General features: G+C 31.4%; 71 protein-coding genes and 1 tRNA gene (1 of these 72 cut by a window edge). 27 read left to right on the forward strand and 45 right to left on the reverse strand.

Going from position 1 to position 54,721, the window contains the following annotated elements; translation table 11 throughout:
- Window positions 1-300 precede the first annotated feature (300 nt).
- From K9L97_01720 to K9L97_01730, 3 genes are read left to right on the forward strand one after another with little or no spacing between them, the layout of a single operon-like run.
- Window positions 301-1,335: an MFS transporter gene (locus tag K9L97_01720; GenBank protein ID MCF7871727.1), complete on the forward strand. Its 1,035-nt coding sequence runs from the start codon at window positions 301-303 to the stop codon at window positions 1,333-1,335.
- Window positions 1,332-1,526 (forward strand): hypothetical protein, encoded by a 195-nt coding sequence (locus tag K9L97_01725; GenBank protein ID MCF7871728.1) that lies wholly within the window; start codon window positions 1,332-1,334, stop codon window positions 1,524-1,526. Before K9L97_01720 ends, K9L97_01725 begins: the two co-directional genes overlap by 4 nt.
- On the forward strand, window positions 1,523-1,894 hold the full coding sequence (locus K9L97_01730; GenBank protein MCF7871729.1) for a hypothetical protein: 372 nt from the start codon (window positions 1,523-1,525) through the stop codon (window positions 1,892-1,894). The genes K9L97_01725 and K9L97_01730 overlap by 4 nt, the downstream gene beginning before the upstream one ends.
- A gap of 227 nt (window positions 1,895-2,121) precedes the next feature.
- On the opposite strand, the gene K9L97_01735 is transcribed toward K9L97_01730, so the two are convergent.
- On the reverse strand, window positions 2,122-2,823 hold the full coding sequence (locus tag K9L97_01735; GenBank protein MCF7871730.1) for a hypothetical protein: 702 nt from the start codon (window positions 2,821-2,823) through the stop codon (window positions 2,122-2,124).
- Window positions 2,824-3,006: 183 nt separating this feature from the next.
- On the opposite strand from K9L97_01735, the gene K9L97_01740 reads away from it, so the two are divergent.
- The 3 genes from K9L97_01740 (at window position 3,007) to K9L97_01750 (ending at window position 5,351) form a co-directional block, all read left to right on the forward strand.
- Window positions 3,007-3,378: an NUDIX domain-containing protein gene (locus tag K9L97_01740; protein ID MCF7871731.1), complete on the forward strand. Its 372-nt coding sequence runs from the start codon at window positions 3,007-3,009 to the stop codon at window positions 3,376-3,378.
- Between the two features lie 172 nt (window positions 3,379-3,550).
- Window positions 3,551-4,819, forward strand: coding sequence for a hypothetical protein (locus K9L97_01745; protein MCF7871732.1), 1,269 nt, complete (start codon window positions 3,551-3,553; stop codon window positions 4,817-4,819).
- A gap of 223 nt (window positions 4,820-5,042) precedes the next feature.
- Complete coding sequence (locus K9L97_01750) at window positions 5,043-5,351, forward strand: nucleoside triphosphate pyrophosphohydrolase (GenBank protein ID MCF7871733.1); 309 nt, start codon at window positions 5,043-5,045, stop codon at window positions 5,349-5,351.
- A 123-nt stretch (window positions 5,352-5,474) separates the two neighbouring features.
- Here K9L97_01750 and K9L97_01755 read toward each other — a convergent pair whose 3' ends face one another.
- On the reverse strand, window positions 5,475-5,816 hold the full coding sequence (locus tag K9L97_01755) for a hypothetical protein (protein MCF7871734.1): 342 nt from the start codon (window positions 5,814-5,816) through the stop codon (window positions 5,475-5,477).
- A 221-nt stretch (window positions 5,817-6,037) separates the two neighbouring features.
- On the opposite strand from K9L97_01755, the gene K9L97_01760 reads away from it, so the two are divergent.
- From K9L97_01760 to K9L97_01770, 3 genes are all read left to right on the forward strand, one after another.
- On the forward strand, window positions 6,038-6,952 hold the full coding sequence (locus K9L97_01760; GenBank protein ID MCF7871735.1) for a hypothetical protein: 915 nt from the start codon (window positions 6,038-6,040) through the stop codon (window positions 6,950-6,952).
- 160 nt (window positions 6,953-7,112) lie between these two features.
- The gene (locus K9L97_01765; GenBank protein MCF7871736.1) at window positions 7,113-7,331 is read left to right on the forward strand and encodes a hypothetical protein; all 219 of its coding nucleotides are present in this window, start codon (window positions 7,113-7,115) and stop codon (window positions 7,329-7,331) included.
- A 27-nt stretch (window positions 7,332-7,358) separates the two neighbouring features.
- Window positions 7,359-7,640, forward strand: coding sequence for a type II toxin-antitoxin system RelE/ParE family toxin (locus K9L97_01770; protein ID MCF7871737.1), 282 nt, complete (start codon window positions 7,359-7,361; stop codon window positions 7,638-7,640).
- Between the two features lie 514 nt (window positions 7,641-8,154).
- Here the strand turns inward: K9L97_01770 and K9L97_01775 are convergent.
- The 8 genes from K9L97_01775 to K9L97_01810 form a co-directional block, all read right to left on the reverse strand.
- The gene (locus tag K9L97_01775) at window positions 8,155-8,634 is read right to left on the reverse strand and encodes a hypothetical protein (protein MCF7871738.1); all 480 of its coding nucleotides are present in this window, start codon (window positions 8,632-8,634) and stop codon (window positions 8,155-8,157) included.
- A gap of 194 nt (window positions 8,635-8,828) precedes the next feature.
- Window positions 8,829-9,197 (reverse strand): hypothetical protein, encoded by a 369-nt coding sequence (locus K9L97_01780; protein MCF7871739.1) that lies wholly within the window; start codon window positions 9,195-9,197, stop codon window positions 8,829-8,831.
- Window positions 9,198-9,486: 289 nt separating this feature from the next.
- A complete protein-coding gene (locus K9L97_01785; protein MCF7871740.1) occupies window positions 9,487-10,521 on the reverse strand; it encodes a polyprenyl synthetase family protein in 1,035 nt (344 codons plus the stop codon).
- A 75-nt stretch (window positions 10,522-10,596) separates the two neighbouring features.
- On the reverse strand, window positions 10,597-11,262 hold the full coding sequence (locus tag K9L97_01790; GenBank protein MCF7871741.1) for a helix-turn-helix domain-containing protein: 666 nt from the start codon (window positions 11,260-11,262) through the stop codon (window positions 10,597-10,599).
- Between the two features lie 193 nt (window positions 11,263-11,455).
- A tRNA-Ser gene (locus K9L97_01795) sits at window positions 11,456-11,596 on the reverse strand.
- A 151-nt stretch (window positions 11,597-11,747) separates the two neighbouring features.
- Complete coding sequence (locus K9L97_01800; protein ID MCF7871742.1) at window positions 11,748-13,844, reverse strand: diphthine--ammonia ligase; 2,097 nt, start codon at window positions 13,842-13,844, stop codon at window positions 11,748-11,750.
- A gap of 226 nt (window positions 13,845-14,070) precedes the next feature.
- Complete coding sequence (locus K9L97_01805; GenBank protein ID MCF7871743.1) at window positions 14,071-15,486, reverse strand: hypothetical protein; 1,416 nt, start codon at window positions 15,484-15,486, stop codon at window positions 14,071-14,073.
- A 10-nt stretch (window positions 15,487-15,496) separates the two neighbouring features.
- Complete coding sequence (locus tag K9L97_01810) at window positions 15,497-15,841, reverse strand: aspartate 1-decarboxylase (GenBank protein MCF7871744.1); 345 nt, start codon at window positions 15,839-15,841, stop codon at window positions 15,497-15,499.
- 116 nt (window positions 15,842-15,957) lie between these two features.
- Between K9L97_01810 and K9L97_01815 the strand changes: the two genes are divergently transcribed.
- Window positions 15,958-16,944, forward strand: coding sequence for an Lrp/AsnC family transcriptional regulator (locus tag K9L97_01815; protein MCF7871745.1), 987 nt, complete (start codon window positions 15,958-15,960; stop codon window positions 16,942-16,944).
- Window positions 16,945-16,953: 9 nt separating this feature from the next.
- On the opposite strand, the gene K9L97_01820 is transcribed toward K9L97_01815, so the two are convergent.
- From K9L97_01820 to K9L97_01870, 11 genes are all read right to left on the reverse strand, one after another.
- Entirely contained in the window at window positions 16,954-17,349 is a 396-nt protein-coding gene (locus K9L97_01820; GenBank protein ID MCF7871746.1) for an adenylyltransferase/cytidyltransferase family protein, read from the reverse strand.
- Window positions 17,350-17,351: 2 nt separating this feature from the next.
- Window positions 17,352-17,918, reverse strand: coding sequence for a hypothetical protein (locus K9L97_01825; GenBank protein MCF7871747.1), 567 nt, complete (start codon window positions 17,916-17,918; stop codon window positions 17,352-17,354).
- 54 nt (window positions 17,919-17,972) lie between these two features.
- Entirely contained in the window at window positions 17,973-18,284 is a 312-nt protein-coding gene (gene rpsJ / locus K9L97_01830; GenBank protein ID MCF7871748.1) for a 30S ribosomal protein S10, read from the reverse strand.
- Between the two features lie 89 nt (window positions 18,285-18,373).
- Window positions 18,374-19,660 carry a translation elongation factor EF-1 subunit alpha gene (gene tuf, locus K9L97_01835; GenBank protein MCF7871749.1) on the reverse strand — a complete coding sequence of 429 codons (1,287 nt, stop codon included), beginning with the start codon at window positions 19,658-19,660 and terminating at the stop codon, window positions 18,374-18,376.
- A gap of 409 nt (window positions 19,661-20,069) precedes the next feature.
- Entirely contained in the window at window positions 20,070-22,244 is a 2,175-nt protein-coding gene (locus K9L97_01840) for an elongation factor EF-2 (GenBank protein ID MCF7871750.1), read from the reverse strand.
- A 32-nt stretch (window positions 22,245-22,276) separates the two neighbouring features.
- Window positions 22,277-22,855 carry a nucleoside-diphosphate kinase gene (locus tag K9L97_01845; GenBank protein MCF7871751.1) on the reverse strand — a complete coding sequence of 193 codons (579 nt, stop codon included), beginning with the start codon at window positions 22,853-22,855 and terminating at the stop codon, window positions 22,277-22,279.
- A gap of 43 nt (window positions 22,856-22,898) precedes the next feature.
- The gene (locus K9L97_01850; protein MCF7871752.1) at window positions 22,899-23,090 is read right to left on the reverse strand and encodes a 50S ribosomal protein L24e; all 192 of its coding nucleotides are present in this window, start codon (window positions 23,088-23,090) and stop codon (window positions 22,899-22,901) included.
- A gap of 10 nt (window positions 23,091-23,100) precedes the next feature.
- The gene (locus tag K9L97_01855; GenBank protein MCF7871753.1) at window positions 23,101-23,385 is read right to left on the reverse strand and encodes a 30S ribosomal protein S28e; all 285 of its coding nucleotides are present in this window, start codon (window positions 23,383-23,385) and stop codon (window positions 23,101-23,103) included.
- 17 nt (window positions 23,386-23,402) lie between these two features.
- Window positions 23,403-23,738 carry a ribosomal L7Ae/L30e/S12e/Gadd45 family protein gene (locus K9L97_01860; GenBank protein MCF7871754.1) on the reverse strand — a complete coding sequence of 112 codons (336 nt, stop codon included), beginning with the start codon at window positions 23,736-23,738 and terminating at the stop codon, window positions 23,403-23,405.
- A gap of 197 nt (window positions 23,739-23,935) precedes the next feature.
- Window positions 23,936-24,388: a hypothetical protein gene (locus tag K9L97_01865; protein MCF7871755.1), complete on the reverse strand. Its 453-nt coding sequence runs from the start codon at window positions 24,386-24,388 to the stop codon at window positions 23,936-23,938.
- On the reverse strand, window positions 24,378-24,806 hold the full coding sequence (locus K9L97_01870) for a hypothetical protein (GenBank protein MCF7871756.1): 429 nt from the start codon (window positions 24,804-24,806) through the stop codon (window positions 24,378-24,380). The genes K9L97_01865 and K9L97_01870 overlap by 11 nt, the downstream gene beginning before the upstream one ends.
- A 223-nt stretch (window positions 24,807-25,029) precedes the next feature.
- On the opposite strand from K9L97_01870, the gene K9L97_01875 reads away from it, so the two are divergent.
- From K9L97_01875 to K9L97_01885, 3 genes are read left to right on the forward strand one after another with little or no spacing between them, the layout of a single operon-like run.
- The gene (locus tag K9L97_01875; protein ID MCF7871757.1) at window positions 25,030-25,953 is read left to right on the forward strand and encodes a transcription initiation factor IIB; all 924 of its coding nucleotides are present in this window, start codon (window positions 25,030-25,032) and stop codon (window positions 25,951-25,953) included.
- An 8-nt stretch (window positions 25,954-25,961) separates the two neighbouring features.
- A complete protein-coding gene (locus K9L97_01880) occupies window positions 25,962-26,468 on the forward strand; it encodes an HIT family protein (GenBank protein MCF7871758.1) in 507 nt (168 codons plus the stop codon).
- A gap of 56 nt (window positions 26,469-26,524) precedes the next feature.
- Complete coding sequence (locus K9L97_01885) at window positions 26,525-26,884, forward strand: hypothetical protein (protein MCF7871759.1); 360 nt, start codon at window positions 26,525-26,527, stop codon at window positions 26,882-26,884.
- On the opposite strand, the gene K9L97_01890 is transcribed toward K9L97_01885, so the two are convergent.
- The gene (locus K9L97_01890; GenBank protein ID MCF7871760.1) at window positions 26,871-27,518 is read right to left on the reverse strand and encodes a hypothetical protein; all 648 of its coding nucleotides are present in this window, start codon (window positions 27,516-27,518) and stop codon (window positions 26,871-26,873) included. The genes K9L97_01885 and K9L97_01890 overlap by 14 nt on opposite strands.
- Window positions 27,519-27,589: 71 nt before the next feature.
- On the opposite strand from K9L97_01890, the gene K9L97_01895 reads away from it, so the two are divergent.
- A complete protein-coding gene (locus K9L97_01895) occupies window positions 27,590-27,817 on the forward strand; it encodes a DUF1653 domain-containing protein (GenBank protein ID MCF7871761.1) in 228 nt (75 codons plus the stop codon).
- Here K9L97_01895 and K9L97_01900 read toward each other — a convergent pair.
- From K9L97_01900 to K9L97_01925, 6 genes are all read right to left on the reverse strand, one after another.
- Window positions 27,810-28,346, reverse strand: coding sequence for a methyltransferase (locus tag K9L97_01900; protein ID MCF7871762.1), 537 nt, complete (start codon window positions 28,344-28,346; stop codon window positions 27,810-27,812). The genes K9L97_01895 and K9L97_01900 overlap by 8 nt on opposite strands.
- A gap of 13 nt (window positions 28,347-28,359) precedes the next feature.
- Window positions 28,360-28,854: a hypothetical protein gene (locus tag K9L97_01905; protein MCF7871763.1), complete on the reverse strand. Its 495-nt coding sequence runs from the start codon at window positions 28,852-28,854 to the stop codon at window positions 28,360-28,362.
- A 336-nt stretch (window positions 28,855-29,190) separates the two neighbouring features.
- Entirely contained in the window at window positions 29,191-32,409 is a 3,219-nt protein-coding gene (gene ileS, locus K9L97_01910; GenBank protein ID MCF7871764.1) for an isoleucine--tRNA ligase, read from the reverse strand.
- Window positions 32,410-32,469: 60 nt separating this feature from the next.
- Entirely contained in the window at window positions 32,470-32,937 is a 468-nt protein-coding gene (locus tag K9L97_01915) for a hypothetical protein (protein MCF7871765.1), read from the reverse strand.
- A 57-nt stretch (window positions 32,938-32,994) separates the two neighbouring features.
- Window positions 32,995-33,567: a hypothetical protein gene (locus tag K9L97_01920; protein MCF7871766.1), complete on the reverse strand. Its 573-nt coding sequence runs from the start codon at window positions 33,565-33,567 to the stop codon at window positions 32,995-32,997.
- 2 nt (window positions 33,568-33,569) lie between these two features.
- Window positions 33,570-34,019, reverse strand: coding sequence for a hypothetical protein (locus tag K9L97_01925; GenBank protein MCF7871767.1), 450 nt, complete (start codon window positions 34,017-34,019; stop codon window positions 33,570-33,572).
- A gap of 182 nt (window positions 34,020-34,201) precedes the next feature.
- Between K9L97_01925 and K9L97_01930 the strand changes: the two genes are divergently transcribed.
- Window positions 34,202-35,137: an AAA family ATPase gene (locus tag K9L97_01930; GenBank protein ID MCF7871768.1), complete on the forward strand. Its 936-nt coding sequence runs from the start codon at window positions 34,202-34,204 to the stop codon at window positions 35,135-35,137.
- Complete coding sequence (locus K9L97_01935) at window positions 35,109-36,365, forward strand: VWA domain-containing protein (protein ID MCF7871769.1); 1,257 nt, start codon at window positions 35,109-35,111, stop codon at window positions 36,363-36,365. Before K9L97_01930 ends, K9L97_01935 begins: the two co-directional genes overlap by 29 nt.
- On the opposite strand, the gene K9L97_01940 is transcribed toward K9L97_01935, so the two are convergent.
- Entirely contained in the window at window positions 36,356-36,958 is a 603-nt protein-coding gene (locus K9L97_01940) for a peptidase C39 family protein (GenBank protein MCF7871770.1), read from the reverse strand. The genes K9L97_01935 and K9L97_01940 overlap by 10 nt on opposite strands.
- Before the next feature lie 75 nt (window positions 36,959-37,033).
- Between K9L97_01940 and K9L97_01945 the strand changes: the two genes are divergently transcribed.
- From K9L97_01945 to tpiA, 4 genes are all read left to right on the forward strand, one after another.
- Window positions 37,034-37,513, forward strand: coding sequence for a hypothetical protein (locus tag K9L97_01945; GenBank protein ID MCF7871771.1), 480 nt, complete (start codon window positions 37,034-37,036; stop codon window positions 37,511-37,513).
- Window positions 37,514-37,763: 250 nt separating this feature from the next.
- Window positions 37,764-38,072 carry a thioredoxin gene (gene trxA, locus K9L97_01950; protein MCF7871772.1) on the forward strand — a complete coding sequence of 103 codons (309 nt, stop codon included), beginning with the start codon at window positions 37,764-37,766 and terminating at the stop codon, window positions 38,070-38,072.
- A 1-nt stretch (window position 38,073) separates the two neighbouring features.
- Window positions 38,074-38,856: a prolipoprotein diacylglyceryl transferase gene (gene lgt, locus K9L97_01955; protein MCF7871773.1), complete on the forward strand. Its 783-nt coding sequence runs from the start codon at window positions 38,074-38,076 to the stop codon at window positions 38,854-38,856.
- A gap of 37 nt (window positions 38,857-38,893) precedes the next feature.
- Window positions 38,894-39,577 (forward strand): triose-phosphate isomerase, encoded by a 684-nt coding sequence (gene tpiA / locus K9L97_01960; GenBank protein MCF7871774.1) that lies wholly within the window; start codon window positions 38,894-38,896, stop codon window positions 39,575-39,577.
- A gap of 3 nt (window positions 39,578-39,580) precedes the next feature.
- Here tpiA and K9L97_01965 read toward each other — a convergent pair whose 3' ends face one another.
- From K9L97_01965 to K9L97_01980, 4 genes are all read right to left on the reverse strand, one after another.
- Entirely contained in the window at window positions 39,581-40,105 is a 525-nt protein-coding gene (locus K9L97_01965; protein MCF7871775.1) for a hypothetical protein, read from the reverse strand.
- A gap of 28 nt (window positions 40,106-40,133) precedes the next feature.
- On the reverse strand, window positions 40,134-40,376 hold the full coding sequence (locus tag K9L97_01970) for a hypothetical protein (GenBank protein MCF7871776.1): 243 nt from the start codon (window positions 40,374-40,376) through the stop codon (window positions 40,134-40,136).
- Between the two features lie 9 nt (window positions 40,377-40,385).
- Window positions 40,386-40,877 (reverse strand): hypothetical protein, encoded by a 492-nt coding sequence (locus tag K9L97_01975; protein MCF7871777.1) that lies wholly within the window; start codon window positions 40,875-40,877, stop codon window positions 40,386-40,388.
- Window positions 40,878-41,066: 189 nt separating this feature from the next.
- A complete protein-coding gene (locus K9L97_01980; GenBank protein MCF7871778.1) occupies window positions 41,067-41,270 on the reverse strand; it encodes a hypothetical protein in 204 nt (67 codons plus the stop codon).
- A 332-nt stretch (window positions 41,271-41,602) separates the two neighbouring features.
- Between K9L97_01980 and K9L97_01985 the strand changes: the two genes are divergently transcribed.
- Window positions 41,603-41,917 carry a hypothetical protein gene (locus K9L97_01985; GenBank protein MCF7871779.1) on the forward strand — a complete coding sequence of 105 codons (315 nt, stop codon included), beginning with the start codon at window positions 41,603-41,605 and terminating at the stop codon, window positions 41,915-41,917.
- A gap of 312 nt (window positions 41,918-42,229) precedes the next feature.
- On the opposite strand, the gene K9L97_01990 is transcribed toward K9L97_01985, so the two are convergent.
- Genes K9L97_01990 through K9L97_02000 form a run of 3 tightly spaced genes read right to left on the reverse strand, consistent with a single transcriptional unit; the run spans window position 42,230 to window position 43,358 of the window.
- Window positions 42,230-42,751: a 50S ribosomal protein L31e gene (locus tag K9L97_01990; GenBank protein ID MCF7871780.1), complete on the reverse strand. Its 522-nt coding sequence runs from the start codon at window positions 42,749-42,751 to the stop codon at window positions 42,230-42,232.
- A gap of 11 nt (window positions 42,752-42,762) precedes the next feature.
- Complete coding sequence (gene rpl39e, locus K9L97_01995; protein MCF7871781.1) at window positions 42,763-42,936, reverse strand: 50S ribosomal protein L39e; 174 nt, start codon at window positions 42,934-42,936, stop codon at window positions 42,763-42,765.
- 2 nt (window positions 42,937-42,938) lie between these two features.
- Complete coding sequence (locus tag K9L97_02000; protein ID MCF7871782.1) at window positions 42,939-43,358, reverse strand: 40S ribosomal protein S19; 420 nt, start codon at window positions 43,356-43,358, stop codon at window positions 42,939-42,941.
- 336 nt (window positions 43,359-43,694) lie between these two features.
- On the opposite strand from K9L97_02000, the gene K9L97_02005 reads away from it, so the two are divergent.
- The 3 genes from K9L97_02005 to K9L97_02015 all read left to right on the forward strand — a co-directional run bounded on the left by K9L97_02005 (window position 43,695) and on the right by K9L97_02015 (window position 44,828).
- Window positions 43,695-44,264: a 50S ribosomal protein L15e gene (locus K9L97_02005; GenBank protein ID MCF7871783.1), complete on the forward strand. Its 570-nt coding sequence runs from the start codon at window positions 43,695-43,697 to the stop codon at window positions 44,262-44,264.
- Between the two features lie 92 nt (window positions 44,265-44,356).
- On the forward strand, window positions 44,357-44,638 hold the full coding sequence (locus K9L97_02010) for a hypothetical protein (protein ID MCF7871784.1): 282 nt from the start codon (window positions 44,357-44,359) through the stop codon (window positions 44,636-44,638).
- 28 nt (window positions 44,639-44,666) lie between these two features.
- Complete coding sequence (locus tag K9L97_02015; GenBank protein ID MCF7871785.1) at window positions 44,667-44,828, forward strand: hypothetical protein; 162 nt, start codon at window positions 44,667-44,669, stop codon at window positions 44,826-44,828.
- 606 nt (window positions 44,829-45,434) lie between these two features.
- On the opposite strand, the gene K9L97_02020 is transcribed toward K9L97_02015, so the two are convergent.
- The 5 genes from K9L97_02020 to K9L97_02040 all read right to left on the reverse strand — a co-directional run bounded on the left by K9L97_02020 (window position 45,435) and on the right by K9L97_02040 (window position 48,207).
- A complete protein-coding gene (locus tag K9L97_02020; GenBank protein ID MCF7871786.1) occupies window positions 45,435-46,016 on the reverse strand; it encodes a DUF655 domain-containing protein in 582 nt (193 codons plus the stop codon).
- Window positions 46,017-46,085: 69 nt separating this feature from the next.
- Window positions 46,086-46,439 (reverse strand): hypothetical protein, encoded by a 354-nt coding sequence (locus tag K9L97_02025; GenBank protein ID MCF7871787.1) that lies wholly within the window; start codon window positions 46,437-46,439, stop codon window positions 46,086-46,088.
- A gap of 1 nt (window position 46,440) precedes the next feature.
- A complete protein-coding gene (locus tag K9L97_02030) occupies window positions 46,441-46,734 on the reverse strand; it encodes a 50S ribosomal protein L21e (GenBank protein MCF7871788.1) in 294 nt (97 codons plus the stop codon).
- A 9-nt stretch (window positions 46,735-46,743) separates the two neighbouring features.
- Window positions 46,744-47,454: a 50S ribosomal protein L11 gene (locus tag K9L97_02035; GenBank protein ID MCF7871789.1), complete on the reverse strand. Its 711-nt coding sequence runs from the start codon at window positions 47,452-47,454 to the stop codon at window positions 46,744-46,746.
- 54 nt (window positions 47,455-47,508) lie between these two features.
- Entirely contained in the window at window positions 47,509-48,207 is a 699-nt protein-coding gene (locus K9L97_02040) for an HAD family hydrolase (protein MCF7871790.1), read from the reverse strand.
- Window positions 48,208-48,587: 380 nt separating this feature from the next.
- Between K9L97_02040 and K9L97_02045 the strand changes: the two genes are divergently transcribed.
- Together K9L97_02045 and K9L97_02050 are read left to right on the forward strand one after the other, a co-directional pair.
- Entirely contained in the window at window positions 48,588-49,820 is a 1,233-nt protein-coding gene (locus K9L97_02045; GenBank protein ID MCF7871791.1) for a DNA cytosine methyltransferase, read from the forward strand.
- Window positions 49,810-50,559 (forward strand): hypothetical protein, encoded by a 750-nt coding sequence (locus K9L97_02050; protein ID MCF7871792.1) that lies wholly within the window; start codon window positions 49,810-49,812, stop codon window positions 50,557-50,559. Before K9L97_02045 ends, K9L97_02050 begins: the two co-directional genes overlap by 11 nt.
- A 282-nt stretch (window positions 50,560-50,841) precedes the next feature.
- On the opposite strand, the gene K9L97_02055 is transcribed toward K9L97_02050, so the two are convergent.
- Genes K9L97_02055 through K9L97_02070 form a run of 4 tightly spaced genes read right to left on the reverse strand, consistent with a single transcriptional unit; the run spans window position 50,842 to window position 53,564 of the window.
- Complete coding sequence (locus tag K9L97_02055; protein MCF7871793.1) at window positions 50,842-51,414, reverse strand: transcription elongation factor Spt5; 573 nt, start codon at window positions 51,412-51,414, stop codon at window positions 50,842-50,844.
- Window positions 51,415-51,424: 10 nt separating this feature from the next.
- A complete protein-coding gene (locus K9L97_02060) occupies window positions 51,425-51,667 on the reverse strand; it encodes a protein translocase SEC61 complex subunit gamma (GenBank protein MCF7871794.1) in 243 nt (80 codons plus the stop codon).
- 25 nt (window positions 51,668-51,692) lie between these two features.
- Window positions 51,693-52,814, reverse strand: a complete 1,122-nt coding sequence (ftsZ, locus tag K9L97_02065) for a cell division protein FtsZ (GenBank protein MCF7871795.1) — start codon at window positions 52,812-52,814, stop codon at window positions 51,693-51,695.
- A 60-nt stretch (window positions 52,815-52,874) separates the two neighbouring features.
- A complete protein-coding gene (locus K9L97_02070; protein MCF7871796.1) occupies window positions 52,875-53,564 on the reverse strand; it encodes a peptidylprolyl isomerase in 690 nt (229 codons plus the stop codon).
- Window positions 53,565-53,947: 383 nt separating this feature from the next.
- Between K9L97_02070 and K9L97_02075 the strand changes: the two genes are divergently transcribed.
- A protein-coding gene (locus tag K9L97_02075; GenBank protein ID MCF7871797.1) for an RsmB/NOP family class I SAM-dependent RNA methyltransferase crosses the window boundary here: on the forward strand, window positions 53,948-54,721 show its 5' portion. 204 nt of this gene lie beyond the right edge of the window; only the first 774 of its 978 coding nucleotides appear in the window; the start codon lies at window positions 53,948-53,950; its stop codon lies off the right edge, out of view.

Genomic DNA, 54,721 nt, shown 5'->3' on the forward strand with positions numbered 1-54,721 from the left:
ATTTGATTTGAAAAAACATTTCGTTATTAATTCTCCCACCCAAAAAATCAATTTTTACTCTGCGAAATTTTTTCACTTCGTGAAAAATCGTTGCACTATTTCTTGTCCTCATTTCATTCGGATACCTTAACAGCGATTAAACTCAATCGAATTTTCACTTTATGTTCTTTTAGAAAAAGAACCAAAAAAAGAGTTGGGGGCTAGTCTTCCAGACATATACACTCACTACGCTCGAAAATTATCATTCAAGTTGAAGTGTAAGAAAACTTTATATACAATATGCTTTAAATAAAATATATAATGAAAAACAATCTATCAATTATTACAACATATAGTATAGGTCATTTCTATGTTGATTTTATTTGTTCGTTTGTTTTATCATTAATAATATTTCAAAATACAAATAATGTTACATCAATTGCAAGTTTGGTCGTAATATATAATATAATTGCTTTTGGAACACAACCTTTTTTTGGATTCCTTATTGACCATTATAAAAAACCAAAAATAGGGGCAATTTCTGGATTATTAGTTTCAACTATTGGATTGGTTTTCTTTTTTAATCCTATTATCACTACAATTCTATTAGGAATCGGAAATGCAATTTATCATGTAGGTGGCGGAGTTGTTGCGCTAAATTTAGAACCTTCAAAAGCAAAATATCCTGGAATCTATGTAGCACCTGGTGCTTTAGGTTTATTTCTTGGAGGGTTATTAGGTTATTTTCAAATTCAATCATGGATATTTTTAGCTATTGGAATAATCCTAAGTATAGCACTCATTACATTAATCTACAAAATACCTCTTCCAAAAACACCCAAATTCAAAGAGAAAAAGATTAACCTAATTAGTATTGTTTTATTGCTCCTTTTAGTTTCAGTTTGTATGCGTGCATTAATAGGTTATTCTCTAAATTTAGAATGGAAATCTTTATTCATTTTAGGTCTAATATTAACTACTGCAATAGCTTCTGGTAAATTTTTTGGAGGTTTTTTAGCAGATAAATATGGGTTCATGAAAGTAGGTATGGTTGGTTTAATTGTAGCAGCACCATTATTAGTCTTTTTTCAATCTATACCAATAATTGTGTTTATTGGAGCTTTTTGTTTTAACCTAGTTATGCCAATCACATTAACAGCGCTTGCAGAAGCAATTCCAAATTACAAAGGTTTCGCATTTGGACTAACAACATTATCATTAGTTATAGGATATTTATTATTCCTAAGTTTAAAGAATTATTTAGTTATTGGACAAATATTTACAGCAATAGTGATATTTATAAACATAGGAAGTCTATATTTAGGATTGAAAAAATATGAGGAGATGAAAACATGAAAAATTACAAAATAGGAATGGGATTAATTTTAGGAATTATGGCTACAACGCCTTTTGTTGCAGCAGACATTAAAGCAGGTCCAGAAATATACATCATACCAATTGTAGGTTTAGCATTAATTGGTGGATTTATAGTTGGAGCAGTATTTTTAATAAGATGGATTATTAGAAAAATTAAGAATAAACAATGAATTCATTCATTTTAATATTTCAATCCATTATTATTCCGTTAATACTAACAATAGGAATTGAATTAGGTATCTGGAAAGTCATTCAATTGACATTTAAAAAATATAATTTTCATTATTTCTGGCTTTCTGTTATTGCAATAAACATAGCAACAAATCCAGCATTTAATGTAATTTCTTCAATTTTAGATCCTACAAGAACATTATTTATATTAGAAATGATTTTAGAAATATTAATAATATTTATTGAAGCAACCATACTATACATAATTTACAAAAAAGAATTTAGCAAATTTCTTATCCTTTCAAGTATAATAAATTTATTTTCTTATGGTTTAGGATTACTACTCTTTACACCATTATGGATTTAGTATGATTACAAGTTTTCTTACACTTTATTCTTGTTCTTTATGGTACTTCGTACTTGATAGAACGCCCCCAACTCTTTAGTCCTTCGGACAATTACACTCGCTACGCTCGAAATTATATAAGTGAAAATTCGACTTCTTCGGATTTCTTTGAAATCCTCGACCCACGCTGCGCTCTCACTTCGTTCGGGGGAGTTTAACAAGGATTATAATCAATTCGAGAGCCCGAGCTAAATATCTTCTTCAGAATTAGAATTATTCAGAATAAAAGTTTTGATGTCTCCACCGCAAAATTTTTGAACTAATTCACTCAATTCCTCAATTATTTTTTCTACATCTTCTCTCGAAGTTGGCGGAAGTCCTTCAACAACTAAAGCGACATTTTTTGTTTCTTCCGTCATTTTTGACTTGTCGCATTCTCTCCAATTCCATCTTCTACATAGGACTTCCTTATCATCAACATAAACAACTTCTCCTTCTTTAGGATTCTTTGTTTCTTCGGAATTGAGCTCAGTAAAAGGTTCATCTCCTTGAGCAAATTTCAATGTGATATTTCCATCGATTTTGTCGGTGTCATCTCCGCCAACAGGAATTATATTTTTTATTGAAATATAATTGTAGATATCTACAACTTTGTTAATGTGGCGGAGTTCTATTCCCTCCAAAATCATTCTGTATAAATTTTCCACAGAACACTTATATTTTTTTGGCTTGGCTCCAAATGAAGAATATGCTTTTCGCCAAGCATCTATTTTTGGGTTCTGTGATAATGTTTCTGTATTGAAATTTGCTTTTATTTCTTGAACCTTTTCCTTGATTAAATTAAGAATATCTTCATTGTTCCCTTTATTATCAATTCCTTTAGCTGTCACGATACCGATATTCAAATCTGGAAACTGTTCAAAAATTTTGCTATCAATTTTAAATTTCATGATAATATTAAGAGTTAATCAAAACTTTATAAATATTGCTGAAACGCTCGGGCTCTCGAACTCTGAATTTTTCCCTTCGGGAACGTTGCACTAAAATTCAGCCCTAACGGGGATTATAACAAGGATTATACGCAATTGAATATTTGCACAAAACTTTTATATTGTAACAATTTTACTAATTATATGATTGAAATCTCAAAATCTGTAATTCAAAAAGATGGAAAGTTTCTTCTTTTGAAAAGAGCTTCACATTCTAAAAGTTATCCTGACATGTGGTATTTTGCAGGAGGCAAACATGATCCTGGTGAAACTCCAACTCAAGCAGTCATCAGAGAGACAAAAGAAGAAACTTCATTTGATATAGAACCTGGAAATGAAATCAGAACGGAAGAATATCATGATGAAAAACATGACTTATTATTTCATTATTTTACTCCAAAAGTACTTTCTGGAGAATTAACTTTAAGTCCTGACCATTCTGATTTCAAATGGATATCTAAAGAAGAAATGAAAGATTTTGAATTACATCCGTCCGTAAAATTGTTCTTTGAATAAGTGCAAATATTCAACTGTGCCTTCGGCATTTTTTCTTGCAGAAAAAACGTATAACAGCGATTATACACAATTAAATTATCACTATTTTCTTTTTAGAAAAAAGAAACAAAAAAGGGAGTCCTAATAAAAAATGAGTAAATGTTATAAACTAATAAGTTGAAATATATTCTAAATGCAAGAAACTATTTCAAAATCAAAAACTGAGGAAAACTTTGATAGGTCATTAACTGCTTTAGGTTTGTCTATGGAGATGAAAACAAATCCTGAATTAATTGCTCAAATTTTACAAGAAATGAGACTTGATGAGTTTCAAACTAATTTTGAGCCAATGAACCTATTCTTTAGAAATGTACTTGATAAACCTCAAAGTTTAACTCCTATTTTTCAAAATATAGCTTCTTCTTTAGAACAAAAACACCCTGCAATTATTGAATTTGCAGATTTATGTTTGAAGAATAATTGGTTTAAAAAATCAGAACATGTAATATATTCAGTTAATGTCTTATACATTTTGGAAAAATTAACTTCTGCTATGTGTAATAATCATGATTTCTTTATGGAGATACATAACCATTACAGAACTCAAGAAAAAAAATTAGGTTTAGATACAATTCATCCAATTTCTACCTTTTTTAATGCACTAAAAATGTCTAGAGATTATTTTAAAATAGCTAAATCTTTTTCACTTGACCCATTGATGATATATTCCAAAATTTTGAGAGGTTTAGATAAATCTCGAATTTCAAAAAAGGAATTAAAAAATATGTTCAAAAACAAAGAACTTAACTATGTTGAATATAAATTACTTTCAAAAAATCATGAAAAACATGCAGCACATATTCTTGAATTAGTAGGAATTAATATTTATGAAGCAGGAATCACAGAATACAAAAATGGATTGAAAGTAAACTCTATTTCTGCACATGAACTCTCGGAAGATTTAGTAAGTATTTGTCCAAAAACAATTTTCAAAAATAAAAATATTTATCCTGAAAATAACAAATCTTCTTTTTATACTTCTGTTTTTGACAGCAATAATTTATTTCCAACTGTTGAAGTAAGTCAAGAATGGGCTAGTCTTTACACTTCATGGAATATGGCATTTATTTTAGGCGATTTGACAGATTTAGATATGATTTTCCCAAAACTTTTTTTACCTTCTTTATTAGATTCAAATCCTGAAGATTTTTTAGGAGTTAGATTTATTTCTTTATGGTTATCTATCAATCATGTGATTTATAGAAAGGATTCTAAAAAAGAAATAACTGGTCCATCTAATAAAAGAGAAATGTCTCAAGCATGGGGGGAAATTAATAAGAAATATGCTTTTAAAATTGCAAAAAAAGAACTTCATGAAGATTCAAAAGTTTTGATGAAACATTATAATAAATTTTTTTCACATCCTTTTTTTAATTTACTAAAGTTGATTGTAAAATTTTGATAGTTTATATTTTATTAGGACTCCCTAGTCCTTCGGACAATTTGTCTCGCCTTTGGCTCGGAATCTATTGGTGATAATTTAACTTCTCCGTTCCTCGACTTCGTCTGCGGTACTCGACCCCGCTGCGCTTTCCTCCTTTCAGTCGTCGGGAGACATAACAAGAATTATACGAAATTGCAAACCAGCCAAAAGAATTATAAAATCCGCCTCTTAACTAATTATTATGAAATACAATAAACTTATCAGAGATAAAATCCCTGAAATAATCAGAAGTAAGGGAGCAGTTCCAATTACACATATTGCATCTGATGAAGAATATCAGCAAAAATTAAAAGCTAAACTTCAAGAAGAAGTTGATGAATTTTTAGAAGATAATAATGAAGAAGAACTTGCCGATATTCTTGAAGTAATTTATGCATTATGTGATTTATATAATTTTAATAAAGATAAATTGGAACAGCTCCGAATTGATAAAGCTGAAAAACGAGGCGGATTTAAAGATAAAATAATTCTTGATGAAACAAAAGAGTAGGCTGGTTTGCAACTCAAGGGGACGCTGCGCTTTCGTTGCTATCGCTCCTCACCCTCGTATAACAGGGCTTATGTCTAATTCAGAATTCGGGCTAAAAGTGTTAAATATAGAAACCGAAAGATTTCACTTATTCATAGAACCAATTAAATATCCAATCCCGTATCCTACAGCAGTCGCTACTCCAGATTTCAAAGTATTTTTCCCTGTCTCTTTTACTACAACTTCATTAGAAAGTGATTCTTCAAGACTTGGAACATGCCTTTTTCCAAAATGTCTGGCTGTTAGCATAGCGATAGGAGTTATAGTTGTAGCAAAAGTAGTTGGAGCATAAGTTGCAATTTGCTCAGTTGTGCCAACATCTACTCCTTGAGCATTATTATACCCAACATAAGCTCCCGCAAGTAACGGAACAACTTCATAGGGTATTACTGCTTTATTATTTATTGATAAGATATTCAATTCCATGATTATAGCAATTAATTGGTTCCTTATAAATCTTTCGGTTTTTTTACTACTCTTAAGTTAATATTGAATGCGCCCGAATTCTGAACTCAAAATCCTTTGAATTTTGCCCCGCTGCGCTCTCCTCCTTTCAGTCGTCGGGAGACATAACAGGAATTATGTGCAATCGGGCTACGGCGGGCTTTTGAAAACCTTTATTAATCTCTTTCAATTCAATGCTTATTATGATAAGAGCAAGACTTCAATATTTTGTTAAAGATAGAAAATCGTTCGAGGATAAAGTATTGCCTTATGTTTTTGGTGGTGGAATATTCTATAAAGAAGTTGACGCAAAACCCACATTTGAACAAAATCAACTTTCTGTAGAAATTGAAACAAATACTCTTTCACAATTAGTGACTGTATCTACAGGAATGCTTCGATATAGTCCAAATTGTGTTTTGGAAAAAATAGATGTTCTCCATACGGATAAGATTGTCTCTAAAACCTCTGGAAAATTTAATATTGAACGCGCTTTGCTTGGTATTATTATTAAACCTTCATTATCATTCAAATCAACAATAGCAAAGCAGCTTATCGAAGCATCACAAAAAAAGAAAGTTGATTTTGTAAAAGATGATGATGCCAGCGAATACTCCAAAAAAGAAGCAGAAGAAATTTTAAAATTAGCGGGTAATGTTTCTTATCTTCAAAAAATCGTTGAGCCACAGAAAATAGTCAGTGATTTTTCTATGATTGTTCCTTGGGTTGATGGTTGGAAACTTCTTCAAGACATAAGTGAAAAATCTGTAACTGCCAGTCATTGCGCAGTTTTATCACCGCAAGTTTCATGGTATTCCCATATTATTTTTTCAAGACTTGCAGGTGCTTCTTTGGTTATTGTTCCAGATCCTGCTTTTGATGAAAAATTTAATCTGAAACTTGCTTTAGAAGCTGCATCAAAACAAATCAGCGGTGCTAATTCCACAAGATTAATTATTAGTGGTGGCATCAACCCAAGCAGAATAAAGAATTTATTGAAAGAAGCCGATAAGAAACATCACAAATATGTGGGTTTTGCTGTTGGTTCATGGGTGCTTTCTAACTCCAAAAACATAAGTGAAAATATTGAAGTCTTGAAGAAAGAGATAATGAAGTAACGCCCGCCTCCGCCCGACTTCTTCGCTCCTTTCAGTCACTCGACCACGCTGCGCTCTCCTCCTTTCACTCACCAGGACAAATAACAGCAATTATGTCTAATTTTATTTTAAGCCCTAAAAAAGCAAAATATTTATATATATGGTCACTTATATAGTTATTATGGCAACAACAATATCGGTAAGTCAAGAATTACTCTCCAAATTAAAAGAGAGAAAGATGTATGACAAAGAATCCTACGAAGAAGTGATATGGGATGCTTTAGAGGATTCCATGGAATTATCTGAAGAAACAAAAAAAAGAATCAAACTAGCTGAAGAAGATATAAAAGCAGGAAGAATTTATTCTCTTGAAGATGTTAAAAAGGAATTAGGAATATAAAATGCACTTAAAAATTGAAAATTTTTGGTGCACAAAAAATCACGAGGTGATTTTTTAGTGTTTGATATTTTTTTTACAGCCGAATCAAAGAAAGTTCTAAATAAGCTAAATAAAGAAGATTCTAAAAGAATTATTTCTACATTAGAAAGATGTAGAATCAGACCACATGCTCATGTTAAAAAATTAATTTCTTCCCCATATTTTAGATTACGAGTTGGAGACTATAGAGTAATTCTTGACATTAAAGCAGGTAAACTTTTAATTATTGTTGTTGAGATAGGACATAGAAAAAATATTTACAAATCATAAAACTCTTTGATTTTTAGGATGCAAAGAAAAATCTTATTTTTCTTGCACAAAAAATGCAAATCATTTTTCCGTGCCAAAAATATTTTATTTTTGAGCATAATGGGCCTAAAATAATGAAAATCGCTGCTCCGAGTCTGCTAAGAAACTAAAAGTTTCTTGCACACAGAAATCAAAAATGATTTCTTCGTGTATCTCCGCCCTAAATGCACAGAAACAAAGTTTCTAACACAACAAAAATGAACGAACATTTTTGTGCAGTTCGGAGTACGACAAAAGCAAAGCTTTTGTGTACAATAAATGCAAAGCATTTATTTGTATTAAACCCCCTTCGCTAGCGCGCAATAAAACTCTGCAGGTTTCGACTTCGCCGACCATTGCACTAACTCTTGGTCGAAACAAGTTTCGACAGACATAACAAGTGGTAGACGTAATTGCAAGACGGCACTAAAATACAAAAATAGTAAGAAGGCACTTCTAACCCCCAACCATCCGCCCCAACGCGGAAGAATCTGTTCTAATAATCTCCAGGCGGAATTCCTTTCCAAAAATCGGGATCTAAACGTTCAATTCCAAGTTTTTCATCCCTATACTTTGCTAATTTACCATTAATTTCTAAAGCTGTTTTGTAAGGAATATCAAATCTTACGCGTCCTTTTTCATCTTCAGATTCTCTCATTATCCCTTGCTGAAGTGAAGCGTATGGTCTTGTTTTTGGGATTACTTCTACCCAGACACCTAAATCGTTTGCATCTTCAGATAATTCTCTTTTGATTCCAGCAATATCTGTAAATGTTTTGTAACTTACTCCGTATCTGCCATCGTTGAATCCTTGATATACAGCTATTTTTCTAATCTCTTGTTCCAAATGATCGGCAGACCTTCCATACATTTCATAGGTAGTATTTTTTGGAATTTCGGTTTTGTCACATCCAACTACCCCTAAAGCTAAAGCCACTACCAAAGCAATTCCACTAAGTGTTTTTTTGATTGTCATACATCCGTTATATGCTGCGAGTATTTAAATCTTTCTATTGTTCACCACTTAGGAGAGACTACATAGAACCTGCCATCCAGAAGTACCCTCTCAAAAACATTAAAACGTTCCCTCTCACAACTCTGAAATTTTGCCTCGGCATCGTTGCACTAAATTTCAGCCCTACGGAGAATACAACAGTAATTATGTCTAATTCAGAATTCGGGCTTAAACGGATTTTGTATCAATCTTCCTCTGTAAACAGAATTTCCATTTACTCCTGCTCCGCAACCGCAAGTTTTTCTTCTATCTACAAAATCCTTTGGATCTAATCCATATTTAAGAACTTCATCTTGAAATTCTCTATCGCAACAATCCCTATTTTCAACTTTGCTTAAACCATATTTTTGAGCGTTTTCCTCAAGCCAACCATCGCCGCCAGTAAACATAATATATGCTTCTGAATCATGACCCTCGCAACTATTTGTTGTTCTATAACAATGTTTCCATAGTTGACCAACTAGCCCTCTTATTCCTTCATCTATTTCTAACCCATCCATAGTTGCGAGCATATTTCTTTTCATATACTATTATGTTTACTCGACCACATATAAAGTTTTCGTATTGTTACTACTAATTAGTTGCTAGTTTTTAAGATGGAGCCCGAATTCTGAACTCAAAATCCTTCAGATTTTACCCTGCTGTGCTCTCCTCCTTTCAGTCGTCAGGGGACTTAACAAGGATTAAATTCAATTCGGGGCTCACCCCCACAGAGGTTAAAACCAAAAATTCTAATGTTGTTAAATACAAAAAGAAATAAATCATATCCTAATAAAACGACATTGCGGCTCAATAGGCAGTAATTCTTATATACTAAATTTTAATAATATTTGTTAGTTCTTCTAGCCTATTCTTTATACTGAAGTCGTGAATACCACTTATTAATTCTTTAGCTTTCTCAACATGCTCATTATTCAAATCCTTTACATATACTGGAATTCCTGAATCCTTAATAATTTCAATAATCTCTTCTTTTCTTCTCGAATGATTTTCAGTTACAAATTTTCTGTAATTTTCTGGTAACCAAGTCAATGCTTCTTTTGTCATAAAAGCTCTGCTTTTTCCTTCTTCAATATCTTTTTGGAAATCTTCCCAATCATCTCTTATTTGAAAAGCTATCCCTAAATTAAATCCCAACTCTTCGGCAGCGACTGTTTGCTCCTCGTTTAACATAGCATAAGTTGCACCAAGTTCAGCAGAGTATTTAACAAAATTAGCAGTCGTCTTTCCAATCATATGCAAATAATCTTTTTCAGAAATCGGACCAATGCCTGTGTATATTAAATCGATAGATTGCCCAACATAGATATCGCCTAATAGGTTATTCCATCCTTTTATAATTTTGAATTTTTTATCATTAGACAACTTAGAATTTTCTACTGTTTCATAAAAATCAGTTGTAACAATAGAATAAAGTATTCTTGAATTTGTTGATCGTAAATCTAAATCATTATACTTTTCAGGATTATCTATTGCCTGATCTATTACTAGCGTTTCAAGTTCTAATCCTTGTAAAGCTTTCAAATTTTTCTCATGATTTATATCCGTCTTTATTTCTTTAGGTTCAAAAAAAGAGCAATACATTAAGCCCAATAATTGAACTGAACCTTCAAGTCTGTTTGAATAATTTTTTTCCTTCTTTATTTGGTCTTCAAATATTTCAGTCAATCCGTTTATCATCCCTAAATTCTTCCCTTTTTCTCGTAATTCAATAGGGTTATAACAAATCGAAAGTATTGATTTGCCATATTCTTTAAACACGTCAGGTAATTGTTCAAAATTATTTGAAGTATTAATCTGTTCTAAATCAAGAGATCCTAAAGTTCCTAATACGCCTAATACGCCCATTTATTATCACCTTAAATTTGATACAAAAAGGAAATCAACTTAATAATTTAATATTTTTATCGGAATATTCCTATATTATTTATTTCGATTTTCAAAAACTTTTTGTTCTGCTTTTGCCAAATGAAACTGATATGTAGAAATAGAAACTCCCATTAGTTTTGCTAACATTTCAAGTTTAATCTTTCTCGGATAACCAAAATACCCATTATCAATAGCCAAATCAAGAGCAACTTGTTGTTTATCAGTTAACTTTTTTAATGGCGAAATTATTCTTAACGTAGAAAATTTCTGTTTTTTAAGATGATGTAATTCAAATTCTACTGCAACCCATTTATGAGCTAAGCTAATCACATTTTCAAATTCTTTTCTATCAGGGCAACTTATTTCCCAGTGCTCATAACCTTTTTTGTCCACAAAAGTCGGTTTTGTATAAATAAACTTAGGATTATAAGCCAATTTAATTGCTTGAGCTCTTTCAGATTTTATAGGTTCAGAGTAAATGAAAATAAACATATTTCCATTAAATTCAAAATAATGAGTTTTTTTATCTTTACGAAGAGAAGTCATAAAGTTTTCAACTCCTTTTTTATCTCCCTGAACTAACCCAACACTTGTAACAAATATTCTCTTGTTTTCAACATAATTATTCAAAGCATAATAAAAAATTTCAACATCAAATTCAACTGTTCTCTTACAAAAAGGACCTTCTTTTTCTTTAACACTAGCTTTCAAATGCCACATATATAATAATAGGAATAATCCGATATTTATACTTTGCGATTGATTTTAAAAAAGGCGTAAATATTGTTGCCTACGAAGAATAAATCTAATAAAAAATAATTTATTAACATTAGAAAACAGTAGAAATAAATTTTAAAAACTAAGGTGCCCCAAAGGAGCACCACATCCGAGTTCCATTAATAAAGAATAAAAACGCCACGACCCGGATTTGAACCGGGAACTCCCGAAGGAACAAGCTCGCTGGTATTATTTTCTGTTAACCTAATATTAGGTTATTCCAGGCCTACGCTTCTTTTTCAAGAATTTGCGCAATACCAGATTATGCGATCGTGGCACCAATCTTTAAGAATATATTTTTCATTTATAAACCTAATGATTCTTTTCCATCTGTTTAGCGCTACTTTTTTATTTCTCTTAGAATAATTCATAAACTCTGGAATTCTTTTTAAATACATAAATATTCTTATATTGCGCAACACCATAGATTAAGTTTTGTCTTTGAATTGTACTTCTTGAACCAATAATGTTGCTTCTATTTCTGTTTCTTGTATTATCTGGCTTTTTTTGATTTCTATTCTTTTTTTGAAGAAAGGTGCGTCTAGAACAAGAGATTCATATTCACCCCCTTCTCCAGCTATGTTGAAACCATTTTTCTTATTTAATAGTTTTAGCCGTTCCAAGTGGTTTTGTGTTATTTTTTCTCCGAGCCAACCAACATGTAAACCCTCTGCAGCAATTTTTATTATTCTGAAATCAAATCCTTTATTTATAAGGAGTTGAACTTCTTTTTCTTGATCCATGTGCCATAGCGGACTAAAACATTTTATTCCGAGTTCTTCACATATGTTTTCTATTCTTTTTCTTTGATAGTTACTATATAATGCGCCTGTTATTATGCCTTCTATTTTGTATTTTTGCATAGAGTTTTTTATTGCTTCTTTTAGTTCTTTTAGTTCTTTTTCTTTTTCTCCTTTAGTATCTTTTAGTATTATGGGAATATTTGCTGCTTCTGCTTGTATTATTGCTAAGTGCGTGTTAGGACCGTGATACATGTAGGAGTCTTTATTTTGGCTTTGTATTGTTATAAAGCATCGTATTTCATAGTTTTGATCCATCATTATTTGTGTTGCAAGAAGCGAGTCTTTTCCTGTGCTTAGTAGTACGCCTAGTTTTACGTTTCCTTCATTGTAAAATTGTTTTAGGTATTGTGCTTTTGTTTCTTTACTTTTATTTGCTAATTTTTGTATTGCTTTATCAAAGTTAGATCCGTATTGTGCTGCTTTTTTCTTGCGTTCAGCATATTTTTCTGGGAGGCCTTGTTTTTTTGCTATTTTTCTTAATATAATCTTTTTTTGTTCGCTGTTTAATTTTAGGTTTTCAGGTATTGTTAACGCATATTTTACCAGTTGTTTGTCTAAGAATGGAAGTCTTAGTTCTATTGTTTGACTCATTGTTATTACATCGTCTCTGTATAGATCTCGTTCGTAGATTTTTCTTAATCCTGCTAAGCATTCTTCATTTATGTCTTGTGAGTTTTCATGTCTTTGATATCCTGCAAATATTTCTTCGCTTCCAAGACCCGAAAATAGTATTTTTACGCCATCTTCTTTTGCCATTTCTGAACTTAAAAAAAAAGGTAATGCAACTCCTGCTTTTACTACGTTGTTGTCCTCTATTAAGGGCAGTATTTTTTTTAGATATTCTGGAACTTCATCAAGTGGTATTTCTTTTATTTTTAGTTCGAATCCTAGTTCTTTTGCGGCTTTTTTCGCCCATTCTGTGTCTTCTGCGTTTTTTAGTCCAGGTTCTTTTAGTGCTGCTGTATAGCAAGTGAATGGAATCCCTAATTTTTTTAGTTTGTATGCTATGTACGTGGAATCTATTCCTCCTGAAAATAGTATTCCTATTTTTTTGTCTTTTATTATTCTTTTTTGTATTGCTTTTTCTATGAGTGTTTCTGTTTTTTGTACTATTTGTTCTTCTTGTGTTTCCGGGTTGCCTAAAACTTTGAAGTATTCTCTGTCGTATTCTTTTAGTTCTTTGTTTTGTATATCGTACATCAGTATTTTTCTTGGGTTTAGTTCTTTTATGTATGCTCTGTCTAATTCTTGAGAAAGTAGTGCTTTTCTTTCGCTTGCAAAAGCAAATTTGCCTTCGGGGTCATGGTAGTACCATAAGGGTTTTACTCCTATTATGTCTCTTGCTAGGAATACGTGCTGAATTTCTTTGTTCCATAATGTGAGTGCATAAACTCCGTCGAGTTCTTCAAGTGAATTGTGGAGGTCATGACTATTTTTTAAAAAATTAAAAAGAACTTCAGCGTCGTTTTTTCCTTTTAATTCATATTTTTCTTGTAATTCTTTCCAGTTGTATATTTCGCAGTTTGTTGCAAAGATAAATTTTTCATTTTCTAAGGGTTGAGGTATTTTGTCAATTATTGCATGAAGGCAATGCCCTATACATCCATTTTGATTTTGAATAGTATTTGAAGAGTCTTTTCCTCTGTATTCTATTATTTTTATTCCTTCTTTCGTTTTGTTTTCGTTATCTTCAAAATTGAAGAACCCTATTATCCCACACATATTATTTAGAAAAGAAATTCTATTTATAAAGATATACAAATAATTGGGCTCTGTCCGAAAAGTTATTGCTAGCTTGAAGCAAAATTGAGATGAGCACATTGACAACGTCAATAACGCCGGTGCTCATCGGTAAAAATTCATACTGCAAAGCAGATGATATATCTTTCCAGCGATAAATCAAAATATTCCAGACAGAGCCCAAGTAATTGATAAAACTTATTTAACTTCATTTAACATAAGAATATTTTTCAAATGAAAACATACCAAAATTTATTGGCGTTTCAATCATATATTTTGATGCTGATTCAAGCATTTCCTGTTTTGTTTCCAGTATTTCAGTAATGTTTGTTTTTGTTGTATATTTTATCATCAACTTCATTAATAAAGGATAGTCAAATTTTATTGCTTTGTTCAAATCCGCATTCTGTTCATCTTCATGCATTTTTAAATAGTATTTTTTGTAATCTTGAAGAATTTTTTCATTTTTTAGTAATTCGTCAAACAATTGTGCTCCTGGTGTCGGAACAACTATGTCTGCATATACTTTTGTCAAATAAGAATACCTTTTTGATGCTTCTTTGATAAATTCTTTGTTTTTATTTAATGATTCTGATGATTCATCTTTTGTCCCTAACAATATTGGTATGTAAAAATTTATGCCTAATGATTCTAGAATATCATATTTTGAGAAAATATCGTTAAAATTGTCATAATTTATATCATATCTTTTTTTCATGTTTGTAAGTATTTTTTCATCTACATTTTCCAGTCCTATAAAGAAGTCTCTTAAGTTCAGTTCTTTTAGAATTTCCATTCTTTTCTTAGTGACTGCATCAAGGTCTCCGTAAAATCTAAAATAAACATTCTCAAGATGACTTGGTCTTTCACGGAGCACTTTTTGGGGATATTCTCCTATTAGGAAATCATCTCCTGTTTCAAAGAAATAATTGATTCCGTATTTGTTTAATGATTCGACCATTTTCCAGAAATTTTTTGGGCTCAATACTTTTACTGCATTGTAAGGTGTTGAGCAGAACATACATAAATCTTTTTTTAGTGCTTTTATACAGCCTCTTGTTGTGGATATTGGAAAAGGAGTTATTTTATCAATGTTATAGTCTTTTTGTCTTGAGTCCCATTGTTTGATGTATTTTTTGAATGTGTCAAAATTTAGTGTTGGAAGTTTATTTATATTATGTGGGATGTTTATTATTTTGTTTTTCTGATTAGTTTCTTTTAACAAACTAAGGAGTGCAGCTTCTCCGTATTGAGCAATTACATAGTCCACTAGTTTGTTTTTTAGAAGTTTCACTCCAAGTGCTTCCCCATTTACATTCCCTACCAAGATTTTGCTTTTTGGAGAGTTTTCTCTGGTAAATTGCACGTATTTTAGGGTGTTATTATGGTTAAAGAATAGATCTCCATATCCTACAAAATCATATTCTTTTTTTATTTCTTTTTTTATTTCTTCTGTGGTACTAAATCTTCCGTCAATTATTTTTATGTTTACGTCAGGCATTTCCTTTTTTACTATGTTTTCAAGTGTTGTTAGTCCTAGTGAAGGTGGTTCGTGTTTGTATCCTGAATCGAGTTTATTGTGTGGTGGATCGTGTTCGCTGTATATTAGAAGAACTGATTTCATTTCCAACACATCATTTAAAGAATTTTACGAACTTATTTTTATGGTCTACAAGGATATTTCTGGGTTTTATTTTTTTAGTTGACAATGCGAAAGCCATGATTATTATTTCATCTCCTGGTTTTATTAGATGTGCTGCTGCTCCATTCATGCAGATTTCTCCTTTATTTTTTTGTCCCGATATAACATATGTCCACAACCTATGACCGTTTGTATTGTCTACGACAAGCACTTGCTCACCTGACCACAGATCTACTTTATTCAGGAGTTCTTGATCTATTGTGATTGACCCCATGTACTTAATGTCTGCTTTTGTGACTGTTGCTTTGTGTATCTTCGATTTCAACATAATTCTCAAAAAAACCACCTTTTTATTATTTATTAGTGAATAAAAACCAATTATATAAATTTAATTGATTGTTTATTTATTATTTTGGGAAAATTTATATATTATTTACAATTATGATAAATAAAATGAATGAATTTGATTTAATAGATAAGAAAATTATGCTTGAAATGGATATTGACGCAAGACAATCATATAATCAATTAGCTAAGAAAGTTAGAATAAGTCCTGAATTAGCAAGATACAGATTAAAAAAACTTATTGATGATAAAGTTATTCTTGGTTTTAACATAGTTATTGATATTGGAAAAATCGGGTTTTTTCATTATGAGGTCTACTTGCGTTTTCAGAAGATTAATGAAGAAAAAGAAAAAGAAATAATTAATTATCTTAAAACAGCTAACAACATTTTATGGCTTGCGAGTTGTTTAGGACACTACGATATAGTCTTTTCAGTTATAGCAAAAGACAACATACAATTTTCTAAAGTTCTCTCAGATATTCTTGATAAATACGGAGAATTTATTTTTGAAAGAAATGTTCAGTCCACAATTAAGATACCTCATTTTAGCAGAAACTATCTTGTTCCAAATTCAAAGGTTCATGAATTTAGTTTTAGTAGCTCAAGAAACATGAATGTATCTATGGATCGCATAGATTTCACAATTCTTAGAATTTTGATGAATGATGCAAGAATGCATTTGACAAAGCTCTCAAAAAAAACAGGAATCAGTTTGGACATTGTTAATTATAGATTAAAACAATTAATAAAAAAAGGAGTCATTCAGCTTTTTAGAGCGCACATTGACAAGAGAAAATTAAATCGTATGCATTTTCAAATCTTGTTCAATTTCAAAAATCTAAATTCTGAATTGAAATCGAAGTTTATTGAATTCTGTAGACAATTAGACAGTTCAACATATGTACTCGATACAATTGGAAAATATGATCTTATTCTAGAATTAGAACCTGAGAATCAAAAAGAGTTCAATAATATTCTCAAAAAAATAAGATATGAATTTTCAGATCAACTTATTGATTACGAGCCTTTAACAATAACAGAAGATATTAAGTATGATTATTTTAGACTTGATGAAAAAGAGTTCTTTAGATAGAGTGCATGATCACATCTTAGAGGACTTATAAACTTCAGGAATGTAACTTTTTATTCGAATAATCTTTGCAAGTATATTTCGTTTTTTAAGTTCTTCTTCTAATTTGTCTGTGAATGCTGTTTGGTCATATCCTAGACATATTACATCTGGTTTTATTTCTTCTATTACTTTGTATTTATCTCCTTCTTCACCTATTCTAACCTCATCTACATCTTCGCATTCATAGACTGTAGCCATCCTTTTAGTCTGGTTGTTTCTAGGACTTCTTTCTTTGACTTTTAGAACTGTTGAATCCCTCGCTATAACTACATAGAGTCTATCGCCGTATTTTTTTGCCTCTGAAAGATAATATTCATGTCCTTTGTGAAATTTGTCAAATGTACCGAATGTTAATACTTTTTTCATTTTTAGGCTTGATCTTTTTTTGTTAGTATGTATATCACATAGCTTAATATTGATGCAAAGAAACCTGTTAGTAAATCATACATAGTGTCAAAATGAGGACTTTGCAAGTATCCTTGCTGATTTTTTACAAACACACCTTGCATTAATCCGTTTAGTACTTGATCTACAAAAAATTCTATAAATTCTAAGATGCAAGCACTACCTAGAATAATTAATATTGCTAAAAATTTGTATTTTTTTAAAATATTAATATCTAATAAAATATATGTGAATGTGAATGGTAATATGAAATGCAATATTTTGTCGTAAAATGGGTATATGTAGAATAAATCTAATAAATTATCTCCTAATAGTGCTGCGTATAGTGAAAACAATATGATTGTATAGTGGTGTTCTTTCAGACCTATGTTTTTTTTGTGGTTATAGTGCTTGATAATTTTGTACGTTATAAACACCACTAATAAAAATATATTTGAAGGAGTGTAGTTTATTATAAAACCTGTTGCGCCAAGAATTGTTATGATTAAAAATATGTATTCAAGCAAAATATTTGTTTGTTTAAGATTCATATAGTATTATGAATTTTTGTTATTTAAGAATTTTTTGAAAAAAAAAATATTTTTTTATTCATCGATCATTTCTATTTCGATATTTAATCCTTCAGGTATTGGAACTCGCATTATAAGTCTTAGAGCTCTCTCATCAACACCAAGATCAATAAGCCTTTTATGAACTCTCATTTCATATCTTTCCCATGTAGCTGTACCGTCGCCACAAGGGCTTTTTCTTGTGGTTACTTTGAGTTTTTTTGTTGGTAGGGGTATTGGTCCTTTTATTACTACTCCTGTCTTTTCTGCTATTCCTTTTATGTACTCACAAGTATCATTTACTTTATTTATATCAGTACTTGCTAATTTTACTCTTGCTCTCTGCATTTTTCACCTACCTTATGAAAAAACGTTCGTTTCATCATAATTTGAATCATTATTAAATATAATTAATAAATGGAAAAAAGTTAGGCTTTTTAAGCCTTTTTCTTTGCTTCAATGCACATTCCTGCTGCAACTGTTGTTCCACTATCTCTAATCGCAAATCTAGACATTTTTGGATTTTCCTTTTGCGTCTCAATCACTACTGGTTGAACAGGTCTTAGTGTTACGATTGCTGCATCACCATTTTTGATGAAGTCAGGATTTTCTTCTAGCACTTCTCCTGTTGCAGGATTCATTTTTCTATCAATGTTTACGAATTGGCATGCAATTTGTGCTGTGTGTATGTGGAATACGGGAGTGTATCCTTTTGTTATTACACTTGGGTGATTCAAAACCACGATTTGTGCTTTGAATTCTTCTACAACTGGAGGCACATTATCTGCAGGTCCTATTACATCGCCTCTTGCTATGTCTTTTTTTCCAAAGCCTCTTACAGATATTCCTACGTTGTCTCCTGGTTCTGCTTGTTGGTGTTGTTCATGGTGCATTTCTATGCTTTTTACTTCTCCAGGAACGCCTTTACCTTCTCTTCCAGGAACAGCTATTACTTTTTGTCCTACTTTCATAACTCCTGTTTCTATTTTACCTACTGGTACTACGCCGATTCCTGTGATGTTGTATACATCTTGTATTGGCATTCTCATTGGAAGTTCTGTTGGTTTTTCTGGTGCGTTTAGTGCATCCATTGTTCCTAGTAGTGTGTTTCCTGTGTACCATCCTAGATTTTCTGATTTTTTTGCTACGTTGTCGCCTTTTAGGCTTGCTATTGGTACAAATGGTGTATTGTCAGGGTTTATGCCTACTGATTTTAGTAGTGGAGATAGCATATCTTTTACTCTTTTATATGCTGCTTCTGTGTAGTTCTCTGCATCCATCTTGTTGATTGCTATTATCATTTGTCCTACGCCTAATGTTTTTGCTAGGAATAAGTGTTCTCTTGTTTGTGGTTGTACTTCTTTGTCTGTTGCTGCAACTACTAGAACTGCTGCATCTGCTTGTGATGCTCCTGTAATCATGTTTTTTACGAAGTCTCTGTGTCCTGGTGCATCAATTATTGTAAAGTAGTATTTTTCTGAATCGAATTTTTTGTGTGCAAGGTCGATTGTTACTCCTCTTTCTCTTTCTTCTTTTAGGTTGTCCATTACGAATGCGAATTCAAAGCCACCTTTTCCTAGTTCTGCTGCTTTGTCTTTTAGTTTTCTCATTGCTTGTTCGTCTATGTTTCCTGAATCGAATAATAGTCTACCTACTGTTGTTGATTTTCCAGCGTCTACGTGTCCTATGAACACAAGATTCATGTGTATTTTGTCTTTTGCCATTTTATTCCTCCAAATATATTTTTCTAAATATTAATCTCTTTTTTTGTTTTGTGGCACCCTCTCCCGATTATGCCTTTTTTATAGTTGTTTGGAATTAGTGGCTATTTATAAAGGTTTCTTTTATTTGTTGGCGACAAAAGTTTTAATTAAAGATTTTTGCTAGTTGATATTGTGAATGATAAAAAGTTGTACTCTTTACTTTTGATTTTGCAAAGCAAATATTTGAGAAACTTCTTTTTTTATTCTGAATTTATTTAATCTTTAACTTATTATTTAATTTATATTTGCAGAATTTAAGATTCTTGGTAATTTTTAGCATTTGTACTTGAAAATGTATTTTATAAAAATTTGTTGGAAGTTAGCTTAATAGAACTTACGTTTAAAAAAATATTAAAAAAAGTTAATTGTTTTACTCTGAACTTTCTGTTTTGAGGCCTTTTCTTTCTCTTATTATTTTTAGAGTTCTCTGTTGCAATTCGTCTGGAAGTCTTTCAAAGTTTTGATCTACTAAAAATGAAGATCCTCTTCCACCTGTTGCAGATCTCAAATCACTACTTAATCCAAACATTTCCGCTACTGGTAGTTTTCCTGTTACTTTAACTAGGTTTCCTTCTTGTTGCATATCTAATAATTGTCCTCTTTTGTTTTGTATTAGCTTGGATAATTCGCCCATGTATTCAGCAGGTGCTTCAAAACTCATTGTTTGTATTGGTTCAAAGATTATTGGGTTTGCTTGATCCATTGCTCCCCTTATACCTTCTCTTACTGCAGGATATAATTGTGCTGGTCCTCTGTGAATTGCATCTTCGTGCAGTTTTACATCCATTAGTTTTACTTTTACTCCGTAACACGGATCTCTAGCTAAAGGTCCTGCATTCATTACATCTTCGAACATGTCTAGAACCATTTCAATTATTTCACCTATGTGAACTATTCCTCTTGTTTCATCTAAAAACATGTTTCCATTAAAGATATCTTTTACATTTCTAGCAGTTTTTGCATCCATTCCTAAGCTTTGAAGGGTTTCCCAAAGTTCGGAGTCTTTTTTCTTTATTCTTCCGCTGGATAATTTTCCTTCTTTTATTGCTTGTTTGTATTCTTCTTCTAGTGGTTCTACAACAAAATATAGTTTGTTGTGTTTATTAGGAGATTTTCCTTCAAATTGTTCACCAGAATTTTTTGTTATTGTTTCTCTGTATACAACTATAGGAGGGCTTGTTTGAATTTCTACGCCTTTTTCTTTTTTAATTCTATTTTCTATTACTTCCAGGTGTAGTTCTCCCATTCCATGCATTAGATGTTCTCCAGTTTCTTGATTTATTTCTATTTTAATGCTCGGATCTTCTTTTGATACTTGCATTAATACTTCTATTAGTTTTGGTAAGTCCCCTGGTTTTTTTGCTTCTATTGCTTTTGTCATTACGGGTTCGAATATGTGTGTTATTGCTTCAAAAGGATCTGCTTCCGCATCTTCCATGACTGTTTCTCCTGGATATGCATTTTTTAGGCCTGCAACGCCTATTATGTTTCCAGGAGGCACATTGTCAACTATTTCTTTTTTCGCTCCGTTATAGATGTATACTTGTTGTATTCTTAAGTCTACTTTTGCTTTTGCTAAGTGTACATTCATTCCTTTTTTCATGGTTCCTGAGAACATTCTTCCTGCGCTTATTTCTCCTGCTTGCGGGTCTACTACTACTTTTGTTACTACAAACATTAAGTTTCCTTTTGGATCGCATGTTCTTAGTTGCTTTCCTATTTCACTGTTGTCATCTCCGTGCCATATTTTTGGAATTCTATATGCTTGTGCATCCACAGGATTTGGGTGGTGCTTGATGACTGAATTTAGTATTACTTCATGTATTGGTGCTTTATCTCTTAGTTCTTTCCAAGTATCATTTGTGTATGCATCAATTATGTCTTTGAAGGTTATTCCTTTTTTTTGCATGTACGGAATTGAAAGTGCCCAATTGTGAAAAGCTGAGCCAAAACACACTGATCCATCTGCAACATTTACCTGCCATTTTTCTCCGTATTCTTCTTCTGCTATTTGTTTTATTAATTTGTTCACTGAAGTTATTACTTTTATGAATCGTTCTTGCATAGCTTCAGGCGTTAATTGCAATTCTTTGATTAGTCTGTCTACTTTATTTATGAAAAGTATAGGTTTTACTCGCTCTCTTAGAGCTTGTCTTAGCACAGTTTCTGTTTGCGGCATTATTCCTTCTACTGCGCAGCTTAGTACAATCGCTCCATCTACTGCTCTCATCGCTCTTGTTACGTCTCCTCCAAAATCTACGTGTCCTGGCGTGTCTATTAGGTTAATTAAATAGTCTTCTCCTTCTACTTTGTGCATCATGCTTACTGATGCAGAGTCTATTGTTATGCCTCGTTCTTGTTCATCTTCGTGAAAGTCCATTGCTCTTGCTTGTCCTGCTAAGTCAGCACTCATCATTCCTGCTCCTTGCAATAAGTTATCGGAAAATGTTGTTTTTCCGTGATCTATGTGTGCTGCGATTGCAATATTTCTTATTCTTTCAGGGTTTTTCATTCCTTCTAGTACCCTATCTACCATTTTTGCCATTATAATCTACCTCGTTGTTCTTTTTTGTTTTTTCATTTGCCTGTTCTGTACAGTAACTCTTCGTCTACTCGTTTCCATACGTGTAGCTCATTTTCGTTGAACCATAATTTTATCTCCCTTTCTGCTTCTTCTGTTTCTCCTGATGCGTGTATCAGGTTTTGTATTGGTCTTTTGCTTGTATCTGCTAATCCATATGTGTCAAAAGAATAGTCTCCTCTAATTGTTCCAGGCGTAGCATCTCCTGGGCTAGTGCTTCCTACTAATTTTCTTATATGTTTTACTGCATTATGTCCTTCAAATACGAATGCAACTACTGGGCTCATTGTTAGAAAATCTATTAGTTGTTGTCTTACTTCAAGACCTATTTCGCGTTCTTCTTTGTTTATTGTCAGCCCTTTTTTTGCGTACGCTTCTTTTTGTTTTGATCCTACTGTTTTAAGCCAATTTTCGTCAGCTACATAGTGGTTTCCTGCCAGATTCTCGTTTGGGTAAACCATTTTCATCCCTATGATTTTTAATCCGCATTTTTCGAATCTAGTAAGTATTTCTCCTACTAATCCTCTTTGTACTCCATCTGGTTTTATTAGTACTAATGATCTTTCAGTTGTCATTTTTTCCTCCTCTCATTTTGAAAATAAAAAAAGTTATTTTAGTTTATTGTTTAGTTCCTTTTTTAACTGCGTGGTATTCTGTTGTCCAATGCGTGGTTCTTGGTTTTCTTCCTAGTTTTATTTGATTTTTTTCGCATTTTGTTGAACAGTAATACATTGTTTTTCCGTCTTTTTTGACGTATAATTTTCCTGTTCCTGCAGTTATTTGTTTTCCGCAAAATTCACATTTAGCCATTTTTTTGCACCTAGTTATTTCCTCTTCCTGCTTTGTTTAGAGGTCTTGCTTCTATTTCTGTTTCTCTTAGCATTAGGATATCTCCGATTTGTACGGGGCCTTTCACGTTTCTTCTAACAATTTTATTTTTATCTCTGCCATCCATAATTTTGCATCTTATTTGTATTGCTTCTCCTCGTGTTCCTGTTCTTCCCACTATTTCTTCTACACTTGCAGGGACTGCTGGAGAAAATGTTACTCCTCCTTTTGAGTCAGAAGTTTGGTTTTTTTTGCCGCCTTTTTTTTGTTCAGCCATAATTATCACCTATTTGTTTATTCAAGTTTTTCTGAACTTTCAGCTTCGGCATTTATTTCTCCTACGGTTTGTTTGCTTTCGCCTTCATCTATTATTGCTACTGCTCCTGTTGGAACGCCCATTCCTGCTGCTGCGCCTAATTCTTCTCTACTTGGTACTTCAACGCATTGTATGTTTTTTTCTTTGCATAGTAAAGGTATGTGCATTATGATTTCTTTAGGGGATACGTCTGTTGCAATCACCACTAGTTTTGCTTTTCCTTTTTCTATCATTTTTGTTACTTCGTTTGTTCCTTTCTTTATTTTACCTGTTTTTTGTGCAAGTTCTATTGCTTCGTATGCTTTTTCTGACATTTTTTTCTACCTCCTATTGGATTGAAATGTTTTTTGTAACAACTAGAATTGTTACCTCATTCCACCACGTTGTGGTTTCATCAATCACGGGTTTTATTTTGAGAATGATATTTGCTTTTTAAATGTTGTTGTTTAGATTGTTTGTCGTTTTTGAATCATTTATTGTCTTAGTTTATTTGTTGTTTTATTATTTCGTTTTAGAAAACGTAGAAGATGTTTAAAGTTATTAAGCACAATATCATTATTACTGTTGCTATTGCCAAATGCATTTTGTAATTTTTGTTTTTTAGGTAATTGTTTTGAATTGATATAAGTATTGTTAGTAGTAGTATCGGCGCAATTATTTGCGTAATGTTTGTTTTTATTATGTGAGCAATTAATATTGTAGGACCTATTAGATATAGTGGTATTTGAGGAAATTTATTAGTTATTATTAGAGTGATTATTGCAATTATTATTGCTATATAAATTGTTTTTATTAGTAGTGTTAATATAAGAATTGCAGTTATTACTGCTATTGTTTTGTTTGTGTATTTTTTGATTTCTTTTTGTTCATATTTTACATTTTTAGATATTAGTATTCCTGCAACATATGCTAGTATTATTGAAAATAGTGTGAATGTTGATTGTATTAGAATGTTAGTTCCCATTTTGACCGCATATCACATTTTCGCCTATTGTCAGTTCGTCATTTTTGTTTCCAATGCTATTGTTTGAACCATACGTTTTTATTGCGCCTAGTTCATCAACAACAACTATGCAGAATTCTGTGTTTGCGGGAAGTCCTAATTTGGATCTTATTTCTTCGTAATTTGAAGAATATAGTAATGCTAAGTTTTCTTCTGTTATTTCTGATTCTTGTATTACACTTGGAAGACCGTATGCTTGCGCGGTTGTTCTGTCTAGTTTTGATACTATATTATCTGCTTCTGTGTTTAGTTTTTCATTTTCTGTTGTGTTTGAATTTAGTACTGCGTACACAATAACTAGTATAAGGAGAAATATGACAACACCCACAACCATATCTATTGAGACAGCTTGTGCTTTTTTTGTGTTTATTTTTTTCACCCCTTAGTTTTTCAATTTAAAATCACTATAAAAATTTTTCGTTCATTTTTTTTATTAATTTTTTATATAAATCTTTTGATAATTAATAAATTTAGCGAAACATTTATATATTAGAAACTTATTTTATTTATAAAACTATCACAAGACATAGTAATTACCAATTAATAACAAATTATATTGTGGTTTGTTTTTATTATCATAAACTGACTTGGGGGTTAGAATTATGTCAAAGTATGTAAAGAAGTGTCCAGAGTGTGGATCTGTAAATTTATTGTGGAATAAAGATAAAGGCGAAATCATTTGCAGAGATTGCGGTTTAGTTCTTGAAGAAAAAATGGTTGATTTCGATCAGGAATGGAGAGAAATGGATTCTGAGGCTGCAGCTAGAAGAAGAAGAACTGGCGCACCTATGTCATATACTCAATTTGATCAGGGATTAGGTACAGAAGTAGGCACTAAAGCTGATTTTTATAAGCTAGGTGGTAAGGAGAAAAATAAGTTTTTTAGACTAAGAAAGTGGCAACAAAGAATAAGTACCGCTATAGAGCGAAATCTTAAATTAGCTTTGGCCGAACTTAAAAGAGTTTCTTCTTATTTGAAACTTCCTAGCAGTGTTGAAGAAGAGGCTTCTAGAATTTATACTTTAGCAGTTCAGAAAGGACTTGTAAGAGGAAGAAGTATGGAAAGTGTCGTTGCAGGAGCTTTATATGCTGCTTGCAGAAGACATGATGTTCCTAGAACTCTTGATGAATTAAGCGAAGCTAGTTCTGTTGAAAAAAAGGAAATTGGAAGAACATATAGGTTTATAACAAGAGAATTAGGCATTAAAATATTGCCGAGCAATCCTTCAGATTACATTGCAAGATTTGCGTCTTCTTTAAAGTTAAGTCCTGAGGCTCAAACTAAGAGTATTGAGATAATAGAGGAAGCTCAAGGTGTTGAGCTTACAAGTGGAAGAGGACCTACAGGCATTGCAGCAGCAGCATTATACGTTGCAGCTTTAATAAATGGAGAAAAAAGAACCCAAAGAGAAGTTGCTGATGTTGCAGGAGTTACTGAAGTTACAATTAGAAATAGATATAAAGAGCTTTTAGATAAGCTTGATTTAGAAAAAGAGATTAAAAAAACTAAGAAAAGAAATGCTTAGGGATATATATGGCCGATTACAAATCAGAAGATGATCAAGGCAACTGTATTTTCTGTAAAATTGCTTCTGGCGAAATAAAGCCAAGAGGCAACGGAATTATTTTTGAAAATAATAATTATTTAGCTTGGCTTTCTCCGTTTCCAAACACGAAAGGTTTTTCGGTTGTTATTCCTAAAAAACACTTTGATAGCGATGTTCTTAAAATGCCAAAAGAAGACCTAAATGAATTTATTAGTGTTTCAAAAAAAGTTGCAAGTATATTAGAAAACTATTTTGATGATGTCGGCAGAGTTGGATTAATCATGGAGGGAACAGGTGTTAACCATGCACATATTAAGTTGTTTCCTATGCATGGAACTGAGTATATGAAGAGGGGCGAGTGGAAACAGTTTCATAGCAATAATGATTCTTATTTTGAAAAGTATGAAGGTTTTATTAGTTCTAATGATGGTCCGCAGGCTGATTTTAATAAAATTGAAGATTTAGCTGAAAAGATTAGAAAAATCAATTCTTGATAGTTTATAGATATATTTAAATATTTCACTGAATAATGTTGATTAAGGTGATTTAAATGGGTTTATTTGGGCAAGGTTTTGCTAATGAAATGCAAATAAAAATCTCAGCGTTAAAAAAATCTTCGGATTCTGATAAAATAAAGATTTTAAGGGACATAAAAACTTTTGCTTTTGAAGCTAAAAGAACTCTAGAGCGTGAGTTTTTATTGAATGAAGAGATACAAAAACTCTTATTTAAGTATAGCAATAATTTAAAGTACATATCAGAAACAACTCAAGGTCCTGTGACAAATAGAGTTCAATTAAATGATGATGAATTAAGAAATGTTACTGATTATGTTAAAGCTTTAAGTTCTATAGAAATTGATTTAATTGATAAGATTGAAGAATTTGATAAGAATTCTAAACATCTTTAAGGTATTTTTTTATTTCTTTGAATTTGTTTTTATCGTAATTGTTTTGTTTGTATTCTGTCGCGAGTTTTAGAAGTTTTTCTGAATTTATTTTTATTCCTAGTTCTTTTAGTTTGAAGTAAAATTTTCCGTTTGCTATGAATTGGCAGAATTGGTTAACATTTTTTGGTTTTTCTGTTTGTTTGCATCTTTCAAAGTCTATCATTACAGGATTATTTTTTTTTGTTATTAATATGTCTTTATGAGGTCTTGTTAGTTCTAATTTGTTTATTCCTGTTTCATCTAGTTTTCTTGTTTGTTCTAATATGTTCAGAATTATTTTTTTTAGTTTTTTCTTAATATTGCTATCTTTATTTTCTTTTATCAAGTCGTAGATATCTGTTCCTTCTACATATTCTCTTATTAGATATTTGTTGTTAGGATCTTTGTAATAGAATTTTGGACCGATTCCTATTTTATTTAGTTCTTTGTTGGAGCGTGATTCATTTTCTATAGTCCCTTCCGCAGTGCTGTCAGGATTTTTTTCTTTGATTATGTATTTTTTATCTTTATATTGTGATATGTAAATGTATCCTCTTTTTCCTTTTGCAAAGTATTCTTTAATTGCATGGATTTGTTTTGCTATTTCTTGTCTCACTCATATTCAAATATTTGTTATAATATTAAATGTTTCGAAAGAATTATATTTATCTTGATCTAAATAAATTTATGGAGGAATTAAAAATTGGAAAATATAAACATTTCAAAGGGGAGATCGTTGAAGTTTTATATGTTGCGCATCATAGTGAGACTTTAGAAGATTTTGTTGTGTATAAGACTTTATATGAAAATAAAGCTTTTGGCAAAGGTTCTATTTGGATTCGTCCTAAAAAAATGTTTTTGGAATCTATTGAAAGAGATGGAAAAGTTATGAAGCGTTTTGAATTCCTTAAATAAGTTTTGCTTCATATACCATTATGTCTTCAAAGAAAATGTGTTGTTTTTTTAGTTCTTTAAATCCATATTTTAGTTTTTTCATTGTTTTTTCTAAGAGTTCTATTTCTGCGTGGGAACTCGCTATAAAAAGTATTGTTCCATTTTTTGATAAGTATTCTTTTGCTTGTTTTAGAAATTTGATTGTGGTGTTTAGTCCTGTTTTTCCGCTTGTTAGTTCTTTGTCTTCAGGATAGTCTCCTTTTGGCAGATATGGAGGATTGAATGTTATTACATCAAATTTTTGCTTTGGTATGTTTTCAAATAAGTCTGAGTGTATTAGTTTTATTTTTTTGTTGAGTTTATTTTTTATTTTTTTTATTGTGTCTAAATCTAGTTCTATAGCCACAACTTTTTCGCTATGTTTTGCTAGTTCTTCTGCTATTATTCCTGTTCCAGTACCAATATCTAAAGAAGATTTTATTTTATTTTTTTTGCAGTGTTGCTTTGTTGTTTCTTTCAAAAGATAGGAGTCTTCTGCGGGTTCGTACATTTTATTCTTTATTTTACTCTTGTTTTTTTTCTTCTCTTGTTTCTAAGAATTCAGCATCTATAGCATTTATGTATTCTTTTACTCTGCTTAGGATTGATTGTAAGTAGTATTTTTCTATTTTTTCTTCAAATATGTATTTTATTTTTGCATTTTCATTTATACTGTAGTAGTTACCATTTTTTTGCACTATAAATAAGTCTCTTAACCTAAGTATTTGACGTCTTATGTTACTTGGAGCTACTCCTAGTTGTTTAAGTTCATATTTTTCTCTGTTTTCCATAGTCATTCTTTCTATTTCTGTGCTTGTGTATGCTTGATTATTTTTGCAGTTTTCTAGTATTACTTGTAGTACATCCACAATTACATCTCTTGAGTCTCCTGGTTGTAATAATCCTAAAGACAAACAAAGTTTTCTTACTAGTTCTCTTTTTTCAAGGTTTAGAGGCAAGCCGTATTTTCTTAGAATTATTTCTGCTAGGGGAGTATCCCTAGAAATTGTTTTTGCCATAAAAATATTAGCAATTCATAGTTTATTTAAACTTTTCTAAAAATTAGATGTTGTTTCAAAACAAAGATTTAAGATGAATTTTAAAAAGTTATTTTTTAATAACTGGGTTTAACGTTTTGTCTTTTACAATTATTAAGAAACAGTGTTTTAAAAAAAAAGAAAATGTTGCCGCTTGGGTATACGACAACTAATAAAACCACGGACTTTTCTTTTTTTACCCAACCCCCATGTTATTTTGAGAACTGATACTATTTAAAGTTTATTTTTTCTAGTTTAGTTATTTGTATACAAGTATTTTTTATTGTGCCTTTTTTGGTCTTTTTGATGTATTTAGAATCACATATTTTTTGCAGTTATTATTATTTCTTTTCCCTTGATTTTGTCTATTAATATGTCTTTTGTTTGTTGTATTTGATCTGAGAATTCTATTTGAATAGTTCCTGTTTTTTCTTTTATTTGATCTTCATATTTTTTTATATGTTCTTGTAATTCTTTGTCTGTTTGAATTTTTAGTGTGATTTTATCTTGTTTTTTTAGTTCCATGTTTTTTCTTAAAACTTGTATTCTTCTCATCGTTTCTCTTGCGTAGCCTTCAGGCATCATTTCTTTATCTAGTTCTTTTTTTAGATACGTTAACACGTATTTTGATTCTCCTAACACATATTCTGTTGCAGGTTTTATTGTTATTGTAAAGTGCGTTTTCTTCAGTTCGTATTTACCTAGAATTATAGTATCTTTACCTTCTATTAATTGATGGTTTATTTTGTCTTGGTTTTGTTTTATTTGTACAGCGACATCCCCTGTTTCTTGTCCGTAGTCTTCGCCTAATGCTTTAAAATTTGTTTTTATTTCGTATTCTTTTGGGCCTTCTTTTTCTATTATTTGTTTTGTATTCGTCGCTCTTTTTATCACTGAGTTTAGCTCTTTTAGTGCTTTTTTGTGAAGTTCACTTTTTGTTTCTATAATTATTTCTTTTATAGGCCATCTTATACCTATGTTTGCTTGATCTCTTGCGGCCAATATTGTTCCTATTATTTCGTTTGCTGCATCAAATATTTCTTCTAAGTGTTCATTAGCATAATTATTTAGTTCTGTTTTTTCTTCTTCTATAATTCCTGGAATTTTTTCTAAGTGTACTGAGTCTTTTAGTTCTAAATCTAAATTTTGCAATTCGTCTTTTATGTTTTTATATATCGCGTCAGATATATGAGGGCTTATTGGCGCAATTATCCTTATTATTAGGTTTGTTGCTCTGTATAATATTGAAAGGGGAAGCTTATCATCTTCTAGTCTTTCTCTTATAAGCTGTATGTATGTTCTGCTTAAATCGTTTATTATTAATTTATTCAGAGCTCTTCCTGCTAAGTGTAGTTTGAATTGTTCATAATAATCTTTTAATTCTTGTATTGTACTTGCGATTCTTGAGAGTATCCATTGGTCTTCCTGTAATAAATTTTCTTTTTCTAAATTAGCATTTAACTGGTAGTTTGGGTTTAATTCTTTTTCTGCTTGTATTTGAGTAATTAATAATTTGTGTAAATTCCATAATATGCTGTGCACTTTGCTTGTTTCTCTTTGCACAGTCTCAGGATTGAATTTTGCAAGACTTGCTGGGTCTATGTCTGAACAATAGTAGAATCTTATGTTGTCTGCGCCGTAATCATCTATTCCTTCTTCTGCAGATATAAAATTTCCTAGTGATTTTGATAGTTTTTCACCATCTTTATCTACCACCCATGCAGGCATACTTATTGTTTTATATGGTGCTTTATCAAAGGTTGCTACACCACAAAACATTAAAGAGTAAAACCAACCTCTAACTTGATCTTGTGACTCATTTATTCTATTTACAGGATAGTGTTTTTCAAATAATTCTTTGTTTTCAAATGGGTAGTGAAATGCTGCAAATGGAGCTGAACCTGAATCAAACCATACATCAAATATGTCTCCTATAAGACTTAGTTCTTTTCCTTCTTTAGATTTTATTTTTATTTCTGATACAGTATGTAAATCATAGTTTTCAGGCAATTTTTTTCCTAGTTCTTCTTCTAATTCTTGTTTGGAGCCGATTACTTTTAGATATCCATCTTCTGATTTCCATATGGGTATTGGTATTCCCCAAAATCTTTGTCTTGAAAAGTTCCAGTCTTCCGCATTAGCAACCCATGAATAGAATCTTTCTCCTGCAAAGTCTGGTTGCCAGCGCACATTTTCATTTGCATCTAACATTTTTTGTTTTATCAAATCTACTTTTAGAAACCATTGGTTGCTCATTCTAAATATTAAAGGCGATTTACATCTCCAACATAATGGGTATGAGTGCGATATTTTATGATTGTACAACATCTTTCCGCTGATTTTTAAATCTTCTATTATTTGGTCGTCGGCGTCTTTAACAAATTTTCCTTGATATATTCCTGCATCTTCTGTGAATTTGCATTGATCATCTAATGGGCTTATCTCTGGTAAATTATAGTGTTGTCCAATGATATTATCCGTTTTCCCATGGCCTGGTGCGCAGTGCACTATTCCAGTTCCTTCATCTACGCTTACAAATTCTTCGAATATTTCGCCTGCTTTTTTCCCTAGTTTAGCTGCGAGTTTAGCATTTAGTCTTTCTTTTAATATTGGAATAGACATGTACACTTTTAATGCATTAGGGTTTTTTTGTAATTCTTTTTGCGTTGGCACATCCAGCAAGGGTTCATATTCTAGACCTTCTAGTTTTTTTCCTTTAAAGGTTTCTATTATGTTGTAATTTATTTTTAGATCATCTAATAATTTTACTAGATTTTTTGCAATTATTAAATTTCCTTGTTGTGTTTTTACTTTAACATATTCCGCGTCAGGTTTTGCTACTAAAACTACATTTGCAGGTAATGTCCACGGCGTTGTTGTGAATACGAGCAAATGATCATTTTCCATATTTTTTACTTTAAATTTCACTATTATTAATGGGTCTTCTTTATCTGCGTATGAATCTGTTGTTTCGTATCCTGCAAGTGCAGTTTCACATTTAGGACACCAAAACACTGGTTTTTTTCCTTCGTAAACCATTCCTTTTTCCCACATTTTCTTAAAAGACCACCAAACGCTCTCTAAATAATTATTATCATACGTAATATATGGTGTTTTCCAAGAATACCAGGAGCCCAACTTATCATATGTTCTTATCCACACATCTTTGTATTCTGTTGCAACTTCTTTACAACTATTACAAAAGTTTTTTATTCCTAATTCTTTAATATCTTTTTTTGACTTTAGTTCTAATTTTTTTTCTACAACATTTTCTATTGGTAAACCATGAGTGTCAAAACCTGGTTGAAATAATACTTTTTGACCTTTCATAAATGCAAGTCTTATGTAAAAGTCTTTGTATACAGTGTTTCTTATATGTCCTATATGAGGAACATTATTTGCGTAAGGCGGGCCATCTAATAAAAAATAGGGTTCTCCTTTCGCGTTTTGTTCATTAAGTTTTTGAAGCAAACCTATTTTTTTCCAGTATTCCCTAATTTGTTTTTCAATTTCTTTATGTTCGTATTTTCCGATCAAATTTACACCTTATCCATCATGATTTTTCAATCATTTATAAGAATTTCTCTTAAAATTGACTTAGTTTGTGTCTTCATATAATTCTTTTGCCGTTGCAACTACTGAGCCTTGAACTACTTTTGGAAGAGTTTCTCCGCTACCAGTAGCAATATAAGTTACAACAATATCAATTTTAACTTTATCTCCTTTCTTAAAATCACTAGAAAATCCGCAACTGATTTCTTCAGTATTTCCGGCAGGAATTAAAGTTTTATCTTCATTCACAATTTCTTCATTATCAGAAATACATTTCATTTGAACAATTAGCAAAGATGAACCCAAAGCGCTTTCTAAAGACAAATCAAGACTACTCTCCATTACTTGCGCATCCCTACAAATAATAGCTTCCGAAAAAGTGCAAGTATTAGGAACCACATCTGTTGGAGAAACAATAAAAATATAAGACAAATAACCTATAACGCCGACAAATACCATAAAAGCCCAACCATACGTAGTTAAGAATTCGAGAGCTGCCTGCGCTTTTTTCATATTTTAACACCTAAGTTTCAAAAAAAAATTATTAAAAAAAGTAAAAAAATAAAATATTTATTCTGCAATTGTTTGAGTTATTGTTCCTGTAGCGCTATGATCGAATCTTCCAGAAGCTTTACTATAAATTAATTCAAAGCCCAATTTTTCTTTACTTCCTTCTGAGAAGCCAGCTGCAGCAGTATTTATTTTAGCTCCTAAAGTAAAAGAGTTTCCATCTGGAACAGCTTCATCTCCTGAACAACTACACGTTTCTCCTATTGCAGTTGCAGGTCTAGCACCAACCTCATACTCAGTTCCAGATATGTTAATCCACGTATCTGCATCATTAGTCTTGTTTAATATTGATCCTGCTGACTGCTTAACTTCAAATCCTACGACGTAAATTGGCTCTCCCATATTATTAACTGCACTTATCATTATTGATTCATTAGACACAAATGTATCTCTACAGCTAAAACCACTAGTAATAGCACACTGATCAGGAATCAGATTCTGAGGATTCAGCACCCCAAAATAAGCCAGTGCACCAATCATAACCAAAATCACCATAAAAGCCCAACCATACGTTGTCAAGAATTCAAGGGCAGCTTGCCCTTTTCTTCTTAAATTTAAGGTTTTTCTTATCATTTTTATTGCACCGTCTGAGTTATTGTTCCGGTTGCCTTATGAGGGAATTCTCCTGATGATTTTACATATGTGATTTCAAATCCCAACTTTTCTTTTGAACCAGATGTAAGAACTGCAGTAACTGGCGCTGTTATCGTAAATTCATTACCATCATTAACAGTACCAGTTGGAAGTGTTGGCGTATCTATGATGGTTCCTGTTGATTGAGATGCATCAAAACCTGTAATGCTTATAGTTTCGCCCATGTTATTAACCACCAATAAGCTAATAGTTGTTGTATTCAATAATGTATCTCTACAGCTAAAACCACTAGTAATAGCACACTGATCAGGAATCAGGTTCTGAGGATTCAGCACCCCAAAATAAGCCAGTGCACCAATCATAACCAAAATCACCATAAAAGCCCAACCATACGTTGTCAAGAATTCTAAGGCAGCTTGCCCTCTTTTCATTTTTTTAAACATTGTCCGTTTCACCTCTCAAACATACATGTATATGAGTATACAATCCAAAATCCTATTCTGCATTATTTAAATCTTTCGAATTTTTTTGTTGTTTGAAGTTCTTAGTATTTATTTGTTTAGCAAATTTTTTAAGTAATAGTTGATTCTGTAGTGGATTTGGAGGTCGTATTATGAGTTTTGAATTTGAAAAAAGTATTGTTGAAAAAAATTTTGAAGGTGTTCTTGGTCAAATTGAAGTTAAAAAACAGTTAAAGGCCAGTATTTTGATGAGACGCCACACTCTAATTGTAGGTCCGCCTGGAATTGGCAAGACCACGTTAGTTAAGAGTTTAGCTAAAATGTTACCTGAAATTAATAAAGATGGAAGTCATATGCCTGCTCCATTTATTAGAGTTCAAGGAAGCCCAGATCTTACTGCAGAAGATTTAATAGGAGATATTGACCCTATAAAAGCCATTGAATTTGGACCTTTGAGTCCTCAGGCATTTAGTCCTGGTAAGATTTTTAAGGCTGATAAAGGAATATTGTTTTTTGACGAAGTTAATAGGTGTTCTGAAAAGTTACAGAATGCTCTACTTCAGGCTTTAGAAGAAAGAAAAGTAACTATTGGTAGTTATGATGTTGATTTAGATGCAGATTTTGTTTTTATTGGAACTATGAATCCTGAAGAGTCAAGTACTGAACCTTTAAGCGACGTTTTTCTTGATAGGTTTGATCTTATTTATATGAAGCCTCCTGAGTCTCAAGAGCTAGAAGAAGAAATTGTTTCTTTGAAAGGTCAAAAGCTCATCCATGTGAATCCTCAAATTGTTAGGGCATTAGTTCATTTTATCAGATTGCTGAGAAATTCTAAAGATTTGGAAAAACATCCTAGTGTCAGAGCAACTCTAGGGGTTTATGAGAGATCTCAAAGTTTAGCATTTTTAAATAAACAAACAGAAGTTACTATAAAGAATATTCAAGAAGCATTGATTAATGTTTTAAGCCATAGAATTAGATTAAAACCTTCTATTAAATATTTGAAGTCTAATTCTGATTTTATTTCCGAGAGGTTCGCTGAGTTTTGTGATCAGTATCATGTATCGCAAGACGGAGGAAGTCCCTAATAGGAATCATGAAGACATAGACGAGCAGTCTTTAAGTGAAGATAGCGCGGATACATCTGTAACTAAAAAAGAAAAAGAGGATGAATTGCAAGGCAAATTAAGCAAGGATAATCGTGATGATAAATTATTACATAGTAAATTAAATGTTGATAAACAAAAAATTGATGAAGCTCGTGTTTTAACAGACGCTTTGAATAATAATATTAGTTCTTTTACACCTGATTTGGCCTATGAAAAAATGGTGAATAATTATAATAATGCTAAACAATTGTTTGGACCTACATTAATTCGTGAATTAAGCGGATACGACCCTAATTATGTTGAGAAAAATATTAACATTCCTGAATTTCAAAGAGAATTGAAAGACAGGATTAAAAATAACATTGATAAATTAAAAAAAGATGGTTTGCTAAATAAAGAAGGAGATATTTCTGAGGAAGGATATGAATTTGCTGCTCTTTCAATTTTGAATGAATATTTAGATAATCTTGAAACTCAAGGATATTATGGAAAAAAAGAAAGTAAGAAACTTAATATGTTTGGAGAACGCGAAGATTTTAGAGAATATAAGCAAGGAGATAGGTATAAAGATTTAGCGTTAAAACAAACTCTTAAAAGAACGATTAGACGAAAACATAAAGAAATTTTGAAAAAAGATGTTGTTATTAATGATCGTAAAGCTACTGGCAAATTAGATATTGTTTATTTGATTGATGCTTCTGGAAGTATGAAGGGAGATAAGATAAAAGTTGCAAAAAAAGCAGGCATTGCTCTTGCTTATTCTGCTATAAAAAATAAAGATTCTGTGGGATTAGTTGTTTTTGGAAGTGAAATTGATGAAGAGCTTCCTTTAGGAAATGATTTTTTGCTTTTTGCAAAAAGTTTGAATAAGATTAGAACAAAAGGAGAAACAGATATTGCGCAAGGGATTAAGCACAGCTTGAAACTATTTTCTTCTAATAAAACGACCAAGCACGTTGTTGTTTTAAGTGATGCTTTGCAAACTACAGGTAAAAAGCCCGAAAAAGAAGTGATGGAAGCAGTTTCTATGTTAACAAACAGCAATATTTCTGTTAGTTTAGTGGGTATTAGTTTAAATGAAAAAGGAGAGATTATGGCTAAAAATATTGTTGATTTAAGTGGTGGAAGATTGTATTTAGTCAAAACCTTAGATACTGTTGATCAAATTGTTCTAGAAGATTATTATTCGACAAAAAGTCAATTCTGATCAAATATTATTATTTTCGAATCTCTTTTTTTCTTTGAATGTAAAGTGTCAAGACAAACTTCTAGATCTTCATAAGATATTTCGTGAAGCCCTGTTAGAGGATCCATTATTTTTATTGAGTTTTCCTGAAGTCCATATAAAACTACGTATTGAGAGTTACTAGCAGACTTTCTGAATACTCCTGCATTTAAACGGGCGATAAGTAATTTATTTTGCTTTAGTAAATTTATTATTGTTTTTGAGTCTATTTGTTTTTCTTCTATTTCTATTCCTTGATTTATTGCTTTTGTGTAGAATATTTTTGATAATTTTTCCGCAGTTTCTATTTCTATTTTTTTATATCCTTTAAATCTATAATCTGGATAATCAAAGCTTTTGCTACTAACAATTATTTTTGGAAAAAATCCTTTTTGTTTCGAGTATAATGCTAGGCCATATATACTGCTTGCTCTTGTTGGCAAATTAGCAGAAGAAGCCCAGATTTCTAATTCATGTTCTTCAGAGAGTTCATAATCAGAATTTAATTTGTGAAGAACCATTAACAAGCTTGATGCTGCACACGTATATTCAGTAGTTTGTTTGTAATACTTCATTTTGGTTCTTAATAGATTCTAGTTTATATAGTTTTAGCAAAAAAATTTTTAAATTAGCGATTTCATTAATTTTTAATGGATAAAAAAGGTGGCGCCGGAGCAGTAATATTTACTATTATTGTTTTGGTTATTCTTTTATTTTTAGGAGCTTATGGTTATAAGTGGCTTATTCATGGTTCTGAAGTTATGGATTCTGGCATAACAACTGAATCTGCGCTTCAAAGAGCAAATCAAAATAATCCGTTTACCGCTCCTGAAAAAATTCAAATAAATTCTGGTGGTGAAAAACAAGTAGCCATAGGAATTTTTAATGAGCAAATGATGATATTAAATAGTGTTAATTTTAGAATTGTTGGTTGTGAAGCATTCAATCCCAGTTTAAGCTATGTTGCTCAACCAGTCAATGGCAGGGAATCCGCAGGTTTTGTTTCTACATTAACAATTTCTGAATATGAACTTGGCGAGTATTCTTGTAAATTAGAAGCGTTGACTTTGGGAGTTGATAATTCTGAGAAAATTCTTCATTCTAAAGATATAATCATTGCAATAGCATGATAAAAGAACATTGAATTAAATAGTATGATTTGAATTAAAAAGAGCACTATGAAGTCTTCTAAGTTTTTTGTTGGAAAATATGTTTTTGTTTGTGACAAACAGATTTACTAAAAATGCAGAGTTTTGATAGTTATGCTTCAAGTCGTGTTTCTTTTGATTTTCTTAAAATTGACAATTAAAGTTTACATAATGATCTTAAAAAGAGAAAATTATAAAAAATAATCATTATTTTTGTTATGAGGGTGAACTTATGAAAGAATTAAATGCAGAAAATTTTAAAGATTTTGTTAAAGAAGGAAATGTCATCGTTGATTTTTGGGCTGAATGGTGCGGTCCTTGTAGAATGCTAGGACCCATATTTGAAGAATTAAGTAAAGAAATTAAAAATGTTAAATTTGCGAAATTAAATGTTGATGAAGCTGGAGAAATAAGTGCTTCAGCAGGCGTTAGAGGAATTCCGACAATGATTTTATTCAAAGATGGTAATGAAATTGATAGAATTGTTGGGGCTTTGTCCAAAGATGCTTTGAAAAGCAAGTTAACTTCTGCATTTAACTAAAATGTGGATACACAACATAAATCCCGTATTGCTTCAGATAGGCTTTTTAGAAATTAGGTATTATGGCCTTGTTTATGCTCTGGGTTTTTTATTTGCTTATTTTTATATAAGATATTTAGCTGTGCATAACAAAATAAAAAATTTGAATAAAGAAAACACGGACACATTCATTATATATATAATCATAGGCAGCATTCTAGGAGCTAGGCTTCTTGATTTTGTCTTTTTTTATCCTCACATCATCATTCAGGATCCTTTTGAATTGTTTCGCATATGGAACGGTGGAATGAGTATTCATGGAGGTATAATAGGCGCCATGATTTCTGGGTACTTTTTTTGTAGAAAACACAAGGTAAGTTTTTTTAGAATGGCAGATGTTTCTATGATTCCTTTAATGCTGACTCTTGGTTTTGGAAGACTTGCTAATTTTATTAATGGCGAATTGTGGGGCAGAGTGTCTAATTCGAATATTTGTGTTAATTATGAATCTTCTCAATACATTGTTAATCCTCCGAATGGTTGCAGGCACCCTTATCAAATATATGCTAGTTTAAAAAATTTTTTTGTGTTTGGAATAACTTATTGGATGAGTCTGTTTGATAAACTTAAAGAAGGAACTGTATTTTTCTCATCTATAATTTTTTATAGTGTGGGTAGATTTATTTTAGATTTTTACCGTGATGATCCATTGATTTTACTAGGGTTGACAATGGGGCAAATTCTGTGCGTGATTTTTTTTATTGTATCGGTCTTTGCTTTGTTAAGAATTTATAAAAAGATTTAAAAATAAGAAGTGCGCATTTAATTTTAGAGGTGAAGAATTGTTAAATAGACTTCTTAGAGATGGACCAGTTTTAATAATTAATTTAAAAACTTATGACAAAGGGACTTCAATTGATGCACTTAAAGTAGCTGTTGCAGCAGAAAGAGCTGCAGAAAAAACTGGAAAAAAAGTTATTTTAGCAGCTCAACCAACAGACATTTTATTGATAACTAACAAAACTAAAATTCCTGTTATTGCTCAGCATATTGATTGTTTTGAACAAGGAGCACATACAGGAAGCATTTCTGCTGAAGCCGTGTTAAGAGCAGGAGCTATAGGTACTTTACTTAATCATTCTGAAAAACAAATTTCTAAAGAGGATATTGCTAAAACAATGAAAATTTGTAAGAGTCATGGTTTATTCGTTGTTCTTTGTGCAGATACTCCCGAACATGCATATGAATTATCCAAGAACACCCCTAATTTTATTGCTATTGAACCTCCTGAATTAATTGGAACTGGAAAAAGCATTAGTGAAGTTGAGCCGGAGTTGATTGATAAAACTATTCGTTTAGTTAGTAAAAATTGTGATTCTCCTGTGATTTGTGGTGCGGGAGTAAGCACTAAAAAAGATGTTATTGAGGCATTTAAGCATGGAGTAAAAGGCATATTGGTTTCTAGTGCTGTCGTTAAAAGCGATAATCCTTACAATACAATTTTAGAATTATTAGCTGGTTTTTAGTCATTATTTTTTTGTTATGTATATTAGAGAATTTTTTTCTAGTAAAGAGTCTCTTGTTTCAAAATCAAAATATTCTGCCGTAACTTTTATTGTGCTTTGTCCTAAAGGAAATTCTTTTAAATTTAACATTATGGGTCTAGAAATTGCGTTTTTTGAATCTACAGTTATATTTTCTAAGTTTAGTCCCGCCGTATAGTTTCCTTCAAAATCAATTTCTCCAGAATACATTATTTTATTCGCAGTTATTGAAACATTTACTTTTTTATTTAAAATATTTCTCACACCAACATACACGATCTCGTGTTCTTCTCCTCTTATAATTATACTTGCAGGAGATACAAATAGAGGAGTTCCGTCATCTGCTGCAAGTCTTACTTTTTCTTCTAAATCTTTATCAATTTTTTCTAACCAGTCGCCGCCCTTTGAAGTTATACTTTTAAATATTCCAATTCCTGCTCCAAACACTAATATCGCCAGAACTATTGCAACTATTGCATTTATTGACATTTCAATTGCTTTTTTATTCATAGAAAATAACACCTAAAAAAAAACAGTTTTAGTATTTTTTAAAAGCCAAATTTTTTGATACTATGCTTGTTATTAATGTAAAAAACAAGCCACCCACTAGGGTTAATATTAAGCCTAACAATATCTCTTGATTTTTGTCAAACAACAAGTATATTCCAATCAGTGTTGCAATTGTACCTATCCATAGGAATTTGTCAAATACTAGTTTAAATAATTCGAATTCTTCTTCTTTTGTGAGTTGTCTTTTTTGTTTATGAATTTTTACTACCATTTTTTCACCTTAGTTCATTATTTCTACTTCAATTTGTTCAGTCTCTAAAATCCCCTTTAATCCTTCCGCTTTTATTTCACATACATATACTCCTTCACTTGCTTTCATAAAAACTGTTACTGTAAACCCTGCTTTTTGCCCATTTGTCACATCTTGAGGTAAACTTTGAATGGTAAAATTTTCTACTCCAACTGCAGGCACACAATTACCCGCGGTTATTGTAACATTTTCTTCTGGACTATCTTTAGCATTATAGAATCCTACAGGCACATTAGTGCTTTTTCCACTTTTTATTCTTAATACGCCTTCTTCAAGCACTAAGGGGTCAAGTCTTGTTGGTTGTTTTCCAAAATCTTCAATATCAAATGCACCTATAAGTTTGTTTTCTCCTTCATTAAAGAATGTTCTTATAAAACTTACTCCGGCACCTATTAAAACCATTGCTATAACTAGAACAACAATTGTGCTTATACCTAGTTGTAAAGCTGCTTTTTTATTCATGTGTGAAACACCTCTTTTTGTAATTCTGATTATCATAAATCGATATCTTTCTTTATAAATGTTTTTATAATTTAGTCGAGGACGTAAGCAAATTGAGTTGTTTTTTAATGACTATTTACAAAAGACAAAGCAAAACACAAGATATTTTTATTTTTTGAAGCTTTATAATCTATTTCTTATCCTTTAGTCTTATTCTTTAAAAGTTTTGTTTTTTATTCTTTTTTTTATTATTGGATTATCTGTCATTACGTGATTGACTATTTTATTTTTTTTGACTAAATCTTTGTAGTCAAATAAAAGCATACAGTTTTCACAGTGGTATTTGTATTTAAAGTTCCCACTAACAGTTCCATTACATATCGGACAAGCCTCTTCGTATTTTTTTATATACATTTGTTGTTTTAAGATGTTTTCTTTTTTAAATATTGTGTGATTATCTGATGTGTCCCAAATATCTATATTACCTAGAGTTCAATTGAGAAAAATACAATGTAAAACACGTTAAAGATCTTTGTTTCTTAGTAAAAAACTTAAGACTGCAAAGCAGCTAACAATACTTTGCAATACGAAAATTAAAGACATAGAACACAACCCGTGATTATCAGTAGGGTTTTGTTCTAAGTTATTTTGCATCCTGACCAAGTTTAAAAACCCATATTGCAAGAACAAAACATAAACTATATAAATAAAAAGAAACAGGTTGTATTATTTCAGGGGGTTTTTACATGGAAGAAGATATGCAGTTAGGAGGGAACATAAGATTGTCTGGTTTTAATGTTCTTGAAAAGCCGGAAGTTGTTGTAGTGAAAAAGATAGTTGGAAGTTATGCAAGAAAATTCTCAGATAATTTGCAAGGTTATGAAGCTTTGGAATTACATTTAAAAGAGGTTCATAAAACTGAAGGTTCAGAAAAATACGAGTTACATGGAAAAGTTGTTTTTGAAGGAAAAGTTGAAGCGACAGAAATAACCGAGAGAAATATATTTGTGGCAGTGGATACTGTACTTAAAAAGCTAGAAACCATTTTGTTAAAGAATTAAAGGATTAATCAAAAAACACGACATTTAACGATATTTAAGTGGATTCTTTGAAATTTTGAAGCGCATTTTGAGTTAAAAGTGCATTTTTGTGTTTAAACACATATTAGTTGACTTATAGAAAAAAGAAAAAAAATTAATGAAACACTAATGAAAACTGTAATAAAAATTTGCTGAAATAATCTCTATCTTCATATTAAAAGGTGAAGTTTTAACGATTGTTTCTTAATCACAAATTTTTGAACATACGAAGCAAAACACCATTTATATCGATCTTGAATGACAGATAATCCAATAAAAAAAAGAATAAAAAATTTAATTTTTGCTTTTAGAAGTTTCTAAAGGTTCTTTGGGAGTAGTTTCTGTTTTAGTTTCTTTTGGTTCTGTTTTTTCAAGTGTTGGTTTTGAATTTTCTTTCGGCTCTGTTTTAGTTTTTTCGTCAGTCTTTTTTTCCGTAGATTTTTCTTTTATTTCTTTTTCTTCGGATTTAGGACTTTTTTCTTTTTTGTCTATTTTCGCCTCAAGTTTATCTTTCAAAGTTTTTGGTTCTTCTTTTTTGGTTTGAACTTTTTCAACTTTGTATTCAAATCCTTCTAGTTCTACTAAAACACTATTATCTTTCTTTTTTGCTTTAACAGTTACTTTCCCAGGCGGATTTTTAATTCCATTAGCCCATATTTTCTCATTTAGCATAGGTCCTATTTTGACATCTTCTAACTTAGTGTGCTTAATGATGTATGCTTTTAGTGCATGTATCGCCCTTTTTGCTCTTCTGTGACGTGGAACCTTGACAAATTCTCTTCTTAAGGGAATTGTATATGTTGCTTCATCTTTCATATTTAATCACCTTAAACTCTTAGCTTGGTTCTTCGCCAGCTTCTTTTTGTTTCTGTGTGTCTTCCTGGATGAACTCTTCTTCCCGTACCATATATTTTTGGGACAGTCCAAAAAGGCGCCCATCTTGTTCTTCTATTAGCAGCAATTAGTCTTAATTTTCTTGCAATATGTATGAATTTTGCCATTTTCAAGCATCCTCCTTTTTAACATCTTTGGAAGCATTAATAACCAATTTGATGCCGTTTTTCGTAATTTTTCTGCCTTTGTGAACTCCTACGCTTGTTTGTTCTATTAATTTTGAGAATTCAAGCTGTTGTAGAATCTTTCTAATGATATTTCCAGAAGCAACAACGAATTTTTCGGGTTTAACACCTCTATTTTTTCGACTTCCATATTTTACTCTTAGTTTTGATACTCCAACTGGTCCAAGTTCTTGAACCTTTAGTAAAATGCTTGCAGCTCTAATCTGCCACCAATCATCCCTTAATGGAGGTCTTTGTTTTGCATTTCCTGTTTTTACAAATTTTGCCCATTCTGGGGGCTGACATGTTTCTTTTAGCTCCTTTGCTAGAGCTTCAACCAATTTATAGTGATTGACATCTTTCATAGTTATCGCTCCGTTTGTATATATAACTCTTTTAATCCTCTAAACCAATATAAAGAAAAGACGGGCCCTTTAAAAAAATTATGTTTTTGAAAATGGAGTATTAAGTTCAATTAATTTTAAAAATCGGACTAATATTCTTTGTTTATAACGCTTAGGAAGGTATTTTGTTGGCAATGACACCTCAATTTATTTCCAGCATTTACCTTCCTTTTTTCTTTTTGTTAATAAAAAGATAAATCTTTATAAATGAAAGGTTATTCTGTATTTATATTGATTGGTTGATGTGGCGAGTTTCTTCGCTGAAAACCTGAAAATGATAAGAATGGAGGATGTATTATGGGATATCTAAAATACGTTAAGAAGTTATGGAATGAAAAGTCTGATGAGTTTAATGCTTTGATGAAGGAACGAAAAATCCTTTGGAGAAAAGAACCTACTACTATAAGAATTGAGAGACCTACTAGAATTGATAGAGCTAGAAGTCTTGGTTGGAAGCCTAAAAAGGGTTTTTTAGTTGTTAGACAAAAAGTTCTTAGAGGAGGTAGACAAAGACCTCATGATTTGGGCGGACGAAAAACTGCTAATAGTGGTATGAAAAAAGTAGTTTCTAAGTCATATCAAGTTGTAGCTGAAGAGAGAGCTTCTTCTAAATATCCTAATTGCGAAGTTCTGAATAGTTATTTTGTTGCAAAAGATGGTAAAAATGCTTGGTACGAAGTAATTTTGGTTGATAGATCTAGTCCTGACGTGTTTTTGAATAGGAATACTGCTTGGGCAAGAGATACTTTTGGTAGGGTTCAGCGTGGTTTGACAAGTGCTGGAAGAAAAAGTAGAGGTCTGCGGAAGAAAGGCATGGGTTCTGAAAAAACTAGGCCTAGTTCTAAAGCTAATAAAGGAAGACATTAATTTTTGTTACAAAAATACAAAAGGCAAGGCTTTTTTATACATTATTTTTGTATTTTACTAATTTTTATATATTTCTTATTATTTCTCTTTTTATGATTGAAAACGCTATTAAATCTGTTTTGAATGATGTTAATGCATTAGTTTTAGTTGATATTAGTGATGGTTTTGGATATTGCCGGGATAAACATAGCACTAATATGTATTTTTTGCAAGAATTGTCGAATGTGGCTGATGAGTTAAATATTAAAATATATTCAAATAATAGACGTTCACATCCTGTAAATTATAAAGACACGGTTAATATGCTTAGAGTTTCTAAAAATTGGGTTAATATAGAAGATCATAATTTTGAAAAAAATTGGCGAGTTGATTGAAATTCATTCTAAAATAAACAGAGAAAATATGACGCTTGGCTTTGGAGGAAGTGTGTACAATGGTTGTGTTAGGAGGCATTTATATGCTACGTGTGATGAAAAAATAGAATTTTTAGATTCTGATTATTATGAAAATATAGAAAAGATTAGAATAATAAAAATCGCTGCTCCAAGTCTATCTCCGCCCTAAATGCACAGAAACAAAGTTTCTGGCATGCCAAAAATCAAAGATTTTTGAGCAGGACGGAGTATTACGACTCAGTCGCTTATCGCGATTTTCAGATTGCGTACTATCGACCTAAATGCACAGAAACAAAGTTTCTGGCATGCCAAAAATCAAAGATTTTTGTGCAGGTCGGGGTATTAAACCCCCTTCGCTAGCGCGCAATAAATAAATTGTTTAAAAAAGGCATATTATTAGATGAATTAACTAATAGAGTAACGAGCAGTTTTGCATTTAATAATCACTTTCAAAAAGAGCTAGTGAATAAATACAATATTGTTTTTGATTAGTTTTCTTCTTTTATCATTTCGTTTTCTGAATTGTAAATTACTTCTCTGTATCTTGTTATTTCGGTTCCGTTTGGCCTTACAGTTTTAAACCTATGAACTAGTATGTCATACATATTATTACCCCCTAACAACAGTTTATTGGTGTTTGGGATTTATATGTTTAATTGAAGAAAAAAAGGTTTTTTGTTAAAAGTTTATTTTCGTAAAGATTGTTAATGTTGTTTATTAGTTTTTTATTTGCACTTTTTTTTATTTTTTTATTTGTTTAACACTTTTAGCGTTTTTAGAATTCTCTATTTAATTTTGGTGGTTGTACAAATAAGTAGTGTTTTTCTAGTCCTTCTAGTTCTTGAACTATTCTTTTTGCTATGACTTTTTCAGGATCAGGCATTAGTTTTACTCTTTTTTTGATATCTTCAAAGCTTTCAAAATCTTTTTCTTCTCTTTGTTCAACTATTTCTTTCATGTGTTTTTTTCCTACTCCTGGCAACAATTCAAAGGTGTGTATTCTTGTATTTATAGGATTTGCTGTGTTGAAGAATTTTACAAACCTTTGTTCTTCTTTTTTTATTATTTTGTTCACTGTTGTTTCTAGCTCTGCTCTTCCTGTGCTTGTCAATTTTTGAAAATCTAATTTTCCATTTATATGATGTATTTTTTCTCTTTTATCTTGTCCTATGTATACTTCTTCATGGGGTTGTAAGAATACGCCTTTTTTTGGTACTAGTTCTAATAATGTGAAGTGGTTTGTGCCTATAGCTTGCGCTATACTTGTTTTTAGATGTATTGGTTTTCTGTCAGATGCATATCCGTTTAAAAGAAAGTCTAGCACTATTGCTGTTTCTTCTCTTTTTCTATCAATCATTTTTCCCCCAAATTTTATTCATTTAAATGTTTTTTAGTTAAATATCGAGTTTCAAGTATTTAAACTTTGTTATTTTTCGTTTAAGAATTCTTTTACTGCATCTATTATTTTTGATTTGTTCTCTTTTGTCACTGTTAGTGTATATCCTTGAAGTAAGACGTCTAGTTCTGGCACTGACTTTGGTAAGAAGTCTAATACTTTGATTATGTGTTCTGGTTTGAATCTTGGTATATTTAGATTTTCTAGGTTCTTTTTTAATTCATCGTGTTTTTTTTTGGAAAGTGTAGAAAATTGGTTCGTGTATTCTAGTGTTTTGTTGCCCCTATAGTTTAGTTCTCCATCTCTTTTGTGTGCAGTTTCTAGTTCTTTTTTTGTTTCCAAAATAGTTATCGGGGTTTTTTCTATTATTTGTGCTTTGCTCATTTTAGTTGCCTTTTATTTCTAGATGTATTGGGTGAACTATTAGTGTTTTCTGTTTATCCATATCTGTTATTTTAACTTCGTAACATTCACCTTTTTTGCTTATTATAGTTCCTGTTTTTCCTGCGAATCTTGGGTGGTATAGTCCTTTTAGCATAGATGGTTCTATTAGTAAATTAACTTTTTGTCCTTCTTTGTATTCTGTAAGTATTTTTCTTATGCTTGTTTTTCCTTTGTCTCTTGAGGATTTAGTAAATATTGTTCTTTTACTTCTTCTTGATCCACCTTTTCTAGCCATATTTACACCTTATTTTTTCTTTTTATCGTCTTTTGGAACTAGTTTGTTTATTATTTCTTCAGGTAATTTTGCTTCTGCTAATGCTTTTCTTTTTTCTTCTGAAGTTTTATCTTTTAGTTCTTCTATGATTTTTTTAGCTTGTATTTCAAATTGTGTTCTTTTTGCTTCTAGTTCTGCTTGCATTGTTTTCTTTTCATCTTCTAGTTGTTTCTTTTCTTCTGCAGTCAGATCTGTTTTTTCTGATGTTATTTCTTGATCATATTTTCCTTCGTTGATTTGCTTTATTGCATCTATTGCAGGAACTCCTTCTATTTTTACACCCATTGATGCGCAGGTTCCTGCTATTTCTTTTACTCGTTCTTTCATGGTTTTGCCAGTTAATGCATCTTCTTTCATTTTTGCAATTTTGATTATTTGTTCGATTGCAAGATCTGCTACAAAGTCAACCATTGGTTTTCCTGAGCCTTTTTGTATGCCAGATTCTTGTTTTATTAGTGCTGATGCTGGTGGTGTTCCAACAGTTATTTTGTATTCTTTTGTATCTAAATCAGCTATTACTTTTACGGGTACTTGCATTCCTTTGAATTCTGCTGTTTTTTTGTTTATATCTACTACTACTTGGCCTACATTTAGTCCTGTTGGTCCTAAAGCTGGTCCTAGTGGAGGTGCTGCTGTTGCTTTTCCCCCTTCTATTAATACTTCAACTGTTGTGCTTGCCATAATTATCACTTAAGATTATGTAATTGTGGAAATGATGTCTATTTATAAAGGTTTCTAGTGATGTTTGTATAGAATATCTCTTATTTGTTTCCAATTATGCACTGTTTTTATGTTATTTGGAAGAGTTGATTCATTTGAATGGATATTAAATAAATAAAATCTTGTATTTTTGAGTTCTGGAATTATTTTAGAACAAGCAGAATCTTCATAAAGTTCTGTTATTTTTGATAAGGAGTCATCAACATAAATTAGTGGTTTTATTTTTTTAAGCACATCTTTTTTTGATTTATTATTTGTGTTTATTAGAGCTTCAATTTTTATTTCATTTTCTTTTAAATATTCTAATGCAGCTTTAATTTCAGGTCTTTGAACATCATCATATCTTGAGGTTACAATGTAAATATTGTGACCATTAGAATTCATCTCATTTATTGTTTCTTTCACGTATTCGAACAATGGAATTTCGTTCATTTTTTCTATATATAAAGATACAATCATTTCATCATATTCTTTATTTGCTTGTTGTTCTGATAGTTTCTTTTGATTTTGCATTTCAGAAATTATATCTTTCTTTGTTATTGTTTTTTTAGAAATTGAATATCCTTTATTTGTTAAATATTCTTTTTTTAAAGAGAAAGGATTTGTTATAACCCCATCAAAATCTAATGCTATGTTATTTTTTGTATTTAGTTCAATATTTTTAAATTCAAATTCGAAATCTTTATTTTGTATCCAGGCATCTAATGTATCCATATCAAGCTATTAGCCTTTATCATTTATAAATGTTTCGCTACTAAGTAGTAGTTATAGCGCATTTTCTAATTTCCGCTATTAGATAACTTGGCAGTAAAGAAACCTGAAAACACCAAAAACAAGCATTTCAGGAGCTAAAACGCCAATTTATCTCTTGGGCAGATAAACCCTTTTGCACTTGACAAAGGAGCAAGAACGGATTAGAGAATGCGCAAAAAACACACTTAGAACGTGACAAAAACGTTCGCATCCTAAGGCGTAAACTTAGGGTGTGGCAGGCAAAAAAGGAGCGAAGTAACGACTCGCCTTTTTTTATTTTTTACTAGCCACTGGACAGCTTCCAGAAACATTTAAATATCTGTTCAATATATTTTAGCTCAATGGCTAAAAAAAAGAGAGTATATAAAGTAGTAAGTTTATTTTCGGGATGCGGAGGACTAGATTTAGGATTCATTAATGCAGGTTTTGAAGTGGTTTGGGCTAATGATTTTTTTCCTGATGCAGTTAATACTTACAAAAAAAATATAGGTGAACATATAGTTCTTGGTGATATTACAAAAATTCCTAGTTCAGAAATTCCTGACGATTTTGATATTCTCTTAGGCGGATTCCCTTGTCAAGGATTTTCAATTGCAAATAAAAAACGTAGTATGGAAGATGAAAGAAATTTTTTATACAAAGAAATGCTCAGAATAGTCAAAGATAAGAAACCAGCTTTTTTTCTTGCAGAAAATGTAAAAGGATTACTTTCTATGCATAACGGAAAAGTGGTTGAGATGATTATAAATGATTTTAAAGAAATAGGTTATAATGTTGATTATAAAATCTTAAATGCTGCTGATTATGGTGTGCCTCAACAAAGAGAAAGAATTTTAATCATTGGAAACAGATTAGGTGCAAAGAATAAATTCCCTGAACCAACTCATCAAAATATATCAATTAATCAACAACAGCTTGTAGATAAAAAATTAAAACCTCATGTTACTGTAAAAGAAGCTACAGAACATTTAGCTGATTTATGGATTAGTTATAATCCAATTATTAAAGATGGAAGAAAAATACTTAATCATATTGCTAGGACAAATGTTCATGATAAATTTTGGGGAAGAAAACACAAGGTTGATCAACACGAAATTTGTGATTACTTAAAATATTGGAGAAACAAAAAGGGCATTTCAACAAAAAAAGTTGATGAATATTTTGGTTATAAACATACTGCAGGACATTGGTTTAGAAAAGATAATAATTCTGGTAGTATCCCTAATCCTGATGATTGGTGGAAATTAAAAGAATTATTGGGATTTGATAATAAATATGACAAGCAAGTAACCGAATTAGAATTAAAAGAAATTAAATTTGAACAATCTTTAAGAATTAATAACTGGGATAGACCTTCAGATACTATTACTGCAACAGGTCCTGAAATTCATCCTAACAAAAAAAGAAGAATGTCTGTGAGAGAATGTGCAATAATTCAAACATTTCCAGATAATTTTGTATTTGAAGGTAGTTTAGGAAATATGTACAAACAAATAGGAAATGCAGTTCCAGTTCTTTTAGGTGAAAAAGTAGCTCAAGTTATTAAAGAAATTTTGGTGGAAAATGGCAACTGAACAAGAAATGAAAAAAATTGAAGACATGGAATATAAATACTTAAATAAATTCTACCATTTTCTTAAATATGTTGAAGATGAGATGCTTTTTGGGTTTAATACAAAAGAAAAAATAAAAGACGATTGGTTTGAAAAGTATGCTTCTGGAATTTCTAGTTTTGCAGTTGGTGCAGAACGAATTGTTTATTCTTTATTCAACGGAAAAGGAATTGGACAACCAAACTCCGCACCCGTTGGTTCTGATATTTTTTTTGAAACAGAAGATGCGTTTATTCACATTGATCTAAAAACAGTTCAAACGAGAAATATTGGAGATTATACTACGAGTATTTTTGTTGGAAGAAATCAAAATAGTTATACTGGAAAAATGTTAGTTAATGGCAGTCAAGAAAGAGATTATGAAAGTGCATTACCTTCATTTTACAAGAATCAAGGAAATAAAAAAATATGCTTAACATATTTTATTACAATTTTATATGAAGAAGAAAACTTGAAAATTCTTAATATAAATATTGTGTGTATGCCAAATGGAGCTTTAGAACCGCATTATAAGGCAAGAGTTTTAAAAGCAGGTAAAAATCCAGATAAAACTAGATTTAATTTTTCGCAGGTTCCTAATTTTGAATTTTTAGATGGGGAGAAAAAAAGAATAAAAGTGGTTTATTATGATGAGTCCACTTTAGATAAATCTGAAAAGAAAAAAATGAATTTTATTAAATCCATATATGAAAACCAGTAATTTTTCTATTCACTTTTTTTTGACAGCATTACCTTAGTTTTGCCTTTTCTGTCGATATCTGTTTTTTCCGCTTAAAAAATTCACTAAGTAGTGAACCTTGATAAGAGCGATTTTGGGAAATTCGCTATTAAGTTATAGCGCTTAATTATGGCGAATTCTTAGGAATTGCTTAAAAACGCAGAATTCTCTGCTTTTACGGGCTAGTAATACAATGACACGATTATAAATGTTTCGTATTTTAACTACGGAATAGTAATAAAAAATAAGAAAAATTAAAGAGACTTATTCTTCATCTCTTCGTATTACTTTAATAGCGTCCAATTTTAGAGTTATTGGTATTGGTACTGCTGCTTCCAGCAATTCTACAACAACTTCTTCTTTTGCTTTGTCTACTCTTGTTATTTTTGCTTTTTCTCTTTTGAAAGGTCCTGAGATTATTTCTGCAACATCGTTTTTCCTGATGTCTACTTCTTTTTTTGCTTGTTCAAGCATATGTTCTATTTCACTATAAGGTATTTCTCCTCCAAGTATGCCTCGAGAATATGGAACGCCGTACGCTGCTTGTTCTGCGTCGCTTTTGGTTTCTGCTTCTAAGAATATGTATCCTCTCATCCCATGAGGTCTGATTACTGAATATACATCTAGTTTTTTTCTTTGCACATTACTCGATATAAAGCTCATTACTTGGTCTTCTCTATTTGCTGTAACTCTAACTGCAAAAATGTGGGTTGTTATTGTTCCTTTTTCCGTTTTTTTTTCGGATTTTTCTGACTCTCCCATTTCTTTGTCTAGTTCTTTTATTCTTTCTAATTCCACCGCATCTGGCACGTTTTTCTTTAGTATATTTTCTTCCATGATTATCCCTTTATTGTTTTTTTCTACCCCACAACATTAGCACTATTATCGCAATTACTGCAATTATTATTGCCCATTGAAGTCCTAATACTTGTTTGTTGCTTATTATTGTTAGTATTGCCCCTATCAGGCCTATAACTAGTATTCCTAATCCAGATATTAATGCGATTGATTTATATTCTTCTTTTGTCGGTTTTTTTGTTATTCTAAATACTCTTTTGCATTCTTGTATGAATTCCGATGCTTTGCTCATTTTTTATTCTCCTTTTATTAATAGTTTAGTCTACAAATTCTATGCCTAGTTCTGATTCTGATGTTTTTTTTCTTTGTTCTTTGCTTTCCTTGTATGAACCCATTATTTGGCTGCTTTTTACTCCAGTCACAACAAGCATAACTTTTATGGTTCCTTCAAGGTCATCATTTATTTGTGCTCCCCATATCATCCTTGCTTCTGCATCCAGTCTTTCAGATACTATTTCTACAACTTTTCTTGCTTCTTCTAAAGTCATATCTGGTCCGCCGACTACATTTATTAGCGCTCCATTTGCACCTTGTATATCAACATCTAACAAAGGGTTGTTAATGGCCTTTTCTACTGCTTCTGTTGCTCTGTTATCAGAATCTGATTCTCCAACGCCTATTAGTGCTACGCCTCCATCTCCCATTACAGTTCTTATGTCTGCAAAGTCCAGATTTACTAGTCCTGCTTTTGTTACTAGTTCTGCTACTCCTTTTACTGCGTTTGTTAGTAGCTCATCTGCTATTTTAAATGCTGTGTGTAAAGGAAGGTCTGGTGCTAGTTCTAGTAATTTGTCGTTTGGTATCACTATTAGGGTGTCTACATTTTTTCTTAGTGAATCAAGCCCCATCATTGCATTTTCGTATCTTCTTTGTCCTTCCATTCTAAAAGGTATGGTCACTATTCCAACAGTTAGGGCTCCTGAATTTTTGCTTAGTTCTGCAACTATTGGTGCTGAGCCTGTTCCAGTTCCACCACCAAGACCACAGGTTATGAAAATCATATCTGCGCCAGCCATCGTTTGTTTTATTTCATGGCTTTGCTCTCTTGCTGCTTCTTCACCTATTTTTGGTATGCTTCCTGCTCCGAGTCCTTTAGTTAAGTCTCGTCCTATGAGAATTTTCTTATCTGCAGAAGTATATAGTAAGTCTTGTGCGTCTGTGTTGATAGCTATTGTTTCTGCTCCGTGAATTCCTATTTCTGTTATTCTATTTATTGTGTTGTTTCCACCGCCTCCACATCCGAAAACTTTTATTTTTGCTTTTTGTTGGGATAATAATCGTTCTAGTTCTTCGTCTAGTTCGTTTGATTTTCTTTCTATGTTTGTTTGTTTTACGCTTCGGATATCTTCTCGGTATCCTGTGTTGATTTGTTGATCCATTAAGTGCACCTCCCGTTGAATTTGATATATTATGGTTTTTCTTTAATTTCGTATTTAAATTTATTGTTTGTTTGCGTCTGTTTTTTGGGATTTTGTAATTTCTGTTTCTATATTTGTTAATTTTTTGATTTCTTCTTTTAGTTTTTGAGTGTATTCAGGAGGTAGTTCAATTGGTATTTCTATAGTTGCTTTTTTCTCTTTTAGTTCTATTTTTGTTGGTTTTATTCCTACTAGGTCCAGTATTGCTTGTATTTGTTCTTTGGGGTCTTCTATTTTTTTCTTTATTTCTACTTCATATGTTAAGTCTTTTCCTGCTAATGGGTGGTTGAAATCTACTATTGTTCTTCCCGCACTTATGCTTCTAACTATACCTATTTGCCCATCTATGTTTAGTTCTAAACCTACAAATGGTTTGATATTTTGTTGTTTGAATAGTTTCATCGGCATTATTTTTAGAAGTTTTGGATTTTTTTTGCCGAATGCTTTTTCTGTCGGCACATTTATTGTGTGTTTTCCTATATTTTTTCCTTCTATTTCTTCATCCAGTCCAGGAAGTAGGTGTTTTTCTCCTACACAAATTGTTATTGGGTGATATTTGTCTGTGTGATCATGATTATCGTTTGGTCCGTGTTTATGTAGCAGTCCTGCTTCTTCTGCTATTTTTTGTACTGATGTATCAAAGATGGTTGCGTCTTCTGTTATTTTTCCTGTGTATTCTAGTTGTATAAAATCTCCTTTTTTGATTGTCATTTTATGATTTTCCTCCTAGGTGTTCCTTCTAGCTCCGGTTTCGGTTTTTATTAGAAGAATACAGAAAAAGAACAGATATTTATTTATAAATGTTCCGTTATTAATTTTGAATAATTGTGTTAGATTGTGAATTAATAGAAAAGAATTGTGATTTGGAGATTTATCTGTTAAATGTTGTGTTCGTATTGTGCTAGACTTTGTTTTTTTGTTTTTGTTAGATTTTTGCATCACATTTATCAGTTATATGTATGTTATTACTTGTGTATTTGTTAAACATTTTTTTGCTTGTGTTTTTTAGCAGTGTTGTTTGTCAAAGCATAATCTCTGTTGAAGATGAATTTTAAATTGATAAATTTAAAAAGAACAAATCGATTCTGTTTTGTATGGATTCGGATAATGAAAAAGAAAGAAGTCATTTCGATAAATGGGTTGATTTGAAGCCTGAATTTATTAAAAGATATACTGATTTGCTTGGAGAGGAAGGTTTTAATTGTTTTAATGATTATTCTAATCGTTATATTAGAAAAAGTATTCGCGTTAATACTTTGAAAATTAGTGTTAAGGATTTGAAGAAGCGTCTTGAACCTGAATGGAACTTGGAGCAGATTCCTTGGTGCAAGGAAGGTTTTTGGATTACTTATAGGCAAGGTAAGCGTTTTGATATTGGTAATTTGCCGGAGCATCAGCTTGGTTATATTTATGTCCAGGATGCGGCAAGTATGTTACCTCCAGTCGTCTTAAAACCTGAACCTGGAGCGTTGCTGTTAGATACTTGCGCAGCTCCAGGGAGTAAAACGAGTCAAGCTGCAGCATATATGAAAAATACTGGTTTGATTATCGCTAATGATATGCAAGGTAAAAGATTGAGCAGTTTAGGGATTAATTTGCAGAGGTGCGGCGTTCATAATACAATTATTACTAAAATGGATGGAACTAGGATTTTGAAGCAAGGAGAGGGTTTTGATTTTGTCATGGTTGATGCTCCTTGTTCTGGTACTGGCACTATTAGAAGAAATCCTAAAATTTCTAGTATGTGGAGTCCAGGTCTTGTTAAAAGGATGGTCAGAGATCAAAGAAAACTTGCTTTTCATGGATTTAAATTGTTGAAACCAGGAGGCGTCATGGTTTATAGCACTTGCACTTTAGAGCCTGAAGAG

The organism is Candidatus Woesearchaeota archaeon (assembly GCA_021735165.1).
Classification (GTDB): Archaea; Nanobdellota; Nanobdellia; order Woesearchaeales; family 21-14-0-10-32-9; genus JAIPET01.

Coding starts and splice junctions, on each gene's coding strand:
- K9L97_01925 (MCF7871767.1), bottom strand. CDS start 34,019: ATGAAAAGAGGGCAAGCTGCCTTAGAATTCTTGACAACGTATGGTTGG.
- K9L97_02060 (MCF7871794.1), bottom strand. CDS start 51,667: ATGAGCAAAGCATCGGAATTCATACAAGAATGCAAAAGAGTATTTAGA.
- K9L97_01930 (MCF7871768.1), top strand. CDS start 34,202: ATGAGTTTTGAATTTGAAAAAAGTATTGTTGAAAAAAATTTTGAAGGT.
- K9L97_01865 (MCF7871755.1), bottom strand. CDS start 24,388: ATGGGAACTAACATTCTAATACAATCAACATTCACACTATTTTCAATA.
- K9L97_01745 (MCF7871732.1), top strand. CDS start 3,551: ATGCAAGAAACTATTTCAAAATCAAAAACTGAGGAAAACTTTGATAGG.
- K9L97_01970 (MCF7871776.1), bottom strand. CDS start 40,376: ATGGTAGTAAAAATTCATAAACAAAAAAGACAACTCACAAAAGAAGAA.
- lgt (MCF7871773.1), top strand. CDS start 38,074: ATGTGGATACACAACATAAATCCCGTATTGCTTCAGATAGGCTTTTTA.
- K9L97_01915 (MCF7871765.1), bottom strand. CDS start 32,937: ATGAAAAAAGCGCAGGCAGCTCTCGAATTCTTAACTACGTATGGTTGG.
- K9L97_02045 (MCF7871791.1), top strand. CDS start 48,588: ATGGCTAAAAAAAAGAGAGTATATAAAGTAGTAAGTTTATTTTCGGGA.
- K9L97_01750 (MCF7871733.1), top strand. CDS start 5,043: ATGAAATACAATAAACTTATCAGAGATAAAATCCCTGAAATAATCAGA.
- K9L97_02070 (MCF7871796.1), bottom strand. CDS start 53,564: ATGACAATCAAAAAAGGAGATTTTATACAACTAGAATACACAGGAAAA.
- K9L97_01765 (MCF7871736.1), top strand. CDS start 7,113: ATGGCAACAACAATATCGGTAAGTCAAGAATTACTCTCCAAATTAAAA.
- K9L97_01800 (MCF7871742.1), bottom strand. CDS start 13,844: ATGTGTGGGATAATAGGGTTCTTCAATTTTGAAGATAACGAAAACAAA.
- K9L97_01945 (MCF7871771.1), top strand. CDS start 37,034: ATGGATAAAAAAGGTGGCGCCGGAGCAGTAATATTTACTATTATTGTT.
- K9L97_01880 (MCF7871758.1), top strand. CDS start 25,962: ATGGCCGATTACAAATCAGAAGATGATCAAGGCAACTGTATTTTCTGT.
- rpl39e (MCF7871781.1), bottom strand. CDS start 42,936: ATGGCAAAATTCATACATATTGCAAGAAAATTAAGACTAATTGCTGCT.
- K9L97_01975 (MCF7871777.1), bottom strand. CDS start 40,877: ATGAATAAAAAAGCAGCTTTACAACTAGGTATAAGCACAATTGTTGTT.
- K9L97_01980 (MCF7871778.1), bottom strand. CDS start 41,270: ATGTATATAAAAAAATACGAAGAGGCTTGTCCGATATGTAATGGAACT.
- K9L97_02055 (MCF7871793.1), bottom strand. CDS start 51,414: ATGGAAGAAAATATACTAAAGAAAAACGTGCCAGATGCGGTGGAATTA.
- K9L97_01985 (MCF7871779.1), top strand. CDS start 41,603: ATGGAAGAAGATATGCAGTTAGGAGGGAACATAAGATTGTCTGGTTTT.
- K9L97_01720 (MCF7871727.1), top strand. CDS start 301: ATGAAAAACAATCTATCAATTATTACAACATATAGTATAGGTCATTTC.
- K9L97_01805 (MCF7871743.1), bottom strand. CDS start 15,486: ATGAAATCAGTTCTTCTAATATACAGCGAACACGATCCACCACACAAT.
- K9L97_01885 (MCF7871759.1), top strand. CDS start 26,525: ATGGGTTTATTTGGGCAAGGTTTTGCTAATGAAATGCAAATAAAAATC.
- K9L97_01845 (MCF7871751.1), bottom strand. CDS start 22,855: ATGACAACTGAAAGATCATTAGTACTAATAAAACCAGATGGAGTACAA.
- rpsJ (MCF7871748.1), bottom strand. CDS start 18,284: ATGCAGAGAGCAAGAGTAAAATTAGCAAGTACTGATATAAATAAAGTA.
- K9L97_01990 (MCF7871780.1), bottom strand. CDS start 42,751: ATGAAAGATGAAGCAACATATACAATTCCCTTAAGAAGAGAATTTGTC.
- K9L97_01860 (MCF7871754.1), bottom strand. CDS start 23,738: ATGTCAGAAAAAGCATACGAAGCAATAGAACTTGCACAAAAAACAGGT.
- K9L97_01920 (MCF7871766.1), bottom strand. CDS start 33,567: ATGATAAGAAAAACCTTAAATTTAAGAAGAAAAGGGCAAGCTGCCCTT.
- K9L97_02030 (MCF7871788.1), bottom strand. CDS start 46,734: ATGGCTAGAAAAGGTGGATCAAGAAGAAGTAAAAGAACAATATTTACT.
- K9L97_02000 (MCF7871782.1), bottom strand. CDS start 43,358: ATGAAAGATGTCAATCACTATAAATTGGTTGAAGCTCTAGCAAAGGAG.
- ftsZ (MCF7871795.1), bottom strand. CDS start 52,814: ATGGATCAACAAATCAACACAGGATACCGAGAAGATATCCGAAGCGTA.
- K9L97_02020 (MCF7871786.1), bottom strand. CDS start 46,016: ATGATTGATAGAAAAAGAGAAGAAACAGCAATAGTGCTAGACTTTCTT.
- K9L97_01895 (MCF7871761.1), top strand. CDS start 27,590: ATGGAGGAATTAAAAATTGGAAAATATAAACATTTCAAAGGGGAGATC.
- K9L97_01940 (MCF7871770.1), bottom strand. CDS start 36,958: ATGAAGTATTACAAACAAACTACTGAATATACGTGTGCAGCATCAAGC.
- K9L97_02050 (MCF7871792.1), top strand. CDS start 49,810: ATGGCAACTGAACAAGAAATGAAAAAAATTGAAGACATGGAATATAAA.
- K9L97_01935 (MCF7871769.1), top strand. CDS start 35,109: ATGTATCGCAAGACGGAGGAAGTCCCTAATAGGAATCATGAAGACATA.
- K9L97_01905 (MCF7871763.1), bottom strand. CDS start 28,854: ATGGCAAAAACAATTTCTAGGGATACTCCCCTAGCAGAAATAATTCTA.
- K9L97_01965 (MCF7871775.1), bottom strand. CDS start 40,105: ATGAATAAAAAAGCAATTGAAATGTCAATAAATGCAATAGTTGCAATA.
- K9L97_02025 (MCF7871787.1), bottom strand. CDS start 46,439: ATGAGCAAAGCACAAATAATAGAAAAAACCCCGATAACTATTTTGGAA.
- K9L97_02035 (MCF7871789.1), bottom strand. CDS start 47,454: ATGGCAAGCACAACAGTTGAAGTATTAATAGAAGGGGGAAAAGCAACA.
- K9L97_01825 (MCF7871747.1), bottom strand. CDS start 17,918: ATGAATCTTAAACAAACAAATATTTTGCTTGAATACATATTTTTAATC.
- K9L97_01850 (MCF7871752.1), bottom strand. CDS start 23,090: ATGGCTAAATGTGAATTTTGCGGAAAACAAATAACTGCAGGAACAGGA.
- K9L97_01775 (MCF7871738.1), bottom strand. CDS start 8,634: ATGACAATCAAAAAAACACTTAGTGGAATTGCTTTGGTAGTGGCTTTA.
- K9L97_02010 (MCF7871784.1), top strand. CDS start 44,357: ATGATTGAAAACGCTATTAAATCTGTTTTGAATGATGTTAATGCATTA.
- K9L97_01815 (MCF7871745.1), top strand. CDS start 15,958: ATGAATGAATTTGATTTAATAGATAAGAAAATTATGCTTGAAATGGAT.
- K9L97_01840 (MCF7871750.1), bottom strand. CDS start 22,244: ATGGCAAAAATGGTAGATAGGGTACTAGAAGGAATGAAAAACCCTGAA.
- K9L97_01740 (MCF7871731.1), top strand. CDS start 3,007: ATGATTGAAATCTCAAAATCTGTAATTCAAAAAGATGGAAAGTTTCTT.
- tuf (MCF7871749.1), bottom strand. CDS start 19,660: ATGGCAAAAGACAAAATACACATGAATCTTGTGTTCATAGGACACGTA.
- K9L97_01780 (MCF7871739.1), bottom strand. CDS start 9,197: ATGAAAAGAAATATGCTCGCAACTATGGATGGGTTAGAAATAGATGAA.
- K9L97_02015 (MCF7871785.1), top strand. CDS start 44,667: ATGACGCTTGGCTTTGGAGGAAGTGTGTACAATGGTTGTGTTAGGAGG.
- K9L97_02005 (MCF7871783.1), top strand. CDS start 43,695: ATGGGATATCTAAAATACGTTAAGAAGTTATGGAATGAAAAGTCTGAT.
- K9L97_01725 (MCF7871728.1), top strand. CDS start 1,332: ATGAAAAATTACAAAATAGGAATGGGATTAATTTTAGGAATTATGGCT.
- K9L97_01855 (MCF7871753.1), bottom strand. CDS start 23,385: ATGGCTGAACAAAAAAAAGGCGGCAAAAAAAACCAAACTTCTGACTCA.
- trxA (MCF7871772.1), top strand. CDS start 37,764: ATGAAAGAATTAAATGCAGAAAATTTTAAAGATTTTGTTAAAGAAGGA.
- K9L97_01730 (MCF7871729.1), top strand. CDS start 1,523: ATGAATTCATTCATTTTAATATTTCAATCCATTATTATTCCGTTAATA.
- K9L97_01760 (MCF7871735.1), top strand. CDS start 6,038: ATGATAAGAGCAAGACTTCAATATTTTGTTAAAGATAGAAAATCGTTC.
- K9L97_01735 (MCF7871730.1), bottom strand. CDS start 2,823: ATGAAATTTAAAATTGATAGCAAAATTTTTGAACAGTTTCCAGATTTG.
- K9L97_01755 (MCF7871734.1), bottom strand. CDS start 5,816: ATGGAATTGAATATCTTATCAATAAATAATAAAGCAGTAATACCCTAT.
- K9L97_01820 (MCF7871746.1), bottom strand. CDS start 17,349: ATGAAAAAAGTATTAACATTCGGTACATTTGACAAATTTCACAAAGGA.
- K9L97_01875 (MCF7871757.1), top strand. CDS start 25,030: ATGTCAAAGTATGTAAAGAAGTGTCCAGAGTGTGGATCTGTAAATTTA.
- K9L97_01900 (MCF7871762.1), bottom strand. CDS start 28,346: ATGTACGAACCCGCAGAAGACTCCTATCTTTTGAAAGAAACAACAAAG.
- K9L97_01785 (MCF7871740.1), bottom strand. CDS start 10,521: ATGGGCGTATTAGGCGTATTAGGAACTTTAGGATCTCTTGATTTAGAA.
- K9L97_01790 (MCF7871741.1), bottom strand. CDS start 11,262: ATGTGGCATTTGAAAGCTAGTGTTAAAGAAAAAGAAGGTCCTTTTTGT.
- K9L97_02040 (MCF7871790.1), bottom strand. CDS start 48,207: ATGGATACATTAGATGCCTGGATACAAAATAAAGATTTCGAATTTGAA.